Here is a 54,178-nt window from a genome sequence, read left to right as displayed (position 1 = left end):
TCAGGCGCCGTTTACAAGGCGGTCGAGGCTCGCCGCTACCGTCGGGTGGTAGGTCGGCTTCGCCTTCGCAAGGATACGGACCGCAATCGGCTTTCCCCAATCGCCCTGCCGCACGAGGCCAGCATAGAGCGGACGCAGGAAGAGCCCCCGCCCAACGCTCGTCAGGAACTCCTCAAGCGCAGGCAGGGCCGGCTCGTACCGATTGGCGATCGCCAACTCCAGCCAAGCCGACCGGATGTAGCTGTTGGAAGACGTAGAGAGCGTGAAGGTCCGGTCAAGATCGCCCAGCTGCTCGTTTGTCAGCTTGCGAGGCAGGTTGTTCAGGAAGCGCAGCCATTCCTGGGTCGTCCATGCCGACACCGCCAGCTGCGACGCCGGCGCGCCGCTCTTAAAGGCCGCGACCTGAGCATCGACCTTGGCAAGCGCTTCCGACTTCACGTGCACGGCATTGTCCGGAAGACCAGCCGCGTAGGCCCAGCGATCAAGCTGCAGCTTCGCCTCCAACGCCTCGTCGCCTTTGATGAGGTTCGCACGAAGGTCCTTCAAAAAGCCCGCCGTCGTCTGCGGTTGGAAAGCGTGGCGATCGAAGTAGGAGCTAAGATACGCGTCCCAGCGCTCACGCCCGACCGTCGTCTCGATGGTCCGAAGGAAGGTCGCGCCCTTGAAGTAAGCGAGTTGCCCGCTGACATCGCCATAGAGCTTGGTCGAGTCGGCCGTCGCTCCGCCCGCCTCAACGATGTCAGCCTGCATGCCATCCCAATCGAGGTCGGCTTCCATCTGTGCGCGCGGCGCGCCGTACTGCGCCTCCATGATCCGGTTCTCGAAATAGGTCGTGAAACCTTCGTTCAGCCAGCTGTCCGGCCACGTCGCATTGGTGACCAGGTTGCCCGACCAGCTATGCGCCAGCTCGTGGGCGACCAACCCAACATTCGCCCGGTCGCCGGTGATGAAGGTCGGCGTCAGGAAGGTGAGCGTGGGGTTCTCCATTCCTCCGAAAGGGAATGACGGCGGCAACACCAGGACGTCGTAGCGACCCCAACGATAGGGGCCATAGAGCCCCTCGGCAGTCGTCACCATCTGCTCGGTGTCGACCAGTTCGGCGGCGGCCCGGTCCATCATCGACGGTTCAGTATAGACGCCTGTTCGTGGCCCGAGCTCCCTGAACGTCAAATCGCCCACCGCCAGCGCGATCAGGTATGGCGGAACCGACTTGTCCATGCTGAACCGATAGGCGTGTTTGCCGTCACCCGCGGGCTCACCTTTCGGCGTGAGGCGCTCACCGCTCATGACCGCAGTCAGGTCGCTGGGGACAACGATCCGCGCCGTCCAGGTTTGCCGGATGCCCGGACTGTCCTGCGTCGGGATCCAGCTGCGGTTGTTAATGTCCTGCCCTTGGCTGAAGAGGTAGGGCTTGGCCTTGCCAGCGGTCAGCGACGGCGGCAGCCATTGCAGCGCCCGCGCCCCCGCGCTTGAGGTGTAGTGCACGACGATCCGCTTCGCGCCCTTCAGTTGGACGGTCAGCGGCGCGCCCAGTTCGCCGTCTGCCGCCCCCAGCGTCCAAGGCAGGTCGCGACCCCGAGCGTCGGTCACCTTGGAGACTTGCAGGTCAAGCGTGTCGAGGACGATCTCCTGCGCGCCGGGCGCAGCCAAGACGTCCATCGCCGCCTGACCGCTCATCGTCTTGGCGTTGAAGTCGGCGACCAGGTCCAGATCCACGTGGGTCACGCGGGCGACCAGCGGCTGGGCATAGGAACGAGCGTCCCTCGCATCCGGCGTCGTCAGTATCGGCGCGATGGTCGGCGCGGCGAGGACGTCGGTCGCGATAGTCGCGCAGGACAGGGCCGACGCCAGGAGAAGTGCCCGAAGAACAATGCGCATTGTGACGCCCCAGGAAACATGTGGGCTCGTTGAAGCCCGAGTCGACGCCATCCTAGCCGCTGGCGGGGGCAATTCTTACCTTTGTGGCCAACTTTCGCGCATGAACTAGGCTTGTCGGCCTGATCTGCGCTATTTAGACCCGGACACTAATTCGGCTTCGGATTTCCAGGATGACCGATAGACACACCGCCTTTGTCGGCTCACGGGCCCTGGCCTCGGGCACCCTCGCCGAGATCGCGCCTGCAGTGAAGGCGGCGTTCGACGCGGGCGAGGCTCGCCTCCTCGTTTTCAATGATCAGACCGGCCGACAAACCGAGCTGGACCTGCGGGGCGACCTCGACGCCGTGCTGGCAAGGTTGGCGCCCCAGGCCCAGGCGACCGACCGGCCCGCTGGCCGGGGCCGCCCGAAACTTGGCGTCATTGCACGCGAAGTGACGTTGCTGCCGTCTTAGATGGTATCAAATTCCCGGGAAACTTCAAGAACAAAATAGGAACATTTCCCCGCTCAACGACCCGCCAGGATGTCCAACGCCACCTCCAGAACCGCCTCCAGGCGATGGATCTCGCGGTCGCCGCCGCTCACCGCTTCGCGCGGCGTCAACTCCTCGCCGCAGACCATGTCGCACGCGGCGACCAGGGCCGGCTGCAGCCGCAAGCTCTCCCGGTAGACACGCAGCGCATCCCTCGCCCGGGCATTGGCCTCGGCGCGGGAAATCACCGCGCTCAAAGGCATGTCGCTCCCATCGCCCGGCTTCACATCCAGGGTCGAGGCGATGGCGACTTCCCCGCGCGCCTTGCGATAGCAATGGCCGTAGCGCTCGCCCGCCGCCTTCTGCACCGGCGTCAGGCGGCCCTTGCGCGCCAGCCAGTCCAGTCCGGCCAGCCGGCGGTAGGGCCGCTGCCGCTCTCCCCGTGCAGAGGGCGGCGTCTCGAACTCGGCGCCGCGCGCCGCCGACAGCGACACCGTCTCGGCGACACCCTCGGCGACCAGGCGCGCTTCCAGCCGCGCCCTCCCCTGCTGTTCTACTTTTGACAAGCGCTCGCGCTCCAGGCGCGCCAGATAGGCTGCTCGGCTCATCGCGTCCTCCATGTCAGAATTGCTCAGGCGGGATCGACGGGCCCGCAGCCGACGACAGCGTCGCCCAGGCGGTAGACCGCCTCGCTGGACGCCTGCTCGCCCTCAAGGGCCGTCAGTCCGGCCGCGGCCGTCGCCATCAGATCGCGCAGGAACCGCCCGCGCGTCTCCGGCGGCAAGGTGCGCAAGGCGTGCGCGACGACGTCGGCGATCGCCGCGCTCATCGCGGCCACGTCAGCGGCAGGCACACCGCGACCCCATCCTTGCCGATGCGGCGCTCCGAGAAGGCGCAGAAGCCTCCCTCAGCCAGCACCGCCGCCACGTGTTTGTCATGACGCGCGAACCTCGGCAGCTGGATGTCTCCCGCCCCTGCCTGCGCCCTGCCGCGAAACCCCGCTTCCAGCTTCCGCGCGTGATCGGCCGGTAGCCCCAGCTCTACCATGGCGCGCGGGGCCGACGTCCCCATTTGTCGTAGGGCTGAATATTCTTGGCCCGTTGGGGCGGCTCTAACCTGCGTTTCGTGTCCCATGGCGAAAATGTATGGAACATACAGTGAACGGGCAAGCAGATTCTGTATTTATTTTACACATCCAGTTCGCTAGAAGACTCGCATGGACGATCGCTTCCAACGCCTGCGCCTCGCGCGCACCGAGAAGGGCTACGAGACGGCTGCGGCCGCCGCGGACGCCTTCGGTTGGAATCGAAACACCTACTCCTCCAATGAAAACGGCAATGCGACTTTCTCGTACCGCCGGGCGAAGGAATACGCCGCCGCCTTCGGCGTACGTCCCGAGTGGCTCTATGACGCCGCTGGCGCGATGCGTTCGACCGGCGCCGACGGCTTCGCGCCGATCATCGGCCGGGTCGGCGCAAACCCCGAGGGCGACGTCCTGCTCGCCACCGGCCAGGGCAGCGGCGAACTCGCGCCCATCCCGCCAGGGGGCACGGAGAAGGCTGTGGCTTTAAGGGTTTCCGGACACTCCATGCGCGGCCTGGCCGACGACGGCGCCCTGATCTACTTCGAGGATCAGCGCAGCTCGCCCAGCCCGGACATGCTTGGCCAGGTCGTCGTGGTCGAGACCGACACCGACGAGGTTCTGGTCAAGCGGCTGCTGCGCGGCTCCGGCCCCGGCCTGTACGACCTGGAAAGCGTCGCCGGCCCCACGCGCCATGACGCCCGCCTGCGCTGGGCCGCGCACATCACCGCGATCATCCCCCCCTTTCAGGCGCGCCGGATCATCATCAGCGAGGGCTAGAGGGGCGCGGCCGGCCAAGTTCGCTTTCGCTTGCAGCGCGTCAGTATAAAATATACATTAGCCGTATGGCAGAGACTGAACTTCACCGCCTCATCGACGCCGAAGCCTCGGCAGACGCGGCCCGCGCTGAGTTGTCACGGCGAGAATTGGCCCGCTATCGGGGCGTTTGCTGGTCCGGAACCGCCACCGAGGCGCCTGCCGTCAGCTCGCCAGCCACAATCCAGGCGCGTGCAGAGGCGCGGCTGGCGGTTCGCCAGGACTGGCGGAACGGGGCCGACGGCCGCTTCATCGCCGCGATCGCCGACTGCCAGGCCGCCGCCCGCGCCGCTTTCACCACCGGCGAGCGCGCTCGCGCCGGCGCGGCCCGCGGCGAGGCCGCCGACTGGCGCCTCCGCATGCTCGACGAGCTGACGTCGCAGGCCCGCGCGCTCGCCGCCGGCGTGCGCCAGGCCCGGCGATCCATGAGCCTCTAGCCGCGTCCGACCGATCGGCTTGGCGAGCGCCAGGATCGCTGCTCGCCTCGCGCCCGGATCTCATCATGCAGCAGATCTGCAAGGTCGAGCATCTGCTCGCGCGACAGTCTGCTCGTGGCGCCGCGGACTTCCGCAGCGAGCCGCGCCATCTGCGTGGATGGCAAACCTCGATCGGTGCTCATCACCTGTTCCCTCAGGTCAGTCCTCCCAGTCCACTCCCTCAAACGGCGAGCTCGGCGACGCGTTCCCGTTAATCGAGCATCGTCGATTTGACATAGATAGTTCGCCAACCTAACTACATCGCCATGCCGACCACGCCCGAGACGCTCGCCCTCGCCGATAGCCTTCGCGCGCCCCTGCTGCGCGTCGCCCGCCGATTGCGCCAAGAGGCGCAACGCGCGGGCAGTTCGGCGCTGGATGCACTGATCCTCGGCCACATCCGCCGCAACCCCGGAATCGGCGTCAGCGAACTGGCCGACGCCGAGCAGATGTCCCGCCCCAGCATGAGCGGTCACATCAAGCGGCTTGAGGCGGCCGGCTGGATTCTGCGGACCGGCCACGCCCAGGACGGCCGCCGCTCGGGGCTGGAGATCACGCCCCAGGGCGTCGCCCAGATCGACGCGGTCCGCCAACGGCGCAACGATTGGCTCGCCGACCGCTTGACCCGCCTGACGCCGGAGGCGCGCGCCGCCCTAGCCGCCGCCAACGAGCCCCTCCTCCAGCTGCTGAGCTTCGACCAATGAGCCCGGTGGATCAGCCGCTTCGGGACGAAGGCTCCACGCCGGCCACGCGCGGCTGGCTGATCCCGGCGATCATCGGCTCGGCGCTGCTCATGCAGACCATGAACGCGACGGTCATCGCCAACGCGCTGCCGACCATGGCCGTCGCCCTGGACGAGCCGCCGCTGCGGCTCAACCTCGCCATCACCATGTTTCTGCTGGCCTCGGCGGTTTTCCTGCCGATCAGCGGGTGGGTCGCCGACAAGTTCGGCGCCAAGCGCATCTTCATCGTCTCGATGGTGCTCTTCGCGATCTCGTCGGCCGCCTGCGGCTTCGCCCAGGACCTCACCCAGCTGGTCATCGCGCGGATTTTCCAAGGCATGGGCGGGGCGATGATGGCCCCGGTCGGCCGGCTGCTGCTCTTGCGCACGACGCCCAAGGCAGAGCTCGTCGGAGCGATGTCGGTCATGACCATGCCGGCCCTGCTTGGCCCGGTCATCGGCCCCATCGTCGGCGGCGCGATCGTCACGTTCGCCGACTGGCGCTGGATCTTCTTCCTGAGCATCCCGGTGGCCGTCGTCGGCGTGCTTCTCGTCCTGCGCTTCGTACCCAACGTGAAGGAACAGCAGGTCTCTCCCATCGACTGGAAGGGCACGCTGCTGACCGGACTTGGCCTCGCCGGCCTGATCTTCGGCTTTGAGAACCTGGGCCGCGGACTTCTGCCCGACGCCCTGGTCGCGACGATGTTCTTCGGCGGCGCGGCGGCGCTGGTGGTCTACTGGCGTCACGCCCGCGGCAATCCGCACGCCATTCTCGACCTTTCGGTGTTCCGGCTGCAGACCTTCCGCGCCTCGGTCGTCGGCGGCGCGTTCATGCGCATCGCCATGGGCGCCACACCGTTCATGCTGGCCATGCTGCTGCAGATCGGCTTTGGCCTCTCGGCGATCCAGGCCGGGCTGATGACCTTCATCTCGGCGGCCGGCGCGCTGGTCATGAAGACCACCGCTCCTCCGATCCTGCGCCGCTTTGGCTTCCGCTCTGTGCTGATCGTCAACGCCTTGATCGTCGCCGTCAGCTTCGTCGCTTACGGCCTCTTCACCCCGACCACGCCCCACTGGCTGATCCTGGTGATCCTCGCCATCGGCGGCTTCTTCCGCTCGCTGCACTTCACCAGCCTGAACGGCCTGGCCTTCGCCGATATCGACCAGGCCCGCATGAGCCGCGCCTCGACCACCTCGTCGATGGTCCAGCAGCTGGTGCAGTCGGTAGGCATCGGCCTGGCCGCCAGCCTCATGCACTTCTTCATGGTCGCCCGCGGCGAAGACCACCTGACCGCCGCGGCGATCTCGCCGGCCTTCGTGGTCATCGGGCTTATCACGCTGATCTCGCTCGCCTTCTTCATCCCCCTGCCCCGCGACGCCGGCGACGAGATGAACGGCCGGCGGGCGCGGTGATCCATTCGGCCGCTGCGGCGTTATTGCGTCTCCCAGGGGCGATCCCATCAGGAGGCGAGAATGATCCGCAAGGCGCGCGCGGTTTGGCGTGGAACGGGCCGTGACGGCGACGGCGATCTGACCACCGATTCAGGTGTGCTCTCGTCGACGCCCTACAGCTTCAAGACCCGGTTCGAGGACACCCCGGGCACGAACCCCGAGGAGCTGATCGCCGCGGCGCACGCGGGGTGCTTCACCATGCAGTTGGCGTTCCTCATTCAGCGCGCCGGCGCAGCGGCCGAGGAACTCTCGACCGAGGCCGCGGTGTCGCTCGTCCCCGACGGCGAGGGCTTCAAGATCGACCGCTCGGCGCTCACCCTGCGCGCCAAGGTGCCAGGCATGGATCAAGCCAAGTTCGACGAACTCGCCCGCACCGCCGAGAAGAGCTGCCCGGTCTCTCGGCTGCTCAACGCCGAGATCACGCTTGAGGCGACGCTCGAGAGCTAGCGGCGGGCCAGCGGAGTGCTCATCCGGCACTCCGCGCCTTCCGGCGGGAAGGTCAACTCTACCGATCCGCCATATGCCTGCAGCGCGCTGCGCGTCAGCCGCGTGCCAAAGCCGCTGCGCTGAGGCGGGCTCACCGGGGGTCCGCCATACTCGCGCCAATGCAGCGTGAGGTTCCCGCCCCCGACGCCCCAGACGATGGCCACCCGCCCCGCGCCCGACAGCGCCCCGTACTTGGCCGCATTGGTCGCCAGCTCATTGAGGACCATCACCAGGTTCACCGCCATCTCAGGGCCAAGCGGCGCAGGCGCTTCCACGCCCTGAATATCGAACCCTTCGGCCGCGAACGGGGCCAGGGCCGCGTCGATGACGTCCCGCAGATCGGCCGCTTCCCAGACGTTCCGCGTCAGCAGGTCATGGCCGCGGGCCATGGACTGGATGCGGCTGTCGAACGCGGCGCGGAACGCCGCCGGGTCATCCGGCGCATTACGCATCGTCTGCGAGGCGATGGCCTGCACGGCCGCCAGGTTGTTCTTCACCCGATGGTTCAGTTCGCCCAGCAGCAGGTCCTGGCGCTGGCGCGCGGCCACCTGGGCCGAGATGTCCTGCGAGGTCCCGATCACGTGGATTGGCCGGCCCTGCCCGTCGAAAGACACGCGCGCAGCGCCGCGAACCCAGGTCGCCGATCCTCCCTCGCCGCCGCTCGTGGTGCGATGCTCGACGACATAGTGGCCGTCATTCTCGCCGGCGAGCGCGGCCTCATAGGCGACGCGAGTCGCCGGGAAGTCCTCGATATGCACCGCGGCGGCATAGGTCGCGTAATTGATGTCGCCCTCCGGGGGCAGGCCGAACATGCGCCGGGTCCTGGAGTCCCAGTCCACACGATCGGCGGCGACATCGTACTCCCAGAGGCCGAGCTCGGTCGCGTTCAGCGCCAGGGTCAGCCGCGCGCCCTGGCGCTCGGCCTCGACCTGCGCGGCGTGCTGCTGGGTGATGTCGATGATGATGAAGGCGACCTGACCTGCATTGCCGGTCAGCGGCGAGAAGGTCCCGAGGAACCAGCCCTGGCGGCCGCTCGGAAATCGGAAGGAATACTCGATGGTTTCAGCCGCGCCGGTGCTCAGCACTCGGCGCAGGACATTCACGCGCCCCAAGATCTGCTCGGCTTTTATGCCCAGCTCACGGCCGGTGCGCCCGTTCAGGCCGCCATCGGCGCAGCCGTAGAACTCGCAGGCGCCCCGGTTGGCCATGACGAAGCGATAGTCGTCGTCCAGCACCTCGATGACGCCCGCCAGCATCGCGGAGGCCTCAAGCATCGCCTTCAGCAGAGCTTCGCCACCGGCGCTGGCGCTCGGCCAGCCGCCCTTCTGCTCGTCGTCCGCCATTTGTGCTCCGCCCCGCCTGCGAACCGATCCTAAGGCCGGTTCACGCGCGTGGACAGACGGCTAACCTATCAGGCGGCCCGCTGCGTCGTTTCGTCCGGCTCGACCGGAAGATCGCCCGAGGCGGCGTTGTAGACGTCCATGTCCAGCGTGCCCTGCTGCTTGGCCACCAAGGTCGGGACCAACGCTTGCCCCGCCACGTTCGTCGCCGTCCGGCCCATGTCGAGGATCGGATCGATCGCCAGCAGCAGCCCCACGCCTTCAAGCGGTAGGCCCAGGGTCGACAGCGTCAGGGTCAGCATCACCACCGCTCCCGTCAGGCCGGCGGTCGCGGCCGAGCCGATCACCGACACGAATACGATGAGGAAGTAGTCGCTGAGCGCCAGCGGCACATTGTAGAACTGCGCCACGAAGATCGCGGCCACGGCCGGGTAGATCGCGGCGCACCCGTCCATCTTGGTCGTCGCGCCCAGCGGCACGGCGAAGGCCGCATAGGCCCTTGGCACGCCCAGGGCGTTCTCCGTCACCGTCTGCGTCACCGGCAGGGTCCCGATCGACGAGCGCGACACGAAGCCGAGCTGGATGGCCGGCCAGGCGCCGGCGAAGAATTTCAGCGGGTTGAGGCCGTTGCTGGCGAGCAGGGTCGGGTAGACGACGAACATCACCAGCGCCAGTCCGGCATAGACCGCCAGGGTGAAGGCGCCGAGCTGGGCCAGCGCGTCCCAGCCGTAGTGACCGACGGCGTTGCCGAACAGGCCGATGGTGCCGATCGGCGTCAGGCGGATCACCCACCAGAGGATCTTGCGGACGATGGCGAGCGCGGAGGCGTTGAACGCCAGAAACGGCTCGGCCGCGGCGCCGGACTTCAGCGCCGCGATGCCCGTGACCAGCGAGATGACGACGATCTGCAGCACATTGAACGACAGCGACGTCGTCGCCGCCCCGTCGGCTAGCGTAGTCGAGGCGCCGATCCCCAATATGTTGGAGGGCACGAGCCCGGTCAGGAAGTCGAGCCACGAGCCGCTGGTGTGCGGCGCGCTGGCCGCCGCGGCGGCGACCGTGGTGTTGAGTCCCGGCTTCAGCACCAGCCCGAGCATGATCCCGATGCTGACGGCGATCAGCGCCGTCAATGCGAACCAGGCCAGCGTGCGCCAGACCAGGGCGGCGGCGTTCTGCAACTGGCGCAGATTGGCGATGCTGGCCACGATGGCCGTGAACACCAGCGGCGGCACCAGCACGCGCAGCAATTGCACGAAGATCGAGCCGGCCAGCCGCAAGGCTTCGGATAGCCCGTGCCCGGGCTGCCCCGCCTCTGTTCCGAGGTCACGCGCCAACAGGCCCAGGCCAAGGCCCAGCGCCATGCCGGCCAGCACCTGGAAGCCGAATGAGGCGAAGATCCCGCCCCGTTTGCGCGCCTGCGCCATGCATAGCTCCTACCGAAATCGCGGGGAGCATGGTCGGGGCGCCCGCCCCACGCCAGCGGTTTGAACTTTTTGCGTCCTTAGAAAAGCTGATTGCGCCCCAATCCGCCGTGCGAACGGCGCCGCCCGGCAGTTCCTGCCCACTGGAGCGCGCAGATTTTGCCGCCGCAGGACGGCAGAATTTACCGTGTTGGCCCGTTGGAGACCCTGCGCGAGGCCTTGCCAAACAGCGGTCGGTGGAAAAATCCCAAGCCGATCAACGGAAAAAGGTTAACGGCCCAAACTGGCCCAGCCCTTGCTCAGGATCTTCACAGGCAAAATGCCTCTGGCAGTCAAAATGACGCCGGTCTCCGAGAAAAGGAACCAAGTGTATGTCGATGAATTCGGTCAACACGAACAAAGGCGCGATGATCGCGCTGCAAAACCTGAACGCCACCAACAAAGACCTCGGCACCGTTCAGAACCGCATCAACACCGGTCTGAAGATCTCCACCGCCAAGGACAACGGCGCCATCTGGGCCATCGCCCAGAACCAGCGCGCTGAATCGGCCTCCCTCAATTCCGTCGTCTCGTCGCTGCAACGCGGCCAGTCGGTGGCTGACGTCGCCATGTCGGCCGGCACCGCCATCTCGGACATCCTCGTCCAGATGAAGGAAAAGGTCCTGGCGGCGACTGAAGCGGGTCTGTCGACCGCCTCCAAGGCGGCGCTCAGCGACGAGTACACCGCGCTGCGCGACCAGATCGACACCATCGCCAACAACGCCACCTTCGACGGCGTGAACCTGATCTCGTCGACCTCGGTCAACAGCGCGAGCATCAAGTCGATCGCCAACGCCGACGCGACCGCGACCATCGACATCGACCACGTGACCTTGTCGAAGTCGAACGCCAAGATCGCCGCCACCCTGACCTCGCTGACGTCGGGCGTGACCTCGGCGGACGTGCGCTCGACACCCACATGACCAACGTCATGAAGCTCCAGGACACCCTGGACGCCGGTGTCGGCAACCTGGTCGACGCCGACCTGGCGAAGGAAAGCGCGAAGCTGCAAGCGCTGCAGACCAAGCAACAGCTTGGCGTGCAGGCCCTCAGCATCGCCAACCAGTCGTCGAGCAGCCTGCTCGGCCTGTTCCGATAAGACTGACGAACGCATCGCGTTCAACGGCGGCGGCGGGAAGGGAAACCTTCCCGCCGCTTTCGTTTGGGCGCTACTCGGCGGCCATGGCCAGCGCGCTTCCGCGGGTGAGCGAGGTCTTCGCCGCCAGCGCCGCCTTCGCCGCTTCGTACTCAGCCGCCAGGCGATCGATCATGTCGCCGGCGCTCGGAATGTCCTTCACCGCGCCGATGCCCTGACCGCAGCCCCAGATGTCCTTCCAGGCCTTGGCCTTCTGGTTGCCGCCCGAGCCGAAGCTCATCTTCGACGGATCCGATTGGGGCAGATTGTCCGGGTCAAGGCCCGCCGCCTCGATCGAGGGACGCAGGTAGTTGCCGTGCACGCCGGTGAACAGGTTTGAGTAGACGATGTCATCGCCGCGGCTGGCCACGATCATGTCCTTGTAGTCCTGGGCGGCGTTGGCCTCCCTGGTCGCGATGAACGCCGAGCCGATGTAGGCGAGATCCGCGCCCATGGCCTGGGCGCCCAGGATCGCCGCGCCGTTGGCGATGGAGCCGGAGAGCGCAATCGGGCCGTCGAACCACTCGCGCAGTTCCTGAACCAGGGCGAACGGCGACAGGTGACCAGCGTGTCCGCCGGCGCCCGCAGCCACGGGAATCAGGCCGTCGGCCCCCTTCTCCACCGCCTTGCGCGCAAAGCGGTCGTTGATGACGTCGTGCAGCACCACGCCGCCGTAGGAATGGATCGCCTGGTTGACGTCTTCACGCGCGCCCAGCGAGGTGATGGTCACCGGAACCTTGTACTTCACGGCCATCTCGACATCGTGCTCGAGGCGGTCGTTGGTCTTGTGCACGATCTGGTTCATCGCGAACGGCGCCGAAAGACGATCGGGGTTCTTGCGGTCCCAGTCGGCCAGTTCTTCGGTGATCTGGGCCAGCCACTCGTCGAGTTGGCTCGCCGGCCGGGCGTTCAGTGCCGGGAATGAGCCGACGATGCCGGCCTTGCACTGGGCGATCACGAGTTCCGGACCGGAGATGATGAACAGCGGCGAACCGATCACGGGAATCCGCAGGCGCTCTGCGAGAACGGGGGGCAAGGCCATCGAGGGTCGTCCTTATGAGTGGCGTCGATCTAATTTTTACAGCGTACACACAAACTTTTGCGCCGCGCAAGCTTCGCCGCCCGATGACCCCGCGTGAACTTGACGCGTCGGCGGGACAGGTCGCAATGACAGGCTGATGACCGACACCCTGATTGCTCCCGGCGCCTTCCCGCCCGCCACCGCCGCCGACTGGCGCGCCCTGGTGGAAAAGACCTTGAAGGACGCGCCCTTCGACAGCCTGCAGCGCCGCACGCTTGAGGGCCTGCTGATCGCGCCGCTCTATGAGTCCGCGACGGAGGGAGCGACGTTCGTCCCGCGTCCGCACGACGCAGAGCGCCCCTGGGACCTTCGCGCCGCGGTCTCGCACCCCGATCCGTCGCGAGCCCGGGGCGATCTGCTGGCCGACCTGGAAGGCGGCGCGGCGTCGGGGCTGATCGTCATCGACCCGAGCAACGCCAACGGCGTTGCCATCGGTTCCGCCGCCGGGCTGGCCCAGGTGATTGATGGGGTGATGTTGGAACTGGCCCCCGTCGCCCTCGACGCGGGCTTCCTGGGCCCCAAGGCCGCGGACTGGCTCGCTGCCGCAGCGAAAGGGTCGCCGACCGCGCTCCTCCTCTTCCACATGGACCCGCTCGGCGCTTTCGCCGAAACGGGCGAGAGTCCTGGTCCCATCGAAAGCCATCTGGTGTCCGCCGCCACCGTCGGCGCGCGCCTGGCCGAATCCTATCCGAAGGCGGGGTTGTTTCTGGCCTCCGGGCGGGTCGTCCACGAGGCCGGCGGCGGCGAGGCAGGCGAGCTGGCGTTCATGCTGGCCAGCGCACTCGCCTACGCCAAGGCGCTGGTCCGAGCGGGCATGCCGATCGACCGCGCGTTCGGCGCGATCCATCTTGGGCTCGCGGTCGACGCCGACTACTTCACCTCGCTGGCCAAGCTGCGCGCGGCGCGCGTGCTGTGGGCGCGGTTGACTGGGGCGTGCGGTGTCGACGCGCCGGCCCGCATCGAAGCGCGCTCGTCGCGGCGCATGCTGGCCGTGCAGGACCCCTGGACCAACATGCTGCGCCTGACGTCAGCGGCGTTCGGCGCGGCCGTGGGCGGCGCCGACGCGGTGGTGCTCGGCGCCTTCACCGACGCCATCGGCCTGCCCACCGCCTTCGCCCGGCGCCAAAGCCGAAACGCCCAACTGGTGCTGATGGAGGAGGCTCACCTCGGCCGCGTCGCAGACCCCGCCGCCGGTTCGGGCTACGTCGAAGCGCTCACCGACGAGATCGCGCGCGCCGCCTGGGCGCAGTTCCAGGCGATCGAAGCCAAGGGCGGTGTCATCGCGGCCCTGGCCTCCGGTCACGTGGCCGACCAGATCGCCGCCGTCAGCGCGGCCAGAGACGCCGCCGGCCCGTCCAAGATCGTCGGGGTCACCGCCTTCCCCCCGACCCAGGACGCGCCTGTCGAGGTCGAGCCGCCTGTCGCCATCACGGCGGAGACGCCCTCCGCCCGCTTGCCCGGGCCGGACGGCCGTTGCCCGCCGCTTGTCCCCATCCGTCTCGCCGCGCCGTACGAGGCCGTCTGATGAGCCAGTTTCCCGACTTCAGCGCCCTGCCCTTCGAGGCGGCGCCCGCCGCGCGCCCGCCGATCACCGGACCGGCCTGGGAGACGCCCGAGGGCATCGCCGTGCGCCCCGCCTACGGCCCGGCGGACATCGCCGGACTGGCCAACGGCTATCCGGGTCTCGCGCCGTTCCTGCGCGGCCCCTACCCAACCATGTATCTCACCAACCCGTGGACCATCCGCCAGTACGCGGGCTTCTCCACGGCCGAGGACTCCAACGCCTTCTATCGGCGCAACCTGGCCGCGGGTCAGATGGGCCTGTCGGTCGCCTTCGACCTCGCCACCCACCGCGGCTATGACAGCGACCACCCGCGGGTGAAGGGCGACGTCGGCATGGCGGGCGTCGCCATCGACTCCATCCTCGACATGCGCACGCTGTTCGACGGCATCCCGCTCGACAAGATGAGCGTCTCGATGACCATGAACGGCGCCGTTCTCCCGATCCTGGCGCTGTACATCGTGGCCGCCGAGGAACAGGGCGTGCCGCACGCCAAGCTGTCGGGCACGATCCAGAACGACATCCTCAAGGAGTTCCTGGTCAGGAACACCTACATCTATCCGCCCGCGCCCTCGATGCGGATAATTTCTGACATCTTTTCATATACTTCGAGCGAAATGCCGAAGTTCAACTCGATCTCGATCAGCGGCTATCACATCCAGGAGGCCGGCGCGACGCTGGACCTGGAGCTTGCCTACACCCTGGCCGACGGCATCGAATACGTACGCGCCGGCGTCGCCGCCGGCATGACCGTCGACCAGTTCGCGCCGCGTCTGTCGTTCTTCTGGAACGCCGGCATGAACGCCTTCATGGAGATCGCCAAGCAGCGCGCCGGTCGCCTGCTCTGGGCGAAGCTGATGAAGGACGAGTTCGATCCCAAGGACTCGCGCTCGCTCTCGCTGCGCGCCCACACCCAGACCAGCGGCTGGAGCCTGGCCGCGCACGACGTCTACAACAACGTGCCCCGCACCCTGGTCGAGGCGATCGCCGCCACTGGCGGCCAGACCCAGAGCCTGCACACCAACTCGCTGGACGAGGCCCTGGCCCTGCCGACCGACTTCTCGGCCCGCATCGCGCGCAACACCCAGCTGTTCCTGCAGCTCGAGAGCGGCCAGACCCGCGTCGTGGACCCGTGGGGCGGCTCCTACTATGTCGAGCGGCTGACCGCCGATCTGGCCGCCCGCGCGCTCGAGCACATCGCCGAGGTCGAGGCCCTGGGCGGCATGGCCAAGGCGATCGAGGACGGTCTGCCCAAGCGCCGCATCGAGGAGGCCTCGGCCCGCACACAGGCCCGCATCGACGCCGGCCGTCAGAGCGTGGTCGGCGTCAACCGCTACAAGCCCGACGTCGCCGACGAGATTCCGATGCTCAAGGTCGACAACTCGGCCGTGCGCGAGCGCCAGCTTGAGAAGCTCCAGCGCCTGCGCGCCGAGCGTGATCCGGTGGCGGTCGAAACCGCCCTCACCGCTCTCACCAACGGCGCGGCGGGTAAAGGCAACCTGCTCGAACTGTCGGTCAACGCCGCCCGCGCCAAGGCGACGGTCGGCGAGATCAGCCTGGCCCTGGAGAAGGTGTTCGGCCGCCACGCCGCCGAGGCCTCGGCCGTCACCGGCGTCTATCTGCGCGAATCCGGCGCCACGCCTCAGGCGGACCGCGCCAAGGCGATGTCCGAGGCCTTCCGCCAGACCGACGGCCGCAAGCCTCGGGTGATGATCGCCAAGATGGGCCAGGACGGCCACGACCGCGGCCAGAAGGTGATCGCCTCGGGCTTCGCCGACCTCGGCTTCGACGTCGACATCGGCAACCTGTTCCAGACGCCCGCCGAAGCCGCCGCCCAGGCGGTCGCCGAGAACGTGCACGTGGTCGGCGCCAGCTCGTTGGCGGCCGGCCACCTGACGCTTGTGCCTGAACTCAAGGACGAATTGGCCAAGCTCGGCCGGCCGGACATCCTGGTCGTGGTGGGCGGCGTCATTCCGCCCGAGGACTTCCAGGCCCTGCGCGACGCCGGCGTGGCGGCGATCTTCACGCCTGGGACGGTGGTGCCCGAGGCGGCGATCGAGGTGCTCGACCGGCTCAACGAGCAGATGGGCTACGCCCAGCTGGAAAAGGCCTGAGCCGGCGGAGACGCTGGAACAGAGGGTGCTTCCGGGGCAGACTGGCGCGACGCCCAAACAGGAGCCCGCCATGTTCATCGCCATGAACCGCTTCCAGGTCCTGCGTGGACAGGAGAGCGCCTTCGAGGCCGTCTGGCTGTCGCGTGAGACCCACCTGGAGTCGGTGCCCGGCTTCCTCGGCTTCAGCCTGCTGCGCGGCCCCGAGCACGAAGACCACACGCTCTACGCCTCGCACTCGCGGTGGGCGTCCAAGGGCGCCTTCGAGGCCTGGACGAAATCCGAGGCCTTCCGTCTGGCTCACCGAGGCGCAGGCGACAACAAGCCGCTTTATATGGGCCATCCGCAGTTCGAAGGCTTTGAAGTGCTGCAGAGCGTCGCCCCGGCGTCAGCCTAACGCGAGCCGATCATCACCAGGTTGCCCTCGCTGTCGCGCAGCAGAGCGTACCGTTCGTTGGGAGCCCACGGGGCGTCAATCGGCTCCTGGTCGAAGACGACGCCCTTGGCTTTCAACTCGCCATGGGCCGCGTCCACGTCGGTCACCACGAGGATCAGGCTCGGCTGCTCGCCCGGCGCGTCGTTCGCACGCCGCTCGAACAAGATCCTTGTAGGCGAACCGGGCACCTCGAACTCGATCCAACGCCAGCCGCTGCCGTACTGCTGGTCGGTGGCCAGCACGAGTCCCAGAACGTCTCGATAGAACGCGATCGCCCGGTCCTGGTGGCTGACCGGCAGACCCGAGAACTTCACGTGCTTGAACATCGCGGTTCCTCCTTGGCCGTCTAGATGACCTTGGGCGCGACCCTCACCGTCTTCGAACGCCGTGCGGGCTTGCCGTACCAGGTCGGAGGCAGCTCCGAAGCTCCATGCCGCGCCTCGATATCCTTCTGCAACGCGCCTGCAGCCATCAGGTGGCCGGGAAACAGCGCATCGACCGCCCAACCGATCACCGGGGGCACCGACGCCGCGGAATCGAGAATGAGATAGGCCGACATGCGCGCCAGCGTCGGCAGCGAAGCTCCCGCCGCGACTGCATGGTACATCAGCAGCGCCCCCGCCCCGACGCTGTAGGCGGTTCCCGCCACAGGCACCCAGGCCAGCACGCCGTCCAACCCAATACCCACAGGCCCCACACCGACCAGGCGGTCCGAGAGACGCTTGATGCGCTCTGCCGCTCTCCAGGCCCCGTGGGCGCGATCCTTTTCTTCAGCCATCACGTTTCAACGTCATCGCCACTGTAAGGCTCCACGCTAACCCCAAAGCTCAGGCTGTGGCGGAAAAATCAGCGAACCGTCGAAGATCAAGCCCGGCTCGCGGTCGCGGGCCAGCAACAGCGGCCCATCGAGATCGGCCACGTCGGCGCCCTGCGCGATGATCATGGCGGGGGCCATCGAAAGCGACGTGGCCACCATGCAGCCGGCCATGAGGTCCAGCCCAAGCCGCTTGGCCTCGCTGCAGAGCGCCAGCGCCTCAGTCAACCCTCCGGCCTTGTCCAGCTTGACGTTGATCGCCCCGTAGCGCCGCGCGCACGTCGCCAACTCCTCGCGGGTATGCAGGCTCTCGTCCGCACAGAGCGGCACCGGACTGGTCCAGCCTTCCAGCGCGCCATCGGCGTCTGCGTGCAGAGGCTGCTCGATCATCTTGACGTCCAGCCGCGCGAAGTCGGGCGCAAGGCGGACCAGATCGTCAAAGGTCAGCCCCTCGTTGCCGTCGACAATCAGCCTTGTCTTGGGCGCCGCCGCCCGCACCGCGGCGACGCGGTCGAGGTCGTCGGGCCCGCCGATCTTCAGCTTCAGGAACGGGCGGCGCGCCATGGGCCTGGCGGCGTCCGCCATGGCTTCAGGCGTATCCAGGCTGATCGTGTAGCAGGTCTTCACCGGGTCGAGGCGCGAGCGGCCGGCGGCGCGCCAGGCGGGAACGCCGCTCAGCTTGGCTTCCAGGTCCCACAAGGCGCAGTCGATCGCGTTGCGCGCAGCGCCCGCCGGCAGCAGGCTTTGCAACGCCTGGCGCGTCAGGCCGCATTCGAGTGCGGTGCGGATCGACTCGACCCGCGCCATCTCGCCCTCGACGTTCTCGCCGTAGCGCGCATAGGGCACGGCCTCCCCGCGCCCTATGCGCCCAGCCTCGGCGATCTCCACGACGATGACGTGGGCCTCGGTCTTGGCGCCCCGGGCGATGACGAAGGCGGCGGCCAGAGGCCATCGCTCGTCTCGCACCGTCAGGCTTCGCGTCAAGCCAGGTCGCCGGCCGCGGCGTCGAACAGCAGGTAGGTACGGCCCGCTTCGGAGCTCAGCAGCGTCTCGACCAGGAAGCCTTCCGGGTCGCGTTCGGCGGCGTCCTCGATCAGCTCGTGGTAGCGCGCGAGGTAGTTCAGCACCTGCCGCTTCAGCAGCTCGTCGGTGAACAGCTTGCGGGTCAGGCGCCGCGTGGCCGCGGGGGCCAGCTTGCGCACCACCGCGCGTGCGCCATCGACATCATACACCTGGAGGATCGCCGCCAGCTCATGCACGCGGCTGCGCGGCAGCAGCGCCGTCGGGTCGATGCCCATCGCGCTGATCTCGGCCGCCAGGGTCTCTTCCAGGGGCGGCGGCGGGATCTCGACGTCGTCGTTCTGCTCCAGCGAAGACAGCAGATCCTTCCAGGTCCAGCCGTCGCCGGCCTGCTCCTCCTGCCGCCCGCCAGCCTGGTCGAACACGGAGGAGAACTCCGCATCGGTGGCTGTCGGCGTGAGCCGCAGACGCGGCCGACCGGCCTTCTCATCCGTCGGCGTCGGGGGAATGGCTTCGGTGAGTTCGAGCTCGGCGTCGTCGTCGGCCGGCTGTTCGGCTTCAATGGGGACCGGCTCGGCGGGAGCTGGCTCCTTCGCCTTCAAGCTGGCCTTCAGCGAAACGCGTTCGGGCCGTTCGCGCGGCGGCGGCGGCGGCGCGCTGGCGGTCGTGGCCACCGAACCCATCAGCCGCACGGCCTCGCTCAGCATGTCGTAGTTGCGGCGCACACGTTCCTGGAACGCGTCATCGATCGCCTGGGTCTCGTCGGCCGTGCGACGCGCGTGGTCCATCAGGTCGTCGATGCTCTCGGCGACGGCCATGCGGACCTCTTCGGCCCGGTCACGCGCCGCGGCGGGCAGCTTGGTCGCCCGCTCCTCGATCTCGCTGATCATGCCGGTCAGTTCGTTCAGCGTGGCGCGGGCCGCCAGCGCGCCCTCGTCCAGCTTGCGGATGGTGGCGGCCCCGGCCTGCTCGACCATCTGCGCCGACTGCTCGATCAGCGCCCGCGCCTCGGCCAGGCGCGCCTCGAACACCTTGTTCGCCTGCTGGCCGGCGGTGAAGGCGGCCTCGGACAATTGGTCGACTTGATTTCGCGCTGTCTCGGCATGGCGTGCGGCGACCTGGCGCGTCTCTTCAGCGGCCTGCGTCATCGCCATGATCGTGGCGCGGGTCTGCTCTTCCAGACGCACGCGCTCGCCGGCGGCGGCCTGGGCCACAGCCTCGACTGAGTGCAAGGTCGATTGACCGAACTCGTCGCGCTCGGCCTTTGCGGACTCCGCCAGTTCGCGGAACTGGGCGGTGGCCTCGGCCATCAGCTGGCGCAACGCCTCGCCGCCCTTCACCGCGCGATCGCCCATTTCGGCCGCCGACAGGCGCGCCTGGCTGATGAACTCCGAAAGCTGAGCCGCATGGGTCTCCGACTGAGCGGCGAAGTTCTCCTGGTCGGCGCGCAGCGCATGCGCTGCGGTGACAAGTCCGGCCCGCTGCTCGGTCAGGCCCTTTTCGACAGCGCCGATCTGTTCGGTGACGCCCAGGCCGGCTGTCTCGAGCCGCGCGATGTGGCGGGTGAGATCTTCCGCGGCCGTCCGGGCGACGTCGCTGGTCTCGCCTGCAGCGGCGGCCAGGTCGGCGGCGCGGGCGGCGAGCGAGGCTTCGGCCTCACGGAGCTGCGCCTCGGCCAGGTCGGAAGCTTCCCCGACCATCTTGGCCTGGCGGGTGATGGCGTCAGCCACGGCGGTGGCCTGGGCGTCCAGCGTCTGGGCCAGGCCGCCAAGCTCGCTACGCTCGCGGCCAAGCGTTTCCGACAGCCCCTGCGCCGTGCGCGCGGCGTTCGAGGCCGCAGCGGCAAGCTCTTCGCTCTCGCCGGCCAGAGCCTGTCGCAGGACGATAATCGTATCGCGGGCTTCCTGGGCCGCGGCGCCGGCGCGGGCGATCTCGTCGCGCATCGCGTGGACCAGATCGACGGTCTGCGCACCGGCCGCCATGGCCGGTGTCACCATTTCATCGGCCAAAGCCTTGGTGCGGCGCGCCTCGGCGCCGAGCAGTTGCCCCTGCCGAACCATGTAGGCCAACACCCACACCAGCGCCGCCGGGCCGATGGCCAGCATGGCGAAGACCAGCATGGCGAAGGGTTCGAAGTCGAAAGGCGCGACCTCGCGTCGATAGCCCCATGCAAAGGCGATCGGCGCGCAGGCCCACAGCACCGAGACCACGAACGCGGCCAAATAGATGGACCATCCCGACGACGATGCGACCGGGCGGGTCTGCATCACCGGCATTGCGGGCGCGGCGGCCGTTCGCGGTTTCGCGGGGGCCGCCGGCTCGGCCTTGAGAGTCAGATCCCCCGTGGGCGGCGGCGCGAAGGCGAAAGCCTTCTCGGCCTCGGCTTCTGCGACCGTGGGCTCGGGCGCGGCGACGCTTTCGCCGTCAAGCGATTGGAAATCGACCGGTTGTTGCCGCTTCTTGATCTTCATGGCCCGTATAAGCGGCCTTCCACCCCTGCCGACGAACGCGCAGAACACGCGCGTCCCGTCATTGCACCCAGGATCGAAGGATTACCGACGAACGCCCGTCAGGCAAAGCACTGATCGGAGGGAAGTGTCCGCCTGCGGCTCTAGGTCCGCACCAGCCGCGCCCGGGTTTCAGGGCAAATCTCGCGAACCATGGTCGGCCCCTTGCCGGCCTTCACAATCACCTTGGGAGCCGGCGAGGTCGTGGTTTTCCGGTTCGTGGTGCGCGCCACCGTGCGCTCCGCGGGAACAGGCTTCTCAACCTTCTGCGCGTCCAGGGTCACCCCGAAATGCGAGTACGCCGCAGCAGACGACGACACCACGACGGCGGCCACGATTTCGGTAAAGGTCTGCATCGGAACTCTCCCGTACGTCCGATACGATTCCAGCGAGCGACGTTATACGACAGGCGGATGCATCGGGCGATCTGTCGCAACATGAAATTTCAGTCATGTAGCGTCACTCACGGATCGACGAAGGCCGCTCCCTCGTGGATGAGCAGCCACTGCTTGCGATCAAGACCGCCGCCATATCCGGTCAACGTGCCGTCCGCGCCGATCACCCGGTGACAGGGCACGACGATCGAGACGGGATTGGCGCCATTGGCCAGACCGACCGCGCGGATCGCCTTGGGTCTGTCTATGCGTTCGGCCAAGCCCTTGTAGGTCAAGGTCTCGCCGACGGGGATGGAGCACAGCGCCGCCCAGACCGCCCTCTGGAAATCGGTTCCTCCTGTCCGCCACGTGACCCCGTCCAACGCCGTCAGGTCGCCCTCGAAATAGGCGGCGAGCGCGGCCCGCATCGCGGCAGGTGCGGCGCCGGACACCAGGTCGGTCGGCGGGTTCTGGCGGCGCAGCAAGGTCAGCAGCCGCGTCTCGTGGGTCGTCCAGTCCAAGGCGCGCATCGCGCCGTCGGTGTCGGTGACCAGCAGCGCCTCGCCTAGCGGCGTCGACATGCGGTCGAGACGCAGCGCTTCAGGCGGCCTTGGCATGCTTCGCCTCCGAGGGGTTCTTCGGGTCGGCCGCCCAGAGATGCGAGGCGGCGTAGGCGCGCCACGGGCGCCAGCGTTCCGCCCGCGCCAGCAACTCGGCCGGCGATGGGCGTAGACCGTCCGGCCCTTCCAGGGCGCGCATCAAGCCGATGTCGGCGCTGGGGAAGGCGTCCGGCTCGCGCAGCGCCCGCATGGCGATGTACTGGGCCGTCCATTCGCCGACGCCAGGCAACGCCCTCAGCGCCGCGACGGCCTCGTCCAGGCTGCGGCGCATACCGAACAGCTCCGGATCGGCGGCCGCGGCGGCAGCCAGCCCGACCAAGGCGCGTCCCCGCGCCCGCGGCATGGGGAGGGTCTCGACGTCGATGAGCGCCAGGGCGGCCGGCTCGGGGAAGAAGTGCGTCAACCCCATGGCGTTGGCGGCTTCGTCCTCTAACACAACCCCGTGCTCCGCAGTGATCTTGCCCGCCAGCATCCGAGCCGCGTGGACGGTGATCTGCTGGCCAAGCACGGCGCGCACGGCCAGCTCGAAGCCGTCCCAGGCGCCCGGCGCCCGCAGGCCCGGCCGCGCCGCGACCAGCGGCGCCAGCGCCGGGTCCTCGGACAGGTGCGCCTCGATGACCGCCGGGTCGGCGGCCAGATCGAAGACCCGGCGCACGCGCGCGATCACAGCGGGCCAGACTTCAACCTTGGGGAACCGCAGGGTGGCCTTTAGGTAGGCGCCGTCGCCCGGCTCGATCATCAGCACCCCGCGCGCCTGGCCGACGCACAAGGCCCGCGCATAGCGGCCGTCACGGACGGTCTCGACGCCGGGGATCGCCCGCGCCGTCAGGAAGGCGAGCATCGCATCCCAATCGTAGGGCGCGCGATAAGGCAGTCGGATGGTCGCCGCGCCGCCTTCGCCGGCGGCCACATCCGCCCCGCCCAGCCGCCGCAGCTTGGCCGGCGGGCGATCGAACAGTTGCTGAAAAGTCTCGTTGAAGCGCCGGACGCTGCCGAAGCCCGCCGCCATGGCGACCTCGGCCATCGGCATGCGCGTCTCGTGCAGCAGTTGCTTGGCCAGCAGGACGCGGCGCGTCTGGGCGACCGCCACGGGCGAGGCGCCGACGTGCTGGTGGAACAGCCGCCGCAGTTGGCGCTCGCCGACGCCCAGCCGTTCGGCCAGGCTGTCGACGTCGCCGTTGTCCAGCGCGCCGGCCTCGATCAGGGCCAGGGCGCGCGACACGGTGTTGGAGGTTCCGCGCCAAGATCCCAGGTCTGGCGAGGTCTCGGGCCGACACCGCAGGCAAGGCCTGAAACCGGCTTCCTGCGCGGCCGCCGCCGAGCGGTAGAACCGCATGTTCTCGCGCTTGGGCGTCCGCGCCGGGCAGATCGGGCGGCAATAGATCCCGGTGCTGGTCACACCACTGAAGATGCGACCGTCGAAGCGGGCGTCGCGCATCTGGAAGGCGCGGTAGCAGGCGTCGTCATCCATATCCATGGCGCGATGATCGGCCTATGAGCGCCGCATGTCTCGCGGTTTTCGGACATGACCGGTCTTGCTCTCGCGGTTTTCGGACGGCTCCATTTTCCTCCTTGGCCTGTCAGTAAATCTCTATCGTCATCGGCGCCCGGGTCCCGTAAGCCGTCGCTCGGGGCCAATCCGTGCAGCGCGCCAGCAACGCGGGCGGACTTTTTAGTTGTTAGAATTCAGGGTGAGGCCCGAGGTTCACGTGCAAGGTACAGCCCTGATGCAGGCCAAGGCGCCGGCGATCGCTCCCGAAACGCTGACCCATCTTCAGCGCCTGGAAGCCGAGAGCATCCACATCATGCGCGAGGTGGCGGCCGAGGCCGAACGCCCGGTCATGCTCTATTCGATCGGCAAGGACTCCGCCGTGATGCTGCATCTGGCGGCCAAGGCGTTCTATCCGTCCAAGCCGCCCTTCCCGCTGCTGCACGTCGATACGACCTGGAAATTCCAGGCGATGTACGAAATGCGCGAGCGCATGGCCAAGGAGCTCGGGTTCGAGCTGCTGGTCCACAAGAACCCCGAGGCGGTCGAGCGGAACATCAACCCGTTCGACCACGGCTCGGCGTTGCACACCGACATCTGGAAGACCGAGGGCCTGAAGCAGGCGCTCGACAAGTACGGCTTCGACGCGGCCTTCGGCGGCGCGCGTCGCGACGAAGAGAAGAGCCGCGCCAAGGAGCGCATCTTCTCGTTCCGCTCGGCCCAACACCGCTGGGATCCCAAGAACCAGCGCCCGGAACTCTGGCGGCTCTACAACACCCGCAAGAATCCCGGCGAGAGCATTCGGGTTTTCCCGATCTCCAACTGGACCGAGCTGGACATCTGGCAATACATCCACCTGGAAAACATCCCGATCGTGCCGCTGTACTTCTCGCAGGTGCGGCCGGTGGTGGAGCGCGACGGCGCGCTGATCATGGTCGATGACGACCGGATGCCGCTGCGGCCGGGCGAGGTTCCGATGCAGAAGTCGGTGCGGTTCCGCACCCTCGGCTGCTACCCGCTGACCGGCGCGGTGGAGTCCACAGCCGCCACGCTGCCTGAAATCATTCAGGAAATGCTGCTGACCACGACCTCGGAGCGCCAAGGCCGGATGATCGATCACGACCAGGCCGCCTCGATGGAGAAGAAGAAGCAGGAGGGCTACTTCTGATGGCCCACCAGTCCGAACTCATCGCCGAGGACATCGAGGCGTACCTGTCCGCGCACGAGCGCAAGAGCCTGCTGCGGTTCCTGACCTGTGGGTCGGTGGACGACGGCAAGTCGACCCTGATCGGCCGCCTGCTCTATGACTCGAAGATGATCTTCGAGGACCAGCTGGCCGCGCTCGAAGCAGACTCCAAGAAGGTCGGCACCCAGGGCGGCGATATCGACTTCGCCCTGCTGGTCGACGGCCTGGCCGCCGAGCGCGAGCAAGGCATCACCATTGACGTGGCCTATCGCTTCTTCTCGACCGACAAGCGCAAGTTCATCGTCGCCGACACCCCCGGCCACGAGCAATACACGCGCAACATGGTCACCGGCGCCTCGACCGCAGACGCCGCCGTCATCCTGATCGACGCGCGCAAGGGCGTGCTGACCCAGACCCGCCGGCACTCCTACCTGGTCTCGCTGCTGGGCATCCGGCACGTGGTCCTGGCCGTCAACAAGATGGATCTGGTGGGCTGGGATCGGCAGGTTTACGACGCGATCCTGCAGGAATATGCCGAATTCGCCGCCCAAATCGGCATCAAGGACTACACCGCAATCCCCATGTCCGCCTTGAAAGGCGACAACATCACCAGCCGCAGCGAAGCCGCGCCCTGGTACGAGGGGCCGGCCCTGATGCCGCTGCTGGAGACCCTCCCCGTCGAGGATGATCTGCGCGAGCAGCCGTTCCGCATGCCGGTGCAGTGGGTGAACCGTCCGAACCTGGATTTCCGTGGTTTTTCAGGGCTTATCTCGACCGGAACGGTGCGTCCGGGCGACAAGATCAAGGCCCTGCCCTCGGGCCGCGAGAGCGTTATCGACCGTATCGTCACGTTCCGCGGCGACCTTGCCGAAGCGGTGGCCGGACAGTCGGTCACCCTGACCCTGAAGGACGAGATCGACATCTCGCGCGGGGACGTCATCGCCGAGGCCGCAGCCCCGCCCCCGACAGCCGATCAGTTCGAGGCGACCATCGTCTGGATGGACGACGAGGCCATGCTGCCGGGCCGGCCCTACCTGCTGAAGGTCGGGACCCGCGTCGTGTCGGCCCAGATCACCGAGCCGAAGTACAAGGTCAATGTGAACACCCTGGAGCACCTGGCCGCCAAGCGGCTGGAGCTCAACGAGATCGGGGTCTGCAACCTCTCGCTCGACGCGCCGATCGCGTTCGATTCCTATGCCGAGAACCACGACCTCGGCGGCTTCATCCTGATCGACCGGATCAGCAACCGCACCGTCGGGGCCGGGATGCTGCACTTCGCCCTGCGCCGCAGCCAGAACATCCACTGGCAGGCGCTGGACGTCGACAAGGCCTCGCGCTCCGCCCTCAAGGGCCAGCGCGGCCGGGTGGTCTGGCTGACCGGCCTGTCGGGCTCGGGCAAGTCGACCATCGCCAACCTGGTCGAGAAGCGGCTGCACGCCGACGGGCGCCACACCTACCTGCTCGACGGCGACAACGTGCGCCACGGCCTCAACAAGGACCTCGGCTTCACCGACGAGGACCGGGTCGAGAACATCCGCCGGGTGGCCGAGGTCGCCAAGCTGATGGTCGACGCCGGCCTGATCGTGCTGGTCTCGTTCATCTCGCCGTTCCGGGCCGAACGCCGGCTGGCGCGCGACCTGCAGGCCGAGGGCGATTTCGTCGAGGTCTTTGTCGACACGCCGCTGGCGGTCGCCGAGGGCCGCGACGTGAAGGGCCTCTACAAGAAGGCCCGCGCCGGAGAGCTGAAGAACTTCACCGGCATCGACAGCCCGTACGAGGCGCCCGAGCACGCCGAGATCGTCATCGACACCACCGCGATGTCGGCGACTGAAGCGGCCGAGCAGATCGTCGCCTGGCTGGAAGGCGAGCTCGACTACTCGATCTGACGTCCCTGGTCCGCACCGCGCCGCGCGCTATGGTGACGGTGCGAGTCAGGAGGAACGGCATGGCGGCGCCCAAGTCGGTGATCGGCCAGACGGTCGACGCCATCCGCGAGGCGGTTGCCCCGCCCGCCCGGCTGCTGACCGACAGCGAGCGCAGCATCGCGGCGGCGGACATCTACGAAGCCGGCCGGCTGACGCCCGCCTACAGTTTCATGCTGTTCAGCGCCTGCGGCATCGCCGCATTGGGTCTGCTGCAGTCGTCGGTCGCGGTGATCATCGGGGCGATGCTGATCTCGCCCCTGATGGGGCCGATCATGGCGATGGGGATGGCGCTCGCCCGCCTGGACACGCGAGCCTTCCGCTCGTCCGCCGCCACGCTGGCCATCGGCGCGGGGCTGTCGGTCGCCGCCTCCATTCTGATCGTCTGGCTCTCGCCGCTGAAGGACGCGACGCCGGAAATACTGTCGCGCACGCGCCCCACTCTGCTCGACCTGATCGTCGCCCTGCTCTCAGGCTTCGTGGGCGCCTATCTGACCGTGAACCGCAAGGGCGGCGCGATCGCCGGTGTGGCCATCGCCACAGCCCTGATGCCGCCGCTCGCGGTGGTGGGCTACGGGCTGGCGACCGCCAACTGGCAGATCGCCAGCGGAGCCATGCTGCTGTTCCTGACCAACGTGGTCGCGATCCTCGGCGCGGTCTACGGCGTGGCCCGACGCTATGGCTACCGGCCGCAGGTTCGCGAGGGGCGAGCCTGGGAGACCTGGGCGCTGCTGATCGTGATGACGGCGCTGTGCGTGCCGCTGGCCGTGTCGCTGCGCAGCATCGTTATCGAGGCCCGCGAGACAACCCGCGTGCGCGGCGTCGTTACGGACGCGTTCGCGGGCGCCTCGCCGCACATCGCCGAGTTGGTGGTCGAAACGGAGCGAGGCGGCGCCAACGAAGTGCAGGCCGTGGTCGTCACGCGAAAATTCGTCCCGGGCGCGGAGGCGCGGGTGGCCAGCCAGCTCAAGACCGGCGCGCATGTCGAGATCGAGCAGGTCGTCACCGCCACCGGCGTGCCGCCCTCGGCCGGCAGCGGCGGCGCCCTGGCCAATCGCGTCACGCCGACCAGCGCTCCAGCGGGCCCGGAGCAGAAGCTGCGCGCCATGTTGGCGGGGGTCGGCCGGGTCGAGTCCGTCCGGCGCGACGGCGAGGCGGTGGAGGCCAGCCTGGTGCTGAACGGATCGCCGAGCCTTGTCGACTACCAGGCCGCCGAGCAAGCCGCGCAGCGCTTCCTGCCCCAGACCTCGGTGCGGCTGGTCCCGCCCCTCGCGCCGCTGCCGGCGGTGCAGTTCGCCTATGGCTCGAGCGCGCTCGACGCAGACAGCCGCAGGACGGCCGAGTCCATCGGCTGGGCGCTGAACCGGTGGGGGCTGACGGCCGCCAATGTCGAGGGCTTGGCCACGCCTAGCCCACGCGGGCGGCGCGCCGCCGACCTGCGCGTGGCCCAATCGCGCGGCGAGGCGGTGGCGAGCGTCCTGCGCGAACGCGGGATCGACGTCAGCGTCGCCGCCAGCGTGCCGGACGCCGTCGAGGGAGACCCGGCCCAGTACCTGGCCGCGCAGGTGAGCGCCGCGCCCTAAGTCTGTACGTCCAGGCGATCCCCCGCGGCGAGTTACGCCTGAGCAAGCGTGCAAAAGGGGAACGGACGCCGCCGCGCCGGGTTCAAGCACCTCCATCCACGGAAGGAGAGCTGTCTTGAAAGTCAGCGAAGTCATGACCGCCCAGGTCGTCACCGCCAAGCCGAAGACCTCGATCAAGGACATCGCGCGGATGATGTCGGAGATCGACAGCGGCGTGATCCCGATCGCCGAGGACGGCAAGGTCCTGGGCGTGGTGACCGACCGCGATATCGTGGTGCGGGTGGTCGCGGACGGCGGCGCGCTGGACGCGCCGGTCTCCGACATCATGACCGACGACGTGCAGTCCTGCCACGCCGACGACAACCTGGCCGACGCGACCGCCAAGATGGGCGCGCACCAGGTGCGCCGCCTGCTGGTCTACGCGGACGGGCGCCTGGCCGGCATCCTGTCGCTGGGCGACGTGGCGCTGGACTATGGCGCCAAGGCGGTCGGCCGGACGCTTGAGGAGATTTCGGCCGAGCCAGCCAACCAGCAATAGGCGCCCGGCCAGAGGGCGCCGCTACGCGCCGCGAACCCCTCACCCAACCTCTCCCCTTGGAAGGGGAGAGGAGAGTTTGGCTGGCCGGCCGCGGGACTAGAACTGCAGGACGATCTTGCCGAAGTGTTCTCCGCCCTGCATGGCGGCGAACGCCTTGGCGACGTCGGTCCAGGGGAAGACCTTGTCGACCACCGGTTCGATCCGGTGCAGCTCGATGGCCCGGCACATCGCCTCGAACATCTCGCGCGATCCGACCGAGAGCCCCTGAAGCCGGGCGCTGTTGCCGATCAGGACGCCCGGATGGACGCCCTCGGCCCCGCCGGCGACGACGCCGATGATGGCGATATGGCCGCCGATGCGGACCGCCTTGAGGCTCTGCTGGATGGTGCCCGAGCCGCCGACCTCCATCACGAAGTCGGCCCCCACGCCGCCGGTGGCCTGGCGCACCGCGCCGGCCCAGTCCGGCGTGGTCCGGTAATTGACCAGATGGTCGGCGCCGAGCGCCTTGGCCCGCTCCAGCTTCTCGTCCGAGGACGAGGTGATCACCGTGCGATAGCCGGCCGCCTTGGCGAACTGCAGGCCGAAGATCGAGACGCCGCCGGTGCCTTGCAGCACCACCGTGTCGCCGGGCTCGAGCCGGGCGTCCTCGAACAGGCCGCGCCAGGCGGTCAGCGCCGCGCACGGCAGGGTCGCGACCTGCTGGTCGGTCAGGAAATCAGGGACCTTGGAGACCCCCTCCTGGCTGAAGACGCCCAGCTCGCGCCCCGCGCCGGGGATCGGGAAGCCCAGCGCCGAAGACAATTTCTCCAGAGTCGGACGGCCGGAGGTCCAGTTCTGGAAGAACAGGGTCGCGACCCGGTCGCCGACTGCGACACGGGTGACGCCCGGCCCCACCGCCTCGACCATGCCGCAGCCGTCGGAAAACGGGGTGATCGACCCGCCGGCCGTGGCCGAGCCGCGGCTGTACATGCCGTTGACCATCAGCATGTCGCGATAGTTGAGCGACACCGCCTTCATGCGGACCAGGACCTCGCCGTGGCCCGGGACCGGGTCAGGCGCGTCGATCACCTTCAAGGCGTCGAACCCCCACGGCGCTGAGACTTCCAAGGCGCGCATGCATCTCTCCCCAATTGCTTTGCGGGGATTAGCAGCCCGTTGGCGTCGGGCCGCAAGACTGTCGTCGCGGAACGCGGGGCTAGTAGCCGAGCGCGGCGGCCAGGGTGCGTACGCTCATGAAGATCAGGATCGCCGACCCTATCGTCCAGAGCGTCGCGCGGACCTCATGGATCTGGCCGGTGAAATAGGCGGCGAAGTGCGCCAGGCGCGAAACCACGTAGCCGTAGAGCAGCCATTGGGCGAGCCACAACGGCGGATCGGTGAGAATGTAGAGGAAGCCGGCGACCAGGAAGAACGGCACGTTCTCCAGATCGTTCTGCTGGATTCGACGCACCCGCTCGACGCGCTCGTTCGGCGCCAGCTGGGAGGGATCGGGATTGGGATTGAGCGGCGTCTTCTTGAGATCTTCCGGCGCACGAAAGCCGCCTTTGACGCCCATCATCCGCACCACGGTCAGCCATGACATGGCCACCACCTTGAGGATCATCAGGCTGGCGGCGACGGCGTAGGTGGCGACAAGCGGATCCTGCAGACTGATCTGACTCATGGCGACCTCCCGACTTCGCCTTGATGTTGCTCAGCTTTCCACGGCCACGTCTAGGCGTCCAGCCGCCTGACCCCGTAGAGCCGCAGGGCGCCGACCAGGCCAAGCGCCGACATCGCGGCCATGGCGAGATAGCCCTTTGCGCCGGCGACATCGAACAGCCAGCCCGAGCCGATGGTCGCCGCCCCCATCAGCAGGCCGCCCGAGAGCGCCGAATTGATGGTCTGGGCGGCCGAGGCGTTGGTTGGGGTCGAGAGCTTCTCGACCAGCTGCAGCGAGGCGAGGAAGGTCGCAGCGTAGGTGAAGGTGTGCAGCGCCTGAAGCGGCAGCAGCAGCCAGAGCGGCGGCGAGAAGGCGAGCGCCGTCCAGCGGATAAGGGCTGCGACGCCGCCGATGACCAGCAGATTGCGCGGCCCGATCCGGCGGCGCCACGGCTCCATGAACCACATGAAGGCGACCTCGACCGCCACGGCCAGGCCCCAGAGCAGGCCGGTGGCGCTCTCGGGCATGCCCTGCTGTTTCCAGGAGAGGGTCGAGAACGAGTAATAGAAGGCGTGGGCCGACTGGATGAGGCCGACCGACACCACCGCCAGCATGAAGTTGCGGTCGCGCAGCAGGTCGCCGAGACCGGCGAGGCGTTCGGAGAGCCGGCTGGCCTGGCCGCCCTCGCGCACCGGGTCGGGCGGCAGCAGGCCCCGCGCGGCGCCGGCGGCCAGCATGGCCGCCGCGGTGATCCAGACCAGGACCAGCTCAGGCGAATAACGCGCCAGCAGAGCGCCGACCACGACATTGGCGACGATGAAGGCCACCGAGCCGATGCCGCGCGGCCAGCCATAGTTGAAGCCGTCCCGGCCCGCCCGTCGGAAGACGATGACGTCCGTCAGCGGGATCATGGTCGAGAGGATGGTGTTGGCCAGGAACCAGATCCCGAACCACCAGGCGAAGCCGAACGGCGCGGCGAGCAGGCCATAGGCCAGCGCCGTGGCTAGGCCCATCAGGATCAGCGGCGTGCGGCGGAGCGCAAAGCTGTCGGCCCACATGGCGATGGCCGGGGCGGTGACCGCGCGCGCCAGCATGGGCGCCGACAGGATCAGGCCGATCTCGGCGCCGGACAGTCCGCGCGCGGCGAACCAGACCGGAATGTAGGGCGAGCTGGCGCCGGTCCCCACGAACAGGGCCGCATAGAAGAGACCAAGGCGAACCGGCTGTGACATCCGCCATCCCGCTTATGCGAGTCGCCGGCAACAATCCCGTGACTTCGGCCCGTTCAAGCGCGGCTTTTCCTTCCGTAACGGCGCCGAGCCGTGCTAGCGCGAAGCTTGAAATGTCCGAGCACCGTAAAGCCGCGAGCGTATCCGAACTCCTCGATCAGATCGCGGAGCGTCCGGGCCGCGAGGTATCGGTCGGCGACCTGCTGGACACCTTCGGCGATCGCGCCTTCGGGGCGCTGATGTTCGTGTTCGCCGCGCCGCTGGTGCTGCCGATGCCGCCGGGGGTTTCGGCGTTGCTGGGCGCGCCGCTGATCTTCATCACCTTCCAATGGACCATGGGCCGCAAGACCCTGTGGCTGCCCAAGGTGATGCTGTCGCGGACCATGAGCATGGCCGACTTCCGCGCCCTGACCGTGAAGCTGAAGCCGCACCTGGCGCGGCTGGAGCGGCGGCTGCGGCCGCGGCTGACCTTCATGTACAACCCGATGGGCGACCGGCTGGTGGGCGCGTTGTGCTTCGTGCTGTCGCTGATCGTGTTCCTGCCGGTCCCGTTCGGGAACATGCTGCCGTCGTTCGCGATCGCCGCCTTCGCCATCGGCGGGGCCGAGCGCGACGGGCTGGCGGCGCTGATCGGCTGGATCGCGGCGATCCTGTCGGTGGTGGTGCTGATCGTGCTGTCGAAAGCGATCGTCGCGGCGATCCTGGCCTTCTTCTCCACCCTGCTCGGGATGTTCTGACTACTTCTGGCGGCTGCGATACGTCGTGGCCCAGTCGTCGGGCGTCACCCCGCGGCATTCGCCCATGAGATCCTGCGCGGTCGGGGCGAAGGCTTTGCCGTCCCAGACCCAGACATTGGCCGCCCCGCAGTCGCCGATTCCCCTGCCCTTCTCGAAGTTCGACAGGGTCTGGGTCGCCGGGTCGTAGTCGACGTTCATGAGGTCGGTCGTCGCCTCGCCTCCATCGGCGTAGCGGATCGACAACGGGCGGGCCGCGCCCTTCGCATCCACCACCGTGAAGCTGTAGATCATGTTGTAGGCGCCGCGGCTGCAAAGCGGCGCCCAGAGCGTGAGGTCGGCCGAGAGCCGGCCGGAGATCGGCTCGGCGCCCAGGTCGGCGATGTCGTCGTCGCAGTCTTTCGTCAGCGCCATGACCGAGGCCGGCGGCGTCTTCGGCAGGCCCGCCTGCGACACGGCGGGCGCCGCGCGGACCAGCGGAAGTTCCGGCGCCGGCGGCACGCTGGCGGCGGGGGCCGGCCCCTTGGCGACCAGCGCGGTGACGCCGCCGGCGCGCTTCTGCTTGTCGTCCATCCAGCGCAACGCCGCCGAGCTGCCGGCCAGGGAGATCGCGCCGATCGGCTTGCCGCCCGCCGAGACCTGCAGCGCCTGACCGCCCGCGGCGGCGGCGATCACAGCGGCGGCCTGGGGTGGAGACAGCTCGGCAGAGGCACGGCCATCGCCATCCTCGCTGGCCGCCTGGACGCTGGCGAGCGCGCGGCCGTCGACCGACAGCGACCAGGTTCCGGGCGGTCCCTCCATCACCAGCCTGGCCTGCGGCGCATCGGCGGCGGCGGCTCCGCGCTCGATCCGCAGATAACCGGACATTTCGAAGGCTTCGCCGGCGAAGCCGAAGGCGGCGCACTGCCGGGTGTTGTCGCAGGCGACCCACCAGTCCTTGAAGGCCTCGCCCGCCAGGGCCGGCGAGGCCAGGAGCGCCGCCGCCCCGGTCAGGACCAATACCTTCGCCGTCATCGCTCGCTCCCGGTTGCCGATACGCGGGCGCAGCGTAAGGTCTGGGTACGGCCTTCGTCGACGGAGAACTCCCCATGACGCGTAGCCACGACAGAGCCCTGCGCGACCGCGCCGCGGCGGTGATCCCCGGCGGCATGTACGGCCACCAGGCGGTGGGCCTTTTGCCCGACGACTATCCGCAGTTCTTTTCCAGGGCCGAGGGCGCGCACATCTGGGACGCGGACGGGAAGCGCTATCTCGATCTGATGTGCGCCTATGGGCCCAACCTGTTCGGTTATGGCCAGCCTGAGATCGACGCGGCCTACGTCCGCCAGCTGGGGCTCGGCGACACCCTGACCGGGCCGACCGAGCTGATGGTGCGGCTGGCCGAGGAGATGACCCTGTTGGTCAGCCACGCCGACTGGGCGATGTTCTGCAAGAACGGCACCGACGCCACGACCATGGCGCTGATGACGGCGCGGGCGCACACGCGGCGCAAGACCATCGTGCGGGCCAAGGGCGCCTATCACGGCGCAGCGCCCTGGTGCACGCCGCGGCCGGCGGGCACCACCGACACCGACCGGGCGCACCAGATCTTCTGCGACTACAACGACGTGGCCAGCCTGGAAGCGGCGGTGGCGGAGGCCGGCGACGACCTGGCGGCCATCTTCGCCGCGCCGTTCAAACACGACGCCTTCATCGACCAGTCGCAGCCGAACCTCGCCTACGCCAAGCGCGCACGCGAGTTGGCCGACCAGACCGGGGCGCTGCTGATCGTCGATGACGTGCGTGCGGGCCTGCGGATGGCGCGCGACTGCTCGTGGGCGGTGCTGGGGATCGAGCCGGACCTGTCGACCTGGGGCAAGTGCATCGCCAACGGCCATCCGATCTCGGCGCTGCTGGGCTCGGAAAAGGCGCGCAAGGCGGCAGCCTCGATCTATGTCACCGGCTCGTTCTGGTTCCAGGCCGCGCCAATGGCCGCGGCGCTGGAGACGCTGCGGCTGGTGCGCACCACCGACTATCTGGAGCGGCTGATCGCCATGGGCGAGCGGCTGTCGGCGGGCCTGACCGAACGCGCGGCTGCGGCGGGTTTCGGCCTGCGCTGCACCGGGCCGGGCCAGATGCCGCTCTATCTGTTCGATGACGACCCCGACCTGCGGAAGGGCTTCTTCTTCGTCTCGCAGATGCTGAGCCGGGGGTTCTATCTGCACCCGTGGCACAACATGTTCCTCTGTGCGGCGATGACGGAGGCCGACATCGATGGGCTGCTGAACGCGGCCGAGGACTCGCTGGCGGCGCTCAAGCGCGAGGCCGGCGGCCTGGCGCCGGTCGAGAAGCTGGCCTTCCTGGCCGGCGGACAAAGATAAGAAGAAGGGTGGGAACGATGGACGATTTCTCCGAGCACGACGGCCTGGCCCTGGCGGCCCTGGTGGCCAAGGGCGAGGTCACGCCGCTGGAGCTGGTGGACGCCGCCATCGAGCGGATCGAGCGGCACAACCCGTCCCTGAACGCGGTGGTCTACAAGGCCTATGACGAAGCGCGGAAGACCGCCCAGGGACCGCTGCCCGACGGGCCGTTCAAGGGCGTGCCGTTCCTGATCAAGGACCTGGGCGTGCCGGTGGCCGGATGGCCGCGAACCTATGGCAGCCGCTTCGCCGCCGGCTGGGTGGACAAGGACGACTGCGGCCTGACCCGGCGCTACCGGGAGTCGGGCGTCGTGCTGGTCGGCAAGACCAACACGCCCGAGTACGGCATCACCGGCGTGACCGAGGGCGGCTATCTGGGCGCCTGCCGCAACCCCTGGAACCCCGATCATGTCTCGGGCGGATCGTCGGGGGGCGCGGCCTCGGCGGTGGCGAGCGGGATGGTGCCGCTGGCCCACGCCAGCGACGGGCTCGGCTCGATCCGCATCCCGGCGGCCTGTTGCGGGCTGGTGGGACTGAAGGTGACGCGCGACCGCACGCCGAACCTGCCGGACGGCGACAACTACGCGATGGGCTTTTCGGTCGACCATGTGGTGACCCGAACCGTGCGCGACAGCGCCGCGATGCTGGACGCCACCGGCCGCCCCGAGCCGGGCGCGCCCTTCGAAGCGCCGCACAAGGAGCGGCCCTATATGGAGGAAATCGAGCGCAGCCCCGGCAAACTGCGCATCGCCTGGTCGTCGGAGACCCCGTCGGGCCGGCCGATCGACCCGCAGATCCAGGCCGCGCTGGAACGCACCGCAGCGCTGCTGAAGGGTCTGGGCCACGAAGTCGTGGAGAAGGGTCTCGGCATCGACTACCGCGCGCTCTACACCGCCCGCGGTCCCGTCTCGGGCGCCAACTTCGCGGCCAACATCGCGCGGCTGTCGGCGATGCTGGGCCGCGAACCGCAGGAGCACGAACTGGAGCCGCTGACCTGGGCGGCTCTGAAGAGCGGGCGCAAGGTGACCGGCGAGCAGGCCTTCCGCGGCTGGCAGGACCTGCGCGACCTGAACCGCAAGACGCTGATGTTCTTCGAGGACGTCGACGTCTACCTCTGCCCGGTGCTGGGCACGCCGGTTCCGCCGGTCGGGCTGATCGACCCGGTGGCGGTCGATCCGCAGGAGCTGAACAAGCGCCAGAGCCGAGCCTTCCCCTACACGCCGCCGTTCAATTTCTCGGGCCAGCCCTCGCTGTCGCTGCCGCTGGAGATGGACGATGCGGGCCTGCCGATCGGCATGATGTTCACCGCCCGCTTCGCCGACGAGGCGACCTTGCTGCGGCTGGCCGCGCAATTGGAGAAGGAAGCGCCTTGGAAGGGACGCAGGCCTGCGCTCTGGGGGTAGAAAGCTTCACGCCTCCCGCGTTAGCTTGAGGCCAGGATTCTAGGAGTACTTCATGAGCGACCGGATCGAACGGCCCTGGGCCCTGATGCGCCACCACGCGGGCTGGGCCGACGTCTTCCATATCGAGAATGAGACGGCCGACTCGATCACCGGCTTCTATCCCGACCGCGAAACCGTCGGCCCGCCGGTGAACTACAGCGTCCGCGCGGTGCTGGCCCGTTTCCCCACCATGGAAGCGGCCCGCGCCGCTCGCGAGGGCGCGGTGCTGGAATGGCGCAAGCATGACGCCGGCGTGCGCGAGGCCGAAGACAAGCTGCGGGCGGCCGAGAAGGCCCGCGAAGACGCCTGGCTGAACTGCCTGCGCGGCGCCGCCAACGGCGGCTGACGCCAAGCCTAAGGTGGTGTCATCCCGGCTGAAGCGGCCGGGACCCATTCGCACCAAGTGATCAAGTCTTGGCGGCGATCGATGTCTATCCTGAGGGATCTGGTGTTCATGGGCCCCGGTCTTCGGTCTGCGACCGAAACCGGGATGACTCGCGTCGAGCCACCTCCCCCAGGAGGGGAGGAGTTTAGAGTCTAGAACCTCAGGCCCTTGGCGATCGCCCAGGCGACCAGCACGGCCAGCACGACGCCGACCACCAGACGCCAGAGGCCGGCGGGGCGCAGGGCCTCGCCCTGGAACGGGCGTTTGCCGGTGATCATCGCGCCGATCAGGTTCTGGCGCTTCCAGACCCAATAGAAGCCGATCGCCACGATGTGCAGCGCCACCAGCGCCTGCAGCACGCGGAACACCGTTTCGTGCAGCTCGGCGGCGACGCGGCTGGCGTCGAAGCTGACGAGGTGCGAGAGCGGCCCCGATTCCAGGCCGTCGAGGTCGCTGGCGAACAGGCCCAGACCGACCTGGACCAGCATTACAGCCAGCATGGCCAGGACGCTCCAGGCGCCCAGCGGATTGTGGCCGGCCCCGTCGCTGGCCCGGCGCGCGCCCAGCGTGCGCATGTAGGCGAGCGTCGCGCCCGGCCCCTTCAGGAAGTGCGTGAAGCGAGCGGTCGAACCGCCGGCGACGCCCCACCAAAGCCGGAAGACCAGCAGGCCGATGATCGCGTAGCCGGACCAGCGGTGGACCTGCATGTTCTCGCCCGCCGTGAACCACGACACGAGCAGAAGCACGACCAGCGACCAATGGACGATCCGGGTCGGCAGGTCCCAGAGCGGGCGCGGCGGTCCTGCCGCAGCGTCGGACGCCACGCTACTTCTCGACGCGATAGACGTCGTGGCAAGCCTTGCAAGTGCCGCCGGTCGCCCGGAACTGCGCCTTGATGGCGTCGATGTCGCCGGCCGCCGCGACGGTCTGCAGCTTGCCCGCCTGGGTCTGGAAGTTGGCGGCCGCAGCGCCGAACTTGGCGGAGTCCGTCCAGATGTTGGGCTTGGCTTCGGTCTTGAAACCCGCCTCGGGGCCGGAACCCTTGGGGAACCACTTGGTCACCTGCGCGGCCTGGGCGTTCACGACCTGGGCGTTGGCGGCGATGAGCTTGGCGTCGGGCGAGCCCTTCTTGAGCTCGTCGCTGATCGCCTTGAACGAGGCGCCGATCTTCTTGTAGCCGGCCTGGCGCGTGGCGATCGCGGTCTCTACGGCCGTTGCGGCGATCGCGCCGGAGGCGCCAAGCGCCAGGACGAGCGCGATGGCGAGGGGTTTGGCGGGGCGGAAGGGCATCGTCGAACCTCTGCTTTTCTGATCGGTCCAGAGTGGGCGCCCGTCTGTCGGGCGTCAATGGACGATGACCAGCGCTGATTGCGCAATTCTCGCAGGCGCCTAGGTGCGCGGCTTGGCCACCGGCGCGCCCTGACGGCCGGCCTGGGCGATGAGCGATCCGCAGGCGGCGTCTTCGGCAAGACCCAGGTCCACGAACGGCAGGACAGCGGCCAGCGGCGCGACCAGAGCCCCCAGCGCGGCGGCCGCGCCGCCCTGGGCCAGCGCGCCGGAAGCTTCGACGCCGAACTTCGGCTGGACGATCGGGCCGTTGACGGTGACCGGCGCGGTAAGGCGGATCAGCCGCGGCTCCTTGGCCTGGCCGGTGATGCGCAGGGACATCGTCTCGTCGCGCAGATCGATCCGGCCCTCGCCGGTGCTCAGCACCGGCGTCGTGTCGATGATGATCCGATTGGCGGTCAGGACCCCATTCCGGGCCTGGAAGTGCGCGACCGCGCAGCGCAGCTCGGTCTTGCTCTGATCCTTGGCTAGCAGCAGGCCGAGCCCCTTGGTCACGTTGATCCCCATGAGCTCGGCGAAGGCCGCGCGGATCTCGCCGCCCGGGGCCACGAACAGCGCCTGGCCGTCGGCGTGAGCCGCCGCCTCGCGGACCGAAGCCCCCGCCCCGCTAAGCTTCACGCGGCCGACCAGGGCGCCGGTGATCGGAGCGGCCCCTCCGCTGCGGATCGGGATGAGCTGTTCGATGCGCGCCCGCGACAGGCGCAGGTCGATGCTGCTGACGGGCATGTCGCGGCGGGCGTCGAGCTTGGCCTGACCGGCAATGGAGCCTTGGGTGAGGTCGAGGCGCAGCGGGTCGGCGTCCAGCACGCCGTCCTTCAGCCGGATACGCACGGACCCCGCCCGCAGCGGGAAACGCGGCGCATTGATGCTGGCGGCGCTGTACTTCACGTCGGCGTCCATGGCGCGGATGCGGGAAACGTTCAGGGTGGCGTCAGGCAGCAAGCGGTGCTGCGAGGCCATCTGGCGGCCGACCGCCTGCTGGCCTGGCGAGGCCGTCTCGCCCGCGCCCTGGCTGGGCGCGCCGCCGAACACCGCCGCCAGGTCGTCGAAATCCAACCGCCGCGAGCGCAGGTCCGCGGTGAGGAAGGGCCGCTCGCCAGCGGTGTTCACCGAGAGATTCCCGGCCATGTCGCTGTCGCCGACCTTTCCGCCCACATCGGCCACGCGCCAGAGCTTCTGGTCACGCGACAGCCGGCCTGAGAGCCGGTACGGCGGTGAGTTGGGGAAGGCCACGCCAGTCAGATCGTAGAGGTCGGCCAAATCCGGCCCGCTGGCCGTGACCCGCGCCTGAAAGCGCCCGAGATCGAAGGGACGCGTGATGTCGCCCTTGGCCAGGATCCGCGTGGCTCCGGCGCGCACATCGGCGTCGAAGGGATAGGGGCGTCCGGGGCGGACGTTGACCAGCGGGCCGCCGGTCAGGTCCAGGCGGAACGGTGCGCCGTTGATCTTGCCCGTCCCGGCGACGACGAAGCCTGCACTGGCCGAGCCCCGCCGCTCGGCGGCGTTGACGGCGGCGTCGAGCGTGATCTGACGGCCGGCGTCCTTGAACGAGATCTGGCCGCCCTCGATGCGGAAATCGTGGATTGGCGGCAATCGCAGCGGCTTGGGCGGCGCGTCGGGGCGAAACGACCAGTTGGCCCGGCCCTTGGCGTCGCGCAGCAGGGCGATGCGCGGCTTGGTCAGCTCCAGGCGGCGGAATACCAGTTGGCCGCGCAGCAGTGGCAGCGCCTCGATCTGGAGGTCGAGGCGCTCGATGTCAGCCATCTGGCCCTTGCCGGCCCAGGCCGGGTTGCCGATCTGCAGGCCGCCGACGCTGGCGCTGGGCGTGAAGCTGAACGGCCGCACGTCGAGATCGCCCTTGATCGCCACCTCGCGGTCGAGACGGGCCGAAGCGAAACGCGACACGGGGCCGCGCAGCTGGTTCCAGTCGAGCATCGCCAGCACCGCCACGCCGCCGACAAAAACGATTGCGACGCCGGCCACCGAAACGGCCAGCCCCCTGCGGTGGGTGCTGAGCCAATGTCTGACGCCGCGCTGGCTGGTTTCGGTCGTGTCCTTCGGCAATGGCCTCGCTCCGGAATGTTCCAGAACGCGCGAGCCGGCGGCCGGTGGCGCCGCTAGTGTCGGACGCCTCGGCCGGAAAAGGCCGCGACAAGGGTGATCGCGATGATGCGGACGTCGAGAACGAGGCCGCGACGGGCCAGGTAATCGGCGTCCAGTCGGGCCTTGTCGGTGTTGGGCAGGTCGTCGCGGCCGTTGATCTGCGCCCAGCCGGTCACGCCCGGCCGCAGCGCCTCGACGCCGGCCGCGGTGCGCAGCGCGACGAGGTCATCCTGGTTGAACAGGGCCGGCCGCGGCCCGACCAGGCTCATGTCTCCGACCAGCACGCTCCAGAGCTGGGGCAACTCGTCCAGGCTCGTGCGGCGCAGGAACCGCCCCAACGGCGTGATCCAGGCGTCGGGATCAGTCAGCAGATGGGTCGCCACGTTGGGCGCGCCGGTCTTCATGGTGCGGAACTTCGGCATCTTGAAGAGCGCATTGTAGCGGCCGACGCGGCTGGACCAGTGCAGCGCCGGGCCGGGACTATCCATGCGAACGGCGAGCGCGATCGCCGCCATGATGGGGGCGAGCACGATCAGTCCGGCCAGGGCCGCCAGGATATCGAAGGCCCGCTTGGCCACGCGCGTTCCCCTCGCCGTCTGCAACTGGCCAGGGATAGCGCGGCGCGGCCCGCCGCGCCAAGGGTCAGGCGTCGGAAGCGGGATCGTCGGTGGGACGAAGCTTTGCGCGCGCCTTCAGCGGCGGTTCCGCCGCCGGCTCGGCTTCTGGCGGCGCCGCCACCGTTTCAACCACCGCGGCGGCGACGTCGACCGCCTCCTCCACCATCGCCTGCGCGACGGCGGCAGTCTCGGCGGCCACCGTGGCCGGCTCAGGGATAAGCTCAGGCGAGGGCTCAGGCGACGGCTCTGGCGCGCTCACGAGCTGCGGCTTGGCCGGGCCCAGCAAGGCCTCGAGATTGGCGTGCTCGACCCAGCGGGTCATCCACCAATAGGCGACGCCCGCGGACGCCGCGCCCGCGAACATGAACCAGAGCGGCGAGGCCGCGCCGACAGGAATGTTGAACGCCTTCTGGGGATCAAGGGCCGCGGGCCCTTCTTCGAACATGGTGAGAGCCATGGGTAACGCCTCCAAACAGCTAGGGTTTGTGCGATGCAGCAAACCCTAGCCCGACTTTTCGCAGGCGCAAAATGAAGGTTTCAGGTCGTCCAGACCTGGGCCTTGCCGCGATCGCCCAGCCGGCTGACGGTCCACTCGCAGATCTCGGCAAGCGGGGCGTCGAAGCCGTCCGGCGCATTGGCGATCACCAGGGCGCAGCCGTTCATCTTCATCGGGTCGGTCAGCGGCCGCATGCGCGCCTCGGCCACCAGCAGGGGCCCGTCATAGGCGTCCTCGGCCTCGCGAAGGAAGGCGTCGAAGGTCTCCAGGTCCTTGACCGGCATCCAGACCATCACCACCGCCGAGGGGTTCTTGCGCGTCAGCGCGCCGAGCGAAGCGGCGCAGCGTTCGTAGTCGTCGCTCTTCTCGAACGGCGGGTCGATGAGGACGAGGACCGCGCCTTCCCTGGGCAGGCGGGCGGCGACCTCGACATAGCCGTCGGCGCAGGCCGTCTTGGCCGCCGGCCAGCTGCGCAGCGTTTCGGAAAGGGCCGAGTGTTCCGGAGCCCGCAGTTCGCAGCCGAGATAGGCGTCGCCCTTGCGCAGGGTCGCGGCGACCAGCAACGGCGAGCCGGGGTAGAGGCCGACCTCGTCGCCGCCATTGAGGCGCGCCACCGCCTGGCGCAGCGGCTGCAGCGCCGGCGGCAGGTCAGGCGAGCGCATCAGCTGGACGACCCCGGCCTTGGCCTCGCCCGAACGCTGGGCCTCGTCGCCGGTGAGATCGTAAAGGCCTCTGCCCGCGTGGGTGTCAAAGACACTGAGCGGCCCTGGCGCGGCCTGCATGCGCGCCAGGAGGTCGAGCAGCGCGGCGTGCTTGACCAGGTCGGCGAAGTTCCCGGCGTGGAAGGCGTGGCGGTAGTTCAAGGCGGCGTCCTTGCGAGGGAACCGGGCGGTCGCGGCCCATGTTTGAGCGACGGTGCTTCCTGCCACGTCCCGCCGACATCTCCAAAGGCGCTCCATGCCCCTCGACGCAGCCCCGCCGCTGGCGGGCGGACTTGTCTATGTGAACGATCACGATCCGGGCCTGACCCGCGTGGCGGGCGCCACAGGGTTCACGTACCGGGACGCGGACGGCGAGCCGGTCAAGGACGAGACGACCCTGGAGCGTATCCGGGCGCTGGTGCTGCCGCCGGCCTGGAAGGATGTGTGGATCTGCGCCTCGCCGCGCGGGCACATCCAGGCGACGGGCCGCGACGCCCGTGGGCGCAAGCAGTACCGCTATCACGACGGCTGGAGCCGCAGTCAGGCCGAGGAGAAGTTCGAGCGGCTGATCGCCTTTGGCCGCGCCCTGCCCAGGCTTCGCAAGCAGGTCGAGACCGACCTGCGCCGGCGCGGGCTGCCGCGCGACAAGGTTCTGGCCGCGGTGGCGGCGCTGATGGAGCTGACCCTGATCCGGGTCGGCAACGCCGAGTACGCCAAGACCAACAAAAGCTTCGGCCTGACCACCCTGCGCGACCGGCACGCGGAGATCACCGGCGGCGGGGCGGTGTTCGAATTCCGCGGCAAGAGCGGCAAGGTCCATCGCACCGGCTTTCGCGACCGGCGCCTGGCGCGGATCGTCAAGGCCTGCCAGGACGTGCCCGGCCAGCGGCTGTTCCAGTATGTGGACGAGGCGGGCGAGCGGCGCGCCGTGGAATCCAGCGACGTCAACGACTACATCCGCGCGGCCATGGGCGAAGGCTTCTCGGCCAAGGATTTCCGCACCTGGGCGGGGACGCTTTACGCCGCGCGGGGCCTGGTCGAGCAGCCGCCGGCCAAGGACGCGGCCGAGGCCAGGCGCCGGGTGGCGACGACGGTGAAGGCCGCCGCCGCGCTGCTGGGCAACACGGCCGCGGTGTGCCGCAGCTCCTACATCCATCCCCTGGTGCTGGAGGCCTATGAGCGAGGCGCGCTGCCACTGAAGGCCGGGAATTCGGCACGGGGGTTCGAGCTCTCGGTTCTGCGCTTTCTGGAGGCGGCCCAGGAGGCCGCGCGCTGACGCGCCGTCACCCTGGCGCTGCTTGCAAATTGGGAGTTAGCCTCGCGCAAACGGCCATGGGAGGGCCACATGCTCGGACACAAACTCCGCTTCGGGGCCTTCATCGCGCCGTTCCATCCGCTCGACGAGAACCCGACCCTGGCCATCCAGCGGGACCTGGAACTGGTGCAGTGGATGGACCAGTTGGGCTACGAGGAAGCCTGGATCGGCGAGCATCACTCGGCCGCCTACGAACTGATCGCCAGCCCCGAAGTGTTCATCGCCGCCGCGGCCGAGCGGACCAAGCACATCCGGCTGGGCACTGGCGTTTCGTCCCTGCCCTATCACCACCCGATGATGCTGGCCGACCGCATCAACCAGCTCGACCACATGACCCGCGGGCGGGTGATGTTCGGGGTCGGGCCAGGCGCGCTGGTCTCCGACGCCTTCATGATGGGCATTCCGGTCGCCAAGCAGCGCGACCGCATGGACGAGGCGCTGGACGTGCTGGTCCCGCTGCTGCGCGGCGAGGCGGTGACCCACGAAAGCGACTGGTTCAGCCTGGTCAACGCCCGCCTGCAGATGACGCCCTATTCGCGGCCCTCGGTCGAGATCGCCGTGGCCAGCCAGGTCTCGCCGACCGGGGCGCGGGCGGCGGGCAAGCATGGCGCGGGCCTGCTGTCGCTGGGCGCCACCACCAGCGCGGGCTTCAACTCGCTGGCCGCCAACTGGGGCATCGCCGAGGACATCGCCAAGGAGAACGGCCAAACCATGGACCGCAGCCGCTGGCGGCTGGTCGGCCAGATGCACATCGCCGAGACCAAGGACAAGGCGATCGAACAGATCCGCTTCGGGCTGGAGAAGTGGATCTATTACTTCAAGGAGATCGCCAACCTGCCGATGGTGCCCGACGACTTCAAGGGCGACCCGGTCGAGGCCTATCTGGCGCTGGGCCAGGCGGTGGTGGGCACGCCTGACGACGCGATCGAGCGGTTGCAGCAGCTGGTCGACGAGAGCGGCGGCTTCGGCTGCTTCCTGCTGATGGCGCACAACTGGGCGCGCTGGGAGGACACCAAGCGCTCCTACGAGATGATCGCGCGCTACGTGGTTCCGCACTTCCAGCAGCTGAACGTCAATCGCCAGGCGTCGATAGACTGGGTTCGGAGCAACAAGACCGAGTTCACATCGCAGACCCGCGCCGCGGTAGGCGCCAGAATCGTCTCGCATATGATGGAAAAGGGCTCCGACAAGATCCGGCCGGAGATCGTGGCCATGATCCAGGGCGCCGCCCCGCCGGCCAAGGAGTAGAGTTGAACCTTCAGGCTTATCTCGACCGCATCGGCTTTTCCGGCGTCCCACGTGTGGACGCCGAGACGCTGAAGGCGATGCAGCGCCTGCACCTGCGCACGATCCCCTACGAGAACTTCGACGTCCAGCTGGGGCGGACGATGACGCTCGACCCGAAGGCCGCGTTCGACAAGCTAGTCACGCGGCGGCGCGGCGGCTGGTGCTACGAGATGAACGGCCTGCTCGGCGCGATGCTGCGGGAGGTCGGCTTCGAGGTGACCGAGATGGCCGGGGCGGTGCTGCGCGGCGAGCGCGGACCGAGCTCGCACGCCAACCACCTGGTCCTGCGGGTCGACCTTGACCGGCCGTACATCGCCGATGTCGGGTTCGGCGACGCGCTGCTGGAGGCCGCGCCCCTGGAGTTCGGGCCGCACCACTGCGCCGGCTTCGACTTCGCATTCGAGGCGCTCGACGACGGCTGGCTGCGGTTCCACAATCATCCGCTGGGCGGCGCGCCGTACTACGACTTCCGCAACGAGCCGGCCGATCGCGGGGAACTGGCCGCCATGTGCCGCTCGCTCAGCAGCGCGCCGGACTCGGTGTTCACCCAGACCGCCTTCGCCTTCCGCCACGAACCGGGCGGGGTCGCGGTGCTGCGCGGCCGCACGTTCAACTTCATCCGGCCCGGCGAGAAGACGACACAGCTCATTGATTCGGCGGATGTATTCGCGAACATCCTGCGCGATCGCTTCGAACTGGACATCCCAGAAGCGCGCGATCTCTGGCCTGCGGTCTGCGCCCGGCATGAAGAGCTGTTTGGCGCGCTCGCGTCCTAACGGTTCCCTGCCGGGACAGTCATAAAAGCGTGCCTGGACTTCGCGGCCGCGCGCGGTCAAATCCGGCGCGGGAGGGGGACAACAGGAGCAACGCGATGAGCGATCTTTCCCTGCCGCCCTCCGTAACCGTCAGCCCCACCATCGTCGGCGTGTCCGTGCTGACCGATGACGGGGTGACCGTCCAGGTCAGCCTGCCGCGCCCGCGCGGGTTGCGGGACCTGCCAATCGAAGAAGTCGCCGATCGCGCCCGCCGCATGGCGCAGGATGCGCTGCGGGCGGCCGCGACAAGCCTCGGTTCAGCCTAGCCCTCGGTGTCCACCGACGCCTGCATGGCGGGCGCGTAGCGCGGACCGGAGACGGTCTGCGGGTTCACCAGCTCCTCCACCTTGGCCATCACCGCGTCCGACAGCGTGACGGCGGCGGCGGCGGCGTTCTCTCGCATATGGTCAGGGCTGGTCGTGCCGGGGATCGGCACCAGCGTGTCGTCCTTGCGCAGCAGCCAGGCCAAGCAGAGTTGCGCCGGCGTGCAGCCCGCCTCGCGCGCCAGGGCGGCGAAGCCCTCGAACATCTTCAGATTGGCGGCGAAGGCCTCGCCCTGGAATCTGGGCATCGCCTTGCGGAAGTCGCCGTCCTCCAGCGCCGCCGGATCGGACACGCCGCCGGCCAGGAAGCCGCGGCCGACCGGGCTGAAGGCGACGAAGGTCACTCCCAGTTCGCGGCAAGCGTCGAGCACCGCGATCTCTGGGTTGCGGGTCCACGGCGAGTACTCTGTCTGCAGGGCGGTGATCGGGTGGGTGGCGTGCGCACGGCGCAGGGTCGGGGCCGACACCTCCGACAGGCCGATGGCCCGGATCTTCCCTTCCTTGACCAGGTCGGCCAGGGCGCCGACGCTCTCCTCGATCGGAACGCGCTTGTCCCAGCGGTGCAGGTAGTAGAGGTCGATGACGTCGGTCTGCAGGCGCTTCAGGCTGCCCTCGCAGGTGGCCTTCAGGACGTCCGGATGGCCGTTGAGTTCGCGCTGATCGCCATTGGTCAGCCCGCACTTGGAGGCAAGGATGTAGTCGCTGCGACGGTCCTTGAGCACCTCGCCCACGAGGGTCTCGTTGTGGCCGACGCCGTAGACGGCCGCGGTGTCGAGGAAGGTGTAACCGGCGTCCAGCGCGCCCTTCAGCACCCGCTCGGCCTGTTCCCGCGGCGGCGGCGAACCGTAGGCGTGGGAGAGGCTCATGCAGCCCAGCCCGATGGCCGAGACGTTGAAGTCGCCAAGTCTGCGCTGGTCCATGCCGTTCTCCCGTTCCCTGCTTATTGGGCGGGAGAAGGCGTCAGGCGCGCCGCGCGGTCAACCGCCTTACGGCGTGACGTTCATCTTGATGACGATGCGGCCGGGGTTGGCCAGCGCGAAGGCCTCGGGCACCTCGACCTGAGCCGCCAGCTTCACCGCCTCGGCGGCCGGCGCGCCATCGGCGTCCAGGGCCTTGCAATCGGTCAGGTTCGCGCCGCTGACCTGGCAATCCACCAGCACGGCCTGGGCCACCGGCTCGACGACCGGCGACACTGTCGGCGCCGGCGCGGCGTACGAGGTCGAGATCACGGCGGCGGCGAGAGCGGACAGGAACATGGGACCTCGGAGCGTTAACGAAGGTTACTCAATGGTGAAGCCCCGAGGATGGCAAGTGTTTCATTTCGGGGCCGTCGGGGTTGTCCACCGCAATCGACGTGCCCAAACCGCCGCTTTTCGCCCCGCTGCTGAAAATTGGGCGCCGGCGCCCATCGCGGTTGCAGCGCACAACTGCGCTATTGCACCGCAACAAATTCGCTTGAAACCTCGTCCACCAAAGGGCAGGAAAAAGATCAGGCGAAACGGTCACGCGAGAATTTGAACCGTCGCCAAGGGAAACGTCGGGAGGTGGTTGGCCCCAACCCCTTTCCGGGAACTAGTGATTATGATCCGTACTCTTGCTCTGACCGCCGTGGCCGTTTTCGCCATCACCGCTCCCGCTCAAGCCGCTTCGATCAGCGTTCCGCTGGCCGGCAAGAGCCAAGCCCAAGTCGAAGCCGACGTGGCCAAGGCCGCGCGCAATGTCTGCTTCCGCGCCACCCGCAGCGAAGCCCTGGCGCTCGACGCCTATTCGCGCTGCGTGAAGGCGACCGTGAAGGTCAGCCTCGACAACTACGCGACCGCCCAGGCCCCGTCGAATTCGGCCCTGGCCGCGCGCTAAGCGCACCTCCCAGTTCTGTGTAGCAAAGGCCGGCGGAGACGCCGGCCTTTCGCATTTCAGCAGCAGCGAAACCCGCCGCGACCTCCGGCCCCGTATCGGGCGTCCTGGCGATCGCGGAAGAACTCGGTGCGGGTCATGGGGACCCGGTCGGGGTGGGTCGTGGCCAGATGCTCGACATAGGTCTCATAGTTCGGGACCCCGACCATCAGGCGCGCGCCGTCGCAGACGCATTGGGCGAAGCGGGCGAAGGGATTGGGCGAGGCCATGTCCCCTACTCCGCCGGGATCGCGTCGGGATTGATCTCCCGCGCCGTCCAGCCATCGGCCCGATATGCCTTCAGGCAGGCCGTGATCCCGAACCAGATCATGCTCAACACCACAGCGATGAACACGGCGCAGAGCGCCGCGTCGATACGGTCGTTCCAGACGATCTTGCTCATGTCGGCCATCCCCTTGGCCGGGGCCAGAACCTCGCCCGCCGCCAGGGCGTCGCCGTACTTGCGGGCGTGCGACAGGAAGCCGATGGCCGGATCGGGCGAGAACAGCTTCTGGAAGCCCGCCGTCAGCGTGCAGATGCACAACCACACCGCCGGGATGATGGTGACGAAGGCGTAGCGGTGCCGCTTCATCTTGAAGATCACCACAGTGGCCATGATCAGCGCGATGGCCGCCAGCATCTGGTTGGAGATGCCGAACAAGGGCCAGAGCGTATTCACCCCGCCGAGCGGATCAGTCACCCCCTGGTGCAGGAAGAAGCCCCACGCGGCGACACAAAGCCCCGTGGCCGTCAGGTTAGCCGTCCAGGAAGACGTCTCCTTGAACTTCGGGATGAAGGTCCCGAGCAGATCCTGAAGCATGAAGCGTCCAGCCCGAGTGCCGGCGTCGACGGCGGTCAGGATGAAGAGCGCCTCGAACAGGATGGCGAAGTGGTACCAAAAGGCCATCATCGCCTTGCCGCCGAGCACGTGCGAGAAGATGTGCGCCATCCCGACCGCGAGCGTCGGCGCGCCGCCGGCGCGCGAGATGATGGTCGTCTCGCCGACGTCCCTGGCGGTCTGCTCGATGACCTCCGGCGAGATCGGGTGGCCCATGGCGCCGACCGCGGCCGAGGCGCTTTCGGCGGTCGTTCCGATCACCGCGGCAGGACTGTTCATCGTGAAATAGACGCCGGGATCGAGGATCGAGGCGGCGATGATCGCCATGATCGCCACGAAGCTCTCCATCAGCATGCCGCCGTAGCCGATGAAGCGGGCGTTGACCTCGTTGTCGATCAGCTTTGGGGTCGTGCCCGACGAGATCAGGGCGTGGAAGCCCGAGACCGCGCCGCAGGCGATGGTGATGAACAGGAACGGGAACAGGGTGCCCGACCAGACCGGCCCGCCGCCGGCGGCGAACTGGGTGACGGCCGGCATCTGCAGCTCGGGCCGCATGATGATGATGCCGATGGCCAGCGCCAGGATCGCGCCGATCTTCAGGAAAGTGGACAGGTAGTCGCGCGGGGCCAGCAGCAGCCAGACCGGCAGCACGGCGGCGACCGCGCCATAGCCGATGAGAATCCACGAGAGCTGAAGGCCGGTGAGGGTGAACATGGCCGCCAGTTCCGGCGAGGCGGCGACCTTCTGGCCGCCGACGATCGCCAGGATCAGCATGACGAAGCCGAAGATCGAAACCTCGGCGATCCGGCCGGGGCGGATGAAGCGCATGTAGACGCCCATGGCGATGGCGATCGGCACCGTCGCGGCGACGGTGAACGTGCCCCAGGGGCTGGCGGTCAAGGCCTTGACCACGATCAGCGCCAGCACCGCCAGGATGATCACCATGATCATGAAGGCGCCGAAGAGCGCGATGACGCCGGGGATCGGGCCAAGCTCCTCGCGGATCAGTTCGCCCAACGACTTGCCGTCGCGGCGCATGGAGATGATCAGGACCAGGAAGTCCTGCACCGCGCCGGCCAGCACGACCCCCGTCAGGATCCAGAGCACGCCGGGCAGATAGCCCATCTGGGCCGCCAGCACAGGACCGACCAACGGTCCCGCGCCCGCGATGGCCGCAAAGTGGTGGCCGAACAGGACGTATTTGTTGGTCGGAACGTAGTCCAAGCCGTCGTTGCGGGTGATCGCCGGCGTCGGCCGAGCGGCGTCGAGCCGCATCACGCGCTGGGCGATGTAGAGGCTGTAGTAGCGGTACGCGACCAGGTAGACGCAGAGCGCCGCGGTCAGGATCCACAGCGCGTTGACGTTCTCGCCTCGCGCCGTGGCCAGCACGGCCAGCGAGACCGCGCCGATCGCGGCCAGCAGGGCCCAAGGCCCGTGTTTTCGAACCAGTTCCATGCCGCGTCTCCTCCCCTGCCGCGCCCGTACTCGGCGCCCGCCTAGCCCTACAACTGATTGAGCCTGCGCGTGAACCTCTCTAGGACGCGGACATGAGCGAGCCGCAGATCAGCGAGGCGCTGGCGAGCGCCCTGGACGTCGTCGCCGACGGTTGCGCCGGGCTGCTCGATCCCTGGTGGGTGTTCGGCAGCGCGGGCATGGCGCTGGTCGGCGTCCCGGGCCTGACGCCGCCCGACGTCGACCTGATCGTCAGCGAACGCGACGCCACGACGCTGCTGGCGCAGTGGAGCGCCGAGCCGCTGGCGGCGGCGCCCTCGCCTCTGTTCCGTTCGAGGATCTTCGCCAAGGCCATCGTCGCCCCACTGCCGATCGAGATCATGGCAGGCTTCGAGGCGTTCTCGGACGGCGTCTGGGCGCCGGTGGTCCCGGCGACACGTGAACCGGTCAGCTGGCGCGGCCGGATGCTGTTCACGCCCAGCGCCGGCGAGCAGGCGGCCATCTGCCGCCGCTTCGGACGACCGAAGGACCTGGCTCGCGTCGCACTGTTGGAGGCGCTGGCCTAGTCGCGAACGCGCACGATCAGCGACTGGCTAGCCGTGGCCATCAGCTCCCCATCCTGCGCGAACAGGTACATGGCGCCGTGGCCGAAGCCGCCGTGCACGCCGGTGATGCGAATGTCGCAGAGCACCCACTCCGTCGGCACAATCCTGCGATAGCGGATGGTGTTGTCGAGGCTGTTGCCGCCGGCGTTGAGGCCCAGCGCATTGCCGACCGCGCCGGGGATGAAATCGGCCATGATCGCCAGCATGCCGGCGTCGATGGCCACCCCGTCCCGCGGCCGGATCCACAGCAGCAGGCGGCCGTCTTCGCCGCCGTCGCTCACCTCCGTGCCGCCATAGCGGCCCTTGGCGACGCGCACCTCGATGCGGCTGTGCAGGTCATCGCCGCCGCCGCGCCAATGGTCGGCCGCTTCGCAATCCTGCGGCGGCGCCACCTCCGGCATGGCCAGCCATTGGCGCGAGATCTCGCTGGGCCGCGCGCCGAGGGCGGCGTTGACCGTCAGGATCTCCTTGTCGCCGACATGGCTGATCACGCGGGCCTGACTGTTGTACTTGCCGGCCGCGGGCACCCAGACATCGAGGTCCACCACGCTGGGCGGTCGGGCATAGGACAGATACTGCGCCGTCGCCCAGATCACCGGCCGCTCGCAGGTCCGCTCCAGCGCGGTGATCGCCGAGGCCATGCCGACCCCGCCGAACATGAAGAGGTTGTCGCGTGAACCGACGCAGACCGCAGGGGTCAGCGGCAGGTACCAACGGTGCGGATTGTGGGTGGCTCGGAGATCGAAGAACTGGGGCGCGCTCATGGCGCTCTCCATGAAAGCACCTGAGCTTCAGCGCAAGCCTGTTCGGATCAGCGCGACGCTTCGGCCGCCTCGGCCTCGTTGCGCAGGCGCCGATCGGCCTCCTTCATGAGCGCCTCGGTCGACTCGTTGGCCGCTTCGCGGGCGCGGATCTCGTCGACCAGCCGCTGGTCGGCGTTCTGGCCGTGCAGCGCATAGAGAAAGGCGCCGAAGCCGCCCACCGCCGCCACGGTCAGCACCAGGGCGGCGATGGCCGCGATGCCGGTCCAGGCCTTGGACTCCTGTCCGGGAGGGGCGGGCTTCAGATAGGCCGCGCCGATGAACACGACGCCGGCCAGGAAGGTCGCGCAGCCGCCGGTGTGGATCATCGCCCTTTGGCCGACCAGGTCGACATTGGCGATGACGCTGGGCGCCAGGCCGATCAGACGATTGCCCTCGGTCAGTTGAGAAACCTCGATCGTGCCGGCGAAGACGACCTGGGCGAGGCCCAGTATGGCGAGAATCCATCCGGCGATGATCATGAGACGCTCCACACAGCTACCCGCCCGCGAATCCTGCGGGCGCTCGAAGTCTACGCTGTGAGCAACAGATTGCGTCGATGAAAGGACGCCGCGGTATGGCGTTGGCTTCCGGGCATGAAAAAACCCTCCTGCGGATGCGGGAGGGTTGTGAGATTTGGGTGCGGGGACGCGCACGCAGCGATACCTCACACCCTCCACCGAGAGCGGCGGCCGAGCCCGATCTGGTCGGTATCGCACAGTTTTCGCGGTGGCGTTTGCCGCTTAAGCGTTACACCCGAGCCACCGCCGCACCCTCGCGACCCTCTCGATGTTCGCAGGAATAGCGGTCTTGGGCACCGGCTTCCGAAGGACTTCGCAAGCCTCTTCTCCCTCGCCCATTCGATGAAGTGTGAGAGCCAGTCCCACTAGGGAGGGTCCGTGATAGCCACGTTCGGATAGCGCCGTCCTTCTGCCGAACCAGTTCTCCGCTTGCTGCTCAAGAGTCCGCACCCGGTCGAACCAGGGAAGACCATACTGGACTACGGCTTCCGCCATCTCGCTCGGCCCGTTTACCTCTTCCCTCTTCCACCAACGATCGTAGCCATCAATCAACGCTCCTAGCCGGGTATCGATTGGGGGCATCTGAAGGGCGCCCGCGGGACCAAAAATGGAGAGGAAGAGCTTCTCCGTCTCAAGATCCTTCATGAGGAGATTGACCGTCACGCCACCCAGCCGACTGGATTGCCGGTTCACGCACTCCCACATATCGCCTCGAACCCGTACCCAATCGTCGCCAGAGCGTTTGAAGCCCATGGGATCAAGAACCCTGTGGAGCGCACTCGCATAAGAACGCCGCATCACATGAACCTCTTTGGATCGTAGAACAGGGCTCTCACCTTCTGGCCGGTGGCTTCCTCGTATTTCTTCACCTGCCTTGCCGCCGCCGCTCTTCCGGACGGCGTGTCCGGCTGACCTCAATGTACTTGCGGACCGCGGGATCCGGCGTTCGCCTTGGGGCGCCAACATCCGGCTTGAGTGTCGTTCCGTTAGGTCCAGCTACCCTCGGCTCAGGCTGCCAACCTTCCTTACCTCGCGCCATGTCCTTGTAGAACTTATCTGCGCGTTGCCCAGCTCTGGTCGCCCAGTTGTGGCCGACCCGCAGATGAGGCATCCGCTCGGTCAGCACGAGCGGTCCACGGGGGACCGCTTGAGGCACGAGCCGTGCGGCGATAGCGGCCGCAGCCTCAAGGCCTAGTACTGCGGCAGCGGGAGCAAGCGCCGGCACGGCCATCCAGCTGTTCTCCTTGGAGATCTCCCGCCGCTTCTGTTCGAATTCCGCCTGCTGATGCCGCAACTCGGCAAGATCATCCGGCGGAGGAGCGTAGAGACTGCCGTACCGTACGCTGTCGGCAGCCTGTCGCTCTTTTTGGACCTCCTCAGACGTGCGCAAGTACCAACGCCGCAGCGCATCGCCTTTAAGACGCGCCGGATCAACCTGCCCATCGGGCATGCTTCGCTCTCCATAAGAACATGGCTGTTCACGACCTGGCGCCCAAGCCTCGACGCGGATAGCTCGATTTCGGGGAAAGCGGTGCGTAAAGCGTCAAGCTACGCCTCGACGCGATTCCTGCACCGCATCGAAACTCTCGCAAATTCGCACTCAACCGCGATCATGGATGGTCTTCTGAAGCTGGACTGGTCGCGCGCGCGGGATGAGCAGCGCAAAGGCCGCACCCGCGATGTGGAACCCTTCGCGAACTTAGCAGCCCTGCTCCACGTGGTGCATGACCAGCCGAAGTGCGGGGCCTGTGTCCGCACCTGGGCGTCTGACCTGCTCCGCGGCGGCGAATACATCCACGCGATGCTGCACTTCCCGCGCGCGGTGTTCTTCTACCCGTTCCGGGGCGACACGCCGGATAGCGAAGCAGACACGGCTGTTCGCGGCCGGGCGGTCCTTGATCTGGTGACTCAGGCGGCCGAGAGGGATCTCAAGGCCACACGACCGCACCTGACGGGGTCTCCAGGTGCGGCGACGGTCGCCAAATGGCAACCGCTCTACATCGCCGCCGACCAGGTGATGCACGGCGTTTGCAACCAGATCTTCTACGGCTCCGGCGCCTTCCGTAATGGTTCGAATGAGGATGGCCCAGGCCTGGCCACTCCCGACGCCAAGCGCCGGTTCCTCAACGACTTCGCGCGGATCCTCGACACGATTGCCTCCCAGGCCCAGGCGCACACCGTCCACAACCTGATGCAGTTCCTCGCCTACCTTGAGGATGGGGATCCCACGGCGGTTTTCGATCGCGCCGCGGGCGTGTCGTTGAGGCCGGCGTCACAGGGTGGCTACCAGTACGAGTCCCTGGGCGTCGACGCCTTGAGCCTCCGCGCAGGGCCGGTCCGCCGCGTGGCGCTTTTGGGTGCAGGGACCCCCACTCAACTTAGGCGTGACGGCGCGTCGGGCTTGACCTCGATGTACTTACGGACCCAGGATCCGGCGTTCGCCTCGGAGCACCGATATCCGGCTTCAGTGTCCTTCCGTTTCGTCCAGGCACTCTCGGGTGGGCTCGATACTGCTGCCGACCGCCGACAAGCAAAAAGCCCCCGGGCGATGAGCCTGGGGGCTTTTGATTAAACCTTGGGTGCGGGGACAGGATTTGAACCTGTGACCTTCAGGTTATGAGCCTGACGAGCTACCGGGCTGCTCCACCCCGCGTCAGGGTGTTGATTGTGTATTGAA

55 protein-coding genes, 1 tRNA gene and 1 pseudogene are annotated in these 54,178 nt (G+C 68.2%); 25 read left to right on the top strand and 32 right to left on the bottom strand.

Annotation, left to right across the window (positions count from 1 at the left end):
* The gene (locus tag ASC79_RS19520) at positions 1-1,950 is read right to left on the bottom strand and encodes a M1 family metallopeptidase (RefSeq protein WP_235528881.1); all 1,950 of its coding nucleotides are present in this window, start codon (positions 1,948-1,950) and stop codon (positions 1-3) included.
* 98 nt (positions 1,951-2,048) lie between these two features.
* Between ASC79_RS19520 and ASC79_RS19515 the strand changes: the two genes are divergently transcribed.
* Positions 2,049-2,330 (top strand): DUF2239 family protein, encoded by a 282-nt coding sequence (locus tag ASC79_RS19515; RefSeq protein WP_056026293.1) that lies wholly within the window; start codon positions 2,049-2,051, stop codon positions 2,328-2,330.
* A 53-nt stretch (positions 2,331-2,383) separates the two neighbouring features.
* Here the strand turns inward: ASC79_RS19515 and ASC79_RS19510 are convergent, their stop codons facing one another.
* Positions 2,384-2,956 (bottom strand): hypothetical protein, encoded by a 573-nt coding sequence (locus ASC79_RS19510; RefSeq protein ID WP_156378498.1) that lies wholly within the window; start codon positions 2,954-2,956, stop codon positions 2,384-2,386.
* Between the two features lie 23 nt (positions 2,957-2,979).
* On the bottom strand, positions 2,980-3,201 hold the full coding sequence (locus tag ASC79_RS19505; protein ID WP_156378497.1) for a hypothetical protein: 222 nt from the start codon (positions 3,199-3,201) through the stop codon (positions 2,980-2,982).
* A gap of 363 nt (positions 3,202-3,564) precedes the next feature.
* Between ASC79_RS19505 and ASC79_RS19495 the strand changes: the two genes are divergently transcribed.
* Together ASC79_RS19495 and ASC79_RS19490 are read left to right on the top strand one after the other, a co-directional pair.
* A complete protein-coding gene (locus ASC79_RS19495; RefSeq protein WP_056026285.1) occupies positions 3,565-4,209 on the top strand; it encodes a S24 family peptidase in 645 nt (214 codons plus the stop codon).
* A 65-nt stretch (positions 4,210-4,274) separates the two neighbouring features.
* Positions 4,275-4,682 carry a hypothetical protein gene (locus ASC79_RS19490; RefSeq protein ID WP_056026283.1) on the top strand — a complete coding sequence of 136 codons (408 nt, stop codon included), beginning with the start codon at positions 4,275-4,277 and terminating at the stop codon, positions 4,680-4,682.
* Here the strand turns inward: ASC79_RS19490 and ASC79_RS21235 are convergent.
* On the bottom strand, positions 4,679-4,864 hold the full coding sequence (locus ASC79_RS21235) for a hypothetical protein (RefSeq protein WP_156378496.1): 186 nt from the start codon (positions 4,862-4,864) through the stop codon (positions 4,679-4,681). The genes ASC79_RS19490 and ASC79_RS21235 overlap by 4 nt on opposite strands.
* A gap of 123 nt (positions 4,865-4,987) precedes the next feature.
* Between ASC79_RS21235 and ASC79_RS19485 the strand changes: the two genes are divergently transcribed.
* Genes ASC79_RS19485 through ASC79_RS19475 form a run of 3 tightly spaced genes read left to right on the top strand, consistent with a single transcriptional unit; the run spans position 4,988 to position 7,341 of the window.
* Complete coding sequence (locus ASC79_RS19485) at positions 4,988-5,425, top strand: MarR family winged helix-turn-helix transcriptional regulator (protein ID WP_056026281.1); 438 nt, start codon at positions 4,988-4,990, stop codon at positions 5,423-5,425.
* Entirely contained in the window at positions 5,422-6,855 is a 1,434-nt protein-coding gene (locus ASC79_RS19480) for an MFS transporter (protein ID WP_056026279.1), read from the top strand. The genes ASC79_RS19485 and ASC79_RS19480 overlap by 4 nt, the downstream gene beginning before the upstream one ends.
* 60 nt (positions 6,856-6,915) lie before the next feature.
* Complete coding sequence (locus ASC79_RS19475; RefSeq protein ID WP_056026277.1) at positions 6,916-7,341, top strand: OsmC family protein; 426 nt, start codon at positions 6,916-6,918, stop codon at positions 7,339-7,341.
* Here the strand turns inward: ASC79_RS19475 and ASC79_RS19470 are convergent.
* Both ASC79_RS19470 and ASC79_RS19465 read right to left on the bottom strand, forming a co-directional pair.
* On the bottom strand, positions 7,338-8,723 hold the full coding sequence (locus ASC79_RS19470; RefSeq protein ID WP_056026275.1) for a sensor histidine kinase: 1,386 nt from the start codon (positions 8,721-8,723) through the stop codon (positions 7,338-7,340). The two genes, ASC79_RS19475 and ASC79_RS19470, sit on opposite strands and share 4 nt — an antisense overlap.
* A 68-nt stretch (positions 8,724-8,791) precedes the next feature.
* Positions 8,792-10,144: a dicarboxylate/amino acid:cation symporter gene (locus tag ASC79_RS19465; protein WP_056026273.1), complete on the bottom strand. Its 1,353-nt coding sequence runs from the start codon at positions 10,142-10,144 to the stop codon at positions 8,792-8,794.
* Between the two features lie 368 nt (positions 10,145-10,512).
* Between ASC79_RS19465 and ASC79_RS19460 the strand changes: the two are divergent.
* A pseudogene (locus ASC79_RS19460) lies at positions 10,513-11,279 on the top strand (flagellin).
* A gap of 70 nt (positions 11,280-11,349) precedes the next feature.
* Here ASC79_RS19460 and ASC79_RS19455 read toward each other — a convergent pair.
* A complete protein-coding gene (locus tag ASC79_RS19455; RefSeq protein ID WP_056026269.1) occupies positions 11,350-12,357 on the bottom strand; it encodes a nitronate monooxygenase family protein in 1,008 nt (335 codons plus the stop codon).
* Positions 12,358-12,493: 136 nt separating this feature from the next.
* Between ASC79_RS19455 and ASC79_RS19450 the strand changes: the two genes are divergently transcribed.
* The 3 genes from ASC79_RS19450 (at position 12,494) to ASC79_RS19440 (ending at position 16,465) form a co-directional block, all read left to right on the top strand.
* Positions 12,494-13,921: a methylmalonyl-CoA mutase family protein gene (locus tag ASC79_RS19450; RefSeq protein ID WP_056026268.1), complete on the top strand. Its 1,428-nt coding sequence runs from the start codon at positions 12,494-12,496 to the stop codon at positions 13,919-13,921.
* On the top strand, positions 13,921-16,071 hold the full coding sequence (scpA, locus tag ASC79_RS19445) for a methylmalonyl-CoA mutase (protein ID WP_056026266.1): 2,151 nt from the start codon (positions 13,921-13,923) through the stop codon (positions 16,069-16,071). Before ASC79_RS19450 ends, scpA begins: the two co-directional genes overlap by 1 nt.
* A 70-nt stretch (positions 16,072-16,141) precedes the next feature.
* Positions 16,142-16,465 (top strand): antibiotic biosynthesis monooxygenase, encoded by a 324-nt coding sequence (locus ASC79_RS19440; RefSeq protein ID WP_056026264.1) that lies wholly within the window; start codon positions 16,142-16,144, stop codon positions 16,463-16,465.
* On the opposite strand, the gene ASC79_RS19435 is transcribed toward ASC79_RS19440, so the two are convergent.
* From ASC79_RS19435 to ASC79_RS19405, 7 genes are all read right to left on the bottom strand, one after another.
* On the bottom strand, positions 16,462-16,830 hold the full coding sequence (locus tag ASC79_RS19435; RefSeq protein WP_056026262.1) for a VOC family protein: 369 nt from the start codon (positions 16,828-16,830) through the stop codon (positions 16,462-16,464). The two genes, ASC79_RS19440 and ASC79_RS19435, sit on opposite strands and share 4 nt — an antisense overlap.
* A gap of 20 nt (positions 16,831-16,850) precedes the next feature.
* Positions 16,851-17,282, bottom strand: a complete 432-nt coding sequence (locus ASC79_RS19430) for a DUF4112 domain-containing protein (RefSeq protein ID WP_082532277.1) — start codon at positions 17,280-17,282, stop codon at positions 16,851-16,853.
* Positions 17,283-17,318: 36 nt separating this feature from the next.
* The gene (gene dgcA, locus ASC79_RS19425) at positions 17,319-18,284 is read right to left on the bottom strand and encodes an N-acetyl-D-Glu racemase DgcA (protein WP_235528880.1); all 966 of its coding nucleotides are present in this window, start codon (positions 18,282-18,284) and stop codon (positions 17,319-17,321) included.
* A 14-nt stretch (positions 18,285-18,298) separates the two neighbouring features.
* A complete protein-coding gene (locus tag ASC79_RS19420) occupies positions 18,299-20,809 on the bottom strand; it encodes a hypothetical protein (RefSeq protein ID WP_056026258.1) in 2,511 nt (836 codons plus the stop codon).
* A 140-nt stretch (positions 20,810-20,949) separates the two neighbouring features.
* Complete coding sequence (locus ASC79_RS19415; protein WP_056026256.1) at positions 20,950-21,201, bottom strand: hypothetical protein; 252 nt, start codon at positions 21,199-21,201, stop codon at positions 20,950-20,952.
* Positions 21,202-21,308: 107 nt separating this feature from the next.
* Positions 21,309-21,836: a methylated-DNA--[protein]-cysteine S-methyltransferase gene (locus tag ASC79_RS19410; RefSeq protein ID WP_056026254.1), complete on the bottom strand. Its 528-nt coding sequence runs from the start codon at positions 21,834-21,836 to the stop codon at positions 21,309-21,311.
* Positions 21,820-23,316: a DNA-3-methyladenine glycosylase 2 family protein gene (locus tag ASC79_RS19405; RefSeq protein WP_056026252.1), complete on the bottom strand. Its 1,497-nt coding sequence runs from the start codon at positions 23,314-23,316 to the stop codon at positions 21,820-21,822. Before ASC79_RS19405 ends, ASC79_RS19410 begins: the two co-directional genes overlap by 17 nt.
* 250 nt (positions 23,317-23,566) lie before the next feature.
* Between ASC79_RS19405 and cysD the strand changes: the two genes are divergently transcribed.
* The 4 genes from cysD (at position 23,567) to ASC79_RS19385 (ending at position 28,557) form a co-directional block, all read left to right on the top strand.
* Entirely contained in the window at positions 23,567-24,496 is a 930-nt protein-coding gene (cysD, locus tag ASC79_RS19400) for a sulfate adenylyltransferase subunit CysD (RefSeq protein WP_056026250.1), read from the top strand.
* Complete coding sequence (gene cysN / locus ASC79_RS19395; protein WP_056026248.1) at positions 24,496-26,400, top strand: sulfate adenylyltransferase subunit CysN; 1,905 nt, start codon at positions 24,496-24,498, stop codon at positions 26,398-26,400. The genes cysD and cysN overlap by 1 nt, the downstream gene beginning before the upstream one ends.
* A gap of 59 nt (positions 26,401-26,459) precedes the next feature.
* The gene (locus ASC79_RS19390) at positions 26,460-28,019 is read left to right on the top strand and encodes a TIGR00341 family protein (RefSeq protein WP_056026246.1); all 1,560 of its coding nucleotides are present in this window, start codon (positions 26,460-26,462) and stop codon (positions 28,017-28,019) included.
* A gap of 115 nt (positions 28,020-28,134) precedes the next feature.
* Positions 28,135-28,557: a CBS domain-containing protein gene (locus ASC79_RS19385; RefSeq protein ID WP_056026244.1), complete on the top strand. Its 423-nt coding sequence runs from the start codon at positions 28,135-28,137 to the stop codon at positions 28,555-28,557.
* 96 nt (positions 28,558-28,653) lie between these two features.
* Here the strand turns inward: ASC79_RS19385 and ASC79_RS19380 are convergent, their stop codons facing one another.
* From ASC79_RS19380 to ASC79_RS19370, 3 genes are all read right to left on the bottom strand, one after another.
* Positions 28,654-29,673: an NAD(P)-dependent alcohol dehydrogenase gene (locus ASC79_RS19380; RefSeq protein WP_056026242.1), complete on the bottom strand. Its 1,020-nt coding sequence runs from the start codon at positions 29,671-29,673 to the stop codon at positions 28,654-28,656.
* Positions 29,674-29,752: 79 nt separating this feature from the next.
* Positions 29,753-30,220 (bottom strand): MAPEG family protein, encoded by a 468-nt coding sequence (locus tag ASC79_RS19375; protein ID WP_056026240.1) that lies wholly within the window; start codon positions 30,218-30,220, stop codon positions 29,753-29,755.
* Between the two features lie 50 nt (positions 30,221-30,270).
* Positions 30,271-31,431, bottom strand: a complete 1,161-nt coding sequence (locus ASC79_RS19370) for an MFS transporter (protein ID WP_056026238.1) — start codon at positions 31,429-31,431, stop codon at positions 30,271-30,273.
* A gap of 110 nt (positions 31,432-31,541) precedes the next feature.
* On the opposite strand from ASC79_RS19370, the gene ASC79_RS19365 reads away from it, so the two are divergent.
* The gene (locus ASC79_RS19365) at positions 31,542-32,165 is read left to right on the top strand and encodes an exopolysaccharide biosynthesis protein (protein WP_056026236.1); all 624 of its coding nucleotides are present in this window, start codon (positions 31,542-31,544) and stop codon (positions 32,163-32,165) included.
* Here the strand turns inward: ASC79_RS19365 and ASC79_RS19360 are convergent, their stop codons facing one another.
* A complete protein-coding gene (locus tag ASC79_RS19360) occupies positions 32,166-33,176 on the bottom strand; it encodes a DUF1176 domain-containing protein (RefSeq protein WP_056026234.1) in 1,011 nt (336 codons plus the stop codon). It lies immediately after the preceding gene.
* A 74-nt stretch (positions 33,177-33,250) separates the two neighbouring features.
* Here ASC79_RS19360 and ASC79_RS19355 point away from each other — a divergent pair, with 74 nt between their 5' ends.
* The 3 genes from ASC79_RS19355 to ASC79_RS19345 are packed head-to-tail and all read left to right on the top strand — an operon-like array spanning position 33,251 to position 36,349.
* Entirely contained in the window at positions 33,251-34,522 is a 1,272-nt protein-coding gene (locus ASC79_RS19355; protein WP_056026232.1) for an aminotransferase class III-fold pyridoxal phosphate-dependent enzyme, read from the top strand.
* 17 nt (positions 34,523-34,539) lie between these two features.
* Entirely contained in the window at positions 34,540-35,964 is a 1,425-nt protein-coding gene (locus ASC79_RS19350) for an amidase (RefSeq protein WP_056026230.1), read from the top strand.
* 52 nt (positions 35,965-36,016) lie between these two features.
* Positions 36,017-36,349, top strand: a complete 333-nt coding sequence (locus ASC79_RS19345) for a hypothetical protein (protein WP_056026228.1) — start codon at positions 36,017-36,019, stop codon at positions 36,347-36,349.
* 191 nt (positions 36,350-36,540) lie between these two features.
* Here ASC79_RS19345 and ASC79_RS19340 read toward each other — a convergent pair whose 3' ends face one another.
* From ASC79_RS19340 to rlmJ, 6 genes are all read right to left on the bottom strand, one after another.
* Positions 36,541-37,212, bottom strand: coding sequence for a cytochrome b/b6 domain-containing protein (locus ASC79_RS19340; protein WP_056026226.1), 672 nt, complete (start codon positions 37,210-37,212; stop codon positions 36,541-36,543).
* Position 37,213: 1 nt separating this feature from the next.
* On the bottom strand, positions 37,214-37,678 hold the full coding sequence (locus ASC79_RS19335; protein ID WP_056026224.1) for a cytochrome c: 465 nt from the start codon (positions 37,676-37,678) through the stop codon (positions 37,214-37,216).
* A 99-nt stretch (positions 37,679-37,777) separates the two neighbouring features.
* Complete coding sequence (locus ASC79_RS19330; RefSeq protein WP_235528839.1) at positions 37,778-39,799, bottom strand: AsmA family protein; 2,022 nt, start codon at positions 39,797-39,799, stop codon at positions 37,778-37,780.
* A 53-nt stretch (positions 39,800-39,852) separates the two neighbouring features.
* Positions 39,853-40,416: a sugar transferase gene (locus ASC79_RS19325; protein ID WP_082532275.1), complete on the bottom strand. Its 564-nt coding sequence runs from the start codon at positions 40,414-40,416 to the stop codon at positions 39,853-39,855.
* Positions 40,417-40,480: 64 nt separating this feature from the next.
* Positions 40,481-40,912 (bottom strand): hypothetical protein, encoded by a 432-nt coding sequence (locus tag ASC79_RS19320; protein WP_056026222.1) that lies wholly within the window; start codon positions 40,910-40,912, stop codon positions 40,481-40,483.
* Positions 40,913-40,992: 80 nt separating this feature from the next.
* The gene (gene rlmJ / locus ASC79_RS19315; protein WP_056026679.1) at positions 40,993-41,814 is read right to left on the bottom strand and encodes a 23S rRNA (adenine(2030)-N(6))-methyltransferase RlmJ; all 822 of its coding nucleotides are present in this window, start codon (positions 41,812-41,814) and stop codon (positions 40,993-40,995) included.
* A 94-nt stretch (positions 41,815-41,908) separates the two neighbouring features.
* Between rlmJ and ASC79_RS19310 the strand changes: the two genes are divergently transcribed.
* The 4 genes from ASC79_RS19310 (at position 41,909) to ASC79_RS19295 (ending at position 45,335) form a co-directional block, all read left to right on the top strand.
* Positions 41,909-42,928, top strand: coding sequence for a DNA topoisomerase IB (locus ASC79_RS19310; protein WP_056026220.1), 1,020 nt, complete (start codon positions 41,909-41,911; stop codon positions 42,926-42,928).
* A 69-nt stretch (positions 42,929-42,997) separates the two neighbouring features.
* Positions 42,998-44,215: an LLM class flavin-dependent oxidoreductase gene (locus ASC79_RS19305; RefSeq protein WP_056026219.1), complete on the top strand. Its 1,218-nt coding sequence runs from the start codon at positions 42,998-43,000 to the stop codon at positions 44,213-44,215.
* A 2-nt stretch (positions 44,216-44,217) separates the two neighbouring features.
* Entirely contained in the window at positions 44,218-45,030 is an 813-nt protein-coding gene (locus ASC79_RS19300) for an arylamine N-acetyltransferase (protein WP_056026218.1), read from the top strand.
* A gap of 95 nt (positions 45,031-45,125) precedes the next feature.
* Positions 45,126-45,335 carry a hypothetical protein gene (locus tag ASC79_RS19295; RefSeq protein WP_056026217.1) on the top strand — a complete coding sequence of 70 codons (210 nt, stop codon included), beginning with the start codon at positions 45,126-45,128 and terminating at the stop codon, positions 45,333-45,335.
* Here ASC79_RS19295 and ASC79_RS19290 read toward each other — a convergent pair.
* Positions 45,332-46,312 carry an aldo/keto reductase gene (locus ASC79_RS19290; protein ID WP_056026216.1) on the bottom strand — a complete coding sequence of 327 codons (981 nt, stop codon included), beginning with the start codon at positions 46,310-46,312 and terminating at the stop codon, positions 45,332-45,334. The two genes, ASC79_RS19295 and ASC79_RS19290, sit on opposite strands and share 4 nt — an antisense overlap.
* Positions 46,313-46,378: 66 nt before the next feature.
* Positions 46,379-46,648 (bottom strand): hypothetical protein, encoded by a 270-nt coding sequence (locus ASC79_RS19285; RefSeq protein ID WP_056026215.1) that lies wholly within the window; start codon positions 46,646-46,648, stop codon positions 46,379-46,381.
* A gap of 325 nt (positions 46,649-46,973) precedes the next feature.
* On the opposite strand from ASC79_RS19285, the gene ASC79_RS19280 reads away from it, so the two are divergent.
* Positions 46,974-47,249 (top strand): hypothetical protein, encoded by a 276-nt coding sequence (locus ASC79_RS19280; protein WP_056026213.1) that lies wholly within the window; start codon positions 46,974-46,976, stop codon positions 47,247-47,249.
* Positions 47,250-47,305: 56 nt separating this feature from the next.
* On the opposite strand, the gene ASC79_RS19275 is transcribed toward ASC79_RS19280, so the two are convergent.
* On the bottom strand, positions 47,306-47,515 hold the full coding sequence (locus ASC79_RS19275) for a YbdD/YjiX family protein (RefSeq protein ID WP_056026211.1): 210 nt from the start codon (positions 47,513-47,515) through the stop codon (positions 47,306-47,308).
* 5 nt (positions 47,516-47,520) lie between these two features.
* Positions 47,521-49,578 (bottom strand): carbon starvation CstA family protein, encoded by a 2,058-nt coding sequence (locus ASC79_RS19270; RefSeq protein WP_056026209.1) that lies wholly within the window; start codon positions 49,576-49,578, stop codon positions 47,521-47,523.
* A gap of 92 nt (positions 49,579-49,670) precedes the next feature.
* On the opposite strand from ASC79_RS19270, the gene ASC79_RS19265 reads away from it, so the two are divergent.
* Positions 49,671-50,141 carry a hypothetical protein gene (locus ASC79_RS19265; RefSeq protein WP_056026207.1) on the top strand — a complete coding sequence of 157 codons (471 nt, stop codon included), beginning with the start codon at positions 49,671-49,673 and terminating at the stop codon, positions 50,139-50,141.
* Here the strand turns inward: ASC79_RS19265 and ASC79_RS19260 are convergent.
* The 3 genes from ASC79_RS19260 to ASC79_RS20930 all read right to left on the bottom strand — a co-directional run bounded on the left by ASC79_RS19260 (position 50,138) and on the right by ASC79_RS20930 (position 52,299).
* Complete coding sequence (locus tag ASC79_RS19260) at positions 50,138-50,944, bottom strand: acyl-CoA thioesterase II (RefSeq protein WP_056026205.1); 807 nt, start codon at positions 50,942-50,944, stop codon at positions 50,138-50,140. The two genes, ASC79_RS19265 and ASC79_RS19260, sit on opposite strands and share 4 nt — an antisense overlap.
* A 47-nt stretch (positions 50,945-50,991) precedes the next feature.
* On the bottom strand, positions 50,992-51,462 hold the full coding sequence (locus ASC79_RS19255) for a hypothetical protein (protein ID WP_056026204.1): 471 nt from the start codon (positions 51,460-51,462) through the stop codon (positions 50,992-50,994).
* 261 nt (positions 51,463-51,723) lie between these two features.
* A complete protein-coding gene (locus tag ASC79_RS20930; protein ID WP_162244321.1) occupies positions 51,724-52,299 on the bottom strand; it encodes a DUF4304 domain-containing protein in 576 nt (191 codons plus the stop codon).
* 487 nt (positions 52,300-52,786) lie between these two features.
* Here ASC79_RS20930 and ASC79_RS19245 point away from each other — a divergent pair, with 487 nt between their 5' ends.
* Entirely contained in the window at positions 52,787-54,073 is a 1,287-nt protein-coding gene (locus ASC79_RS19245; RefSeq protein WP_056026200.1) for a hypothetical protein, read from the top strand.
* Positions 54,074-54,077: 4 nt separating this feature from the next.
* Here the strand turns inward: ASC79_RS19245 and ASC79_RS19240 are convergent.
* Positions 54,078-54,154 (bottom strand) — tRNA-Met (locus ASC79_RS19240).
* Positions 54,155-54,178: the final 24 nt, after the last annotated feature.

The organism is Phenylobacterium sp. Root1290, from assembly GCF_001425305.1.
Taxonomy (GTDB): domain Bacteria; phylum Pseudomonadota; class Alphaproteobacteria; order Caulobacterales; family Caulobacteraceae; genus Phenylobacterium.
Note: the sequence above shows the minus strand (reverse complement) of the source record. Positions and strands in the feature narration are given on the sequence as shown.

What these genes read in the sequence shown, in the direction of transcription:
- ASC79_RS19465 (WP_056026273.1), bottom strand. Translation starts at nt 10,144, where the DNA reads ATGGCGCAGGCGCGCAAACGGGGCGGGATCTTCGCCTCATTCGGCTTC.
- ASC79_RS19515 (WP_056026293.1), top strand. Translation starts at nt 2,049, where the DNA reads ATGACCGATAGACACACCGCCTTTGTCGGCTCACGGGCCCTGGCCTCG.
- cysN (WP_056026248.1), top strand. Translation starts at nt 24,496, where the DNA reads ATGGCCCACCAGTCCGAACTCATCGCCGAGGACATCGAGGCGTACCTG.
- ASC79_RS19510 (WP_156378498.1), bottom strand. Translation starts at nt 2,956, where the DNA reads ATGAGCCGAGCAGCCTATCTGGCGCGCCTGGAGCGCGAGCGCTTGTCA.
- ASC79_RS19365 (WP_056026236.1), top strand. Translation starts at nt 31,542, where the DNA reads ATGTCCGAGCACCGTAAAGCCGCGAGCGTATCCGAACTCCTCGATCAG.
- ASC79_RS19285 (WP_056026215.1), bottom strand. Translation starts at nt 46,648, where the DNA reads ATGTTCCTGTCCGCTCTCGCCGCCGCCGTGATCTCGACCTCGTACGCC.
- ASC79_RS19275 (WP_056026211.1), bottom strand. Translation starts at nt 47,515, where the DNA reads ATGGCCTCGCCCAATCCCTTCGCCCGCTTCGCCCAATGCGTCTGCGAC.
- ASC79_RS19435 (WP_056026262.1), bottom strand. Translation starts at nt 16,830, where the DNA reads ATGTTCAAGCACGTGAAGTTCTCGGGTCTGCCGGTCAGCCACCAGGAC.
- ASC79_RS19260 (WP_056026205.1), bottom strand. Translation starts at nt 50,944, where the DNA reads ATGAGCGCGCCCCAGTTCTTCGATCTCCGAGCCACCCACAATCCGCAC.
- cysD (WP_056026250.1), top strand. Translation starts at nt 23,567, where the DNA reads ATGCAGGCCAAGGCGCCGGCGATCGCTCCCGAAACGCTGACCCATCTT.
- ASC79_RS21235 (WP_156378496.1), bottom strand. Translation starts at nt 4,864, where the DNA reads ATGAGCACCGATCGAGGTTTGCCATCCACGCAGATGGCGCGGCTCGCT.
- ASC79_RS19440 (WP_056026264.1), top strand. Translation starts at nt 16,142, where the DNA reads ATGTTCATCGCCATGAACCGCTTCCAGGTCCTGCGTGGACAGGAGAGC.
- ASC79_RS19430 (WP_082532277.1), bottom strand. Translation starts at nt 17,282, where the DNA reads ATGGCTGAAGAAAAGGATCGCGCCCACGGGGCCTGGAGAGCGGCAGAG.
- ASC79_RS19335 (WP_056026224.1), bottom strand. Translation starts at nt 37,678, where the DNA reads ATGCCCTTCCGCCCCGCCAAACCCCTCGCCATCGCGCTCGTCCTGGCG.
- ASC79_RS19380 (WP_056026242.1), bottom strand. Translation starts at nt 29,673, where the DNA reads ATGCGCGCCTTGGAAGTCTCAGCGCCGTGGGGGTTCGACGCCTTGAAG.
- ASC79_RS19265 (WP_056026207.1), top strand. Translation starts at nt 49,671, where the DNA reads ATGAGCGAGCCGCAGATCAGCGAGGCGCTGGCGAGCGCCCTGGACGTC.
- ASC79_RS19255 (WP_056026204.1), bottom strand. Translation starts at nt 51,462, where the DNA reads ATGATCATCGCCGGATGGATTCTCGCCATACTGGGCCTCGCCCAGGTC.
- ASC79_RS19415 (WP_056026256.1), bottom strand. Translation starts at nt 21,201, where the DNA reads ATGCAGACCTTTACCGAAATCGTGGCCGCCGTCGTGGTGTCGTCGTCT.
- ASC79_RS19320 (WP_056026222.1), bottom strand. Translation starts at nt 40,912, where the DNA reads ATGGCTCTCACCATGTTCGAAGAAGGGCCCGCGGCCCTTGATCCCCAG.
- ASC79_RS19370 (WP_056026238.1), bottom strand. Translation starts at nt 31,431, where the DNA reads ATGTCACAGCCGGTTCGCCTTGGTCTCTTCTATGCGGCCCTGTTCGTG.
- ASC79_RS19310 (WP_056026220.1), top strand. Translation starts at nt 41,909, where the DNA reads ATGCCCCTCGACGCAGCCCCGCCGCTGGCGGGCGGACTTGTCTATGTG.
- ASC79_RS19490 (WP_056026283.1), top strand. Translation starts at nt 4,275, where the DNA reads ATGGCAGAGACTGAACTTCACCGCCTCATCGACGCCGAAGCCTCGGCA.
- ASC79_RS19475 (WP_056026277.1), top strand. Translation starts at nt 6,916, where the DNA reads ATGATCCGCAAGGCGCGCGCGGTTTGGCGTGGAACGGGCCGTGACGGC.
- ASC79_RS19350 (WP_056026230.1), top strand. Translation starts at nt 34,540, where the DNA reads ATGGACGATTTCTCCGAGCACGACGGCCTGGCCCTGGCGGCCCTGGTG.
- ASC79_RS19410 (WP_056026254.1), bottom strand. Translation starts at nt 21,836, where the DNA reads ATGCCAAGGCCGCCTGAAGCGCTGCGTCTCGACCGCATGTCGACGCCG.
- ASC79_RS19495 (WP_056026285.1), top strand. Translation starts at nt 3,565, where the DNA reads ATGGACGATCGCTTCCAACGCCTGCGCCTCGCGCGCACCGAGAAGGGC.
- ASC79_RS19455 (WP_056026269.1), bottom strand. Translation starts at nt 12,357, where the DNA reads ATGGCCTTGCCCCCCGTTCTCGCAGAGCGCCTGCGGATTCCCGTGATC.
- ASC79_RS19270 (WP_056026209.1), bottom strand. Translation starts at nt 49,578, where the DNA reads ATGGAACTGGTTCGAAAACACGGGCCTTGGGCCCTGCTGGCCGCGATC.
- ASC79_RS19280 (WP_056026213.1), top strand. Translation starts at nt 46,974, where the DNA reads ATGATCCGTACTCTTGCTCTGACCGCCGTGGCCGTTTTCGCCATCACC.
- ASC79_RS19245 (WP_056026200.1), top strand. Translation starts at nt 52,787, where the DNA reads ATGCCGCAACTCGGCAAGATCATCCGGCGGAGGAGCGTAGAGACTGCC.
- ASC79_RS19470 (WP_056026275.1), bottom strand. Translation starts at nt 8,723, where the DNA reads ATGGCGGACGACGAGCAGAAGGGCGGCTGGCCGAGCGCCAGCGCCGGT.
- ASC79_RS19295 (WP_056026217.1), top strand. Translation starts at nt 45,126, where the DNA reads ATGAGCGATCTTTCCCTGCCGCCCTCCGTAACCGTCAGCCCCACCATC.
- ASC79_RS20930 (WP_162244321.1), bottom strand. Translation starts at nt 52,299, where the DNA reads ATGCGGCGTTCTTATGCGAGTGCGCTCCACAGGGTTCTTGATCCCATG.
- ASC79_RS19355 (WP_056026232.1), top strand. Translation starts at nt 33,251, where the DNA reads ATGACGCGTAGCCACGACAGAGCCCTGCGCGACCGCGCCGCGGCGGTG.
- ASC79_RS19290 (WP_056026216.1), bottom strand. Translation starts at nt 46,312, where the DNA reads ATGGACCAGCGCAGACTTGGCGACTTCAACGTCTCGGCCATCGGGCTG.
- ASC79_RS19305 (WP_056026219.1), top strand. Translation starts at nt 42,998, where the DNA reads ATGCTCGGACACAAACTCCGCTTCGGGGCCTTCATCGCGCCGTTCCAT.
- ASC79_RS19405 (WP_056026252.1), bottom strand. Translation starts at nt 23,316, where the DNA reads ATGGATATGGATGACGACGCCTGCTACCGCGCCTTCCAGATGCGCGAC.
- ASC79_RS19480 (WP_056026279.1), top strand. Translation starts at nt 5,422, where the DNA reads ATGAGCCCGGTGGATCAGCCGCTTCGGGACGAAGGCTCCACGCCGGCC.
- ASC79_RS19450 (WP_056026268.1), top strand. Translation starts at nt 12,494, where the DNA reads ATGACCGACACCCTGATTGCTCCCGGCGCCTTCCCGCCCGCCACCGCC.
- ASC79_RS19345 (WP_056026228.1), top strand. Translation starts at nt 36,017, where the DNA reads ATGAGCGACCGGATCGAACGGCCCTGGGCCCTGATGCGCCACCACGCG.
- ASC79_RS19485 (WP_056026281.1), top strand. Translation starts at nt 4,988, where the DNA reads ATGCCGACCACGCCCGAGACGCTCGCCCTCGCCGATAGCCTTCGCGCG.
- ASC79_RS19420 (WP_056026258.1), bottom strand. Translation starts at nt 20,809, where the DNA reads ATGAAGATCAAGAAGCGGCAACAACCGGTCGATTTCCAATCGCTTGAC.
- scpA (WP_056026266.1), top strand. Translation starts at nt 13,921, where the DNA reads ATGAGCCAGTTTCCCGACTTCAGCGCCCTGCCCTTCGAGGCGGCGCCC.
- ASC79_RS19390 (WP_056026246.1), top strand. Translation starts at nt 26,460, where the DNA reads ATGGCGGCGCCCAAGTCGGTGATCGGCCAGACGGTCGACGCCATCCGC.
- ASC79_RS19360 (WP_056026234.1), bottom strand. Translation starts at nt 33,176, where the DNA reads ATGACGGCGAAGGTATTGGTCCTGACCGGGGCGGCGGCGCTCCTGGCC.
- ASC79_RS19375 (WP_056026240.1), bottom strand. Translation starts at nt 30,220, where the DNA reads ATGAGTCAGATCAGTCTGCAGGATCCGCTTGTCGCCACCTACGCCGTC.